Here is a 57,671-nt window from a genome sequence, read left to right as displayed (position 1 = left end):
AGGGTCCGCAGCCGGGAGAGGCCCGTGATGCCGTAGGACTGGGCCGTCTCCTTCATCACCGGGTCGACCGCGCGCACGCCCTCGACCGTGTTGAGGAGGACGGGCCAGACGCAGCCGCTCGCGATGACCACGATCTTCATCGTGTCGCCGATGCCCGCGAACAGCATGATGACCGGGACCAGCACCGGCGGCGGCACAGCCCGCAGGAACTCCAGGACCGGTTCGCACACCGCCCGCACCCGCCGGTACGAGCCGATCACCGTGCCGAGCGCGACCCCGGCGACGGCCGCCAGGGCGTAACCCGCCGACAGCCGCAGGACGCTGGGCACGACGTCCGTCGTGAATCGGTCGGCGGTCCACACGTCCGGGAAAGTCTTCAGGATCGTCCGCAGCGGCGGCCAGAACACATTGGTGCTGCCGTCCGACGCCAGCCACCAGACGGCGATCAGCACGGCCGGCAGCGCGACCACGAACAGCAGCCGGATCAGAGCCCGCCTCACACCGCCACCTCCCCGCGCACCGACTGGTGCCAGGCCAGCGCCCGCCGCTCCACCGTACGCGCGCCCACGTTGATGAGCAGCCCGAGCAGACCGGTCACCACGATCAGGGCGTACATCTCGGGCACGGCCTGCGAGGTCTGCGCGACGGCGATGGTCTTGCCCAACCCCGGTGCCCCGATGACCAGTTCGGCGGTGATGGTGAGAATCAGCGCGACGGCCGCCGCCAGCCGCACGCCCGTCATGACATACGGCAGCGCGGACGGCCACAGCACATGCCGGACCCGGGCCCAGGTGCCGAGACCGTACGACCGTGCCGTCTCCTCGGCGACCGGGTCGACGTCCTGGACGCCGTAGAGGACCTGGATCAGGATCTGCCAGAACGAGGCGTACACGACGAGCAACAGGACCGACTTCAGTTCGGTGCCGTACAGCAGCACCGCCAGCGGGATCAGGGCGACCGACGGGATCGGGCGCAGGAACTCGATCGTCGAGGCCGTCGCCTCGCGCAGATATGGGACGACGGAGACCAGTACGCCCACGATGATGCCCGCGCCGACGGCGATCGCCAGGCCCAGGGCCCAGCCGGTGAGCGTGTCGCCGAGCGCCGACCAGAACGCACCGTCCTTGATCTCGTCCCAGAACGCGGACGCGATTCGGCTGGTCGGCGGGAAGTAGGCCTCCTTGACGATGCCGACGCGCGGCACGACCTCGCCGAGGGCGAGGAAGGCCGCGAGTCCGGCCGCACCGAGTGCGGTGTTCAGTCCTTTCACGGGAGCAGCTTGTCCAGGTCGGGGGCCGTCTTGAAGAGGCCGTCCGTCTCGCTCAGCTTCTCCAGCGCCTCGATCGAGGAACGGTTCGCGTCGGCCGGCCACTTGGGCAGGATCACCTTGGCCAGCACCGTGGACGGGACCTGGGTGTAGGTGGAGACGATCTGGCGGACCTCGTCCGGGTGGGCGTCGGCGTAGGCCAGGGACTCCGCGGTGGCTTCCTGGAACTTCTTCACCACGTCCGGGTTCTTCGTCGCGTACGTCGTCGATGTGAAGTACATGGCGACGGTGAGGTTCTGCGCGACGTCGACCAGCGGCCAGGCGATCTGGGTGGCGCCCTGGTCCAGCATGGTGGTGAGCGCGGGTTCGACGGCCATGGCGGCGTCGATCTGGCCCTTGTCGAGGGCGGCGGGCATCTGGTCGAAGGCGAGCTCGACGAACTTCACCTTGTCCGGGTCGCCGCCCGCCTTGCGCACCGACTCGCGTACCGCGGTCTCGTTGATGTTCTTGAGCGTGTTGACCGCGACCTTCTTGCCCTCCAGCTCCTTCGCCGACTTGAGGCTGCTGCCCTTCTTGACCACGACGGCCCCGAAGTCCTTGCCCGAGACGCCGGTTGAGGCGACGCCGTTGGCGATGGCCTGCACCGGAACGTTCTGGGACTGGGCGAGCATCAGCGAGGTCATGTTGGAGAAGCCGAACTGGAACTGGCCGCTGACGACACCCGGCACGATGGCCGCGCCGCCCTGTGCGGTCGTCATGGACAGTTTCAGGCCGCGCTTGCTGTAGAAGCCCTCTTTCTGGCCGAGATAGAGGGGGGCGACATCGACGATGGGGATGACCCCCACCTTGACGGTGGTGGTCCCGCCGGACGACGAGTTCTTGTCCGAGGCGCCACCGCCGTCGGACGAACCGCAGGCCGAGGTGGCGACCAGGAAAGCTCCGACCGCGAGACCGGCGAGCAGACGACGCATGGCTCCTCCTGTGCAGACGACAGTGTTCCGACAGGTTGTGCGCACACCGCAACTGGTGCTCAGCGGAAGGTAGATCCCCCGTACGGCGGGGGTCAATGGCTTTGGCTAACAATATTGTTGACAGTTACGGAAGTGCGCTCTTGACGTGTACCGAGAGCGCGTTGTGTCCATCGGAAGCCCATCGGGAGGCGATGATGCCGCGGCAGTCCGCGCGCCCCACTTCGTCCGGTCCTTCGAACGTGGCCTGCTGTCATCCGCGCGTTCGGCGCCGACCACCCGGAACTGACGCTCAGTGAGGTCGCGCGCCTGCGACCTGGCCCGCGCGGCGGCCCGCCGTTTTCCATCCGCCGGACGAGGAGATCGGCGCCCGGCCCGCCCGCCGCGGACCTTCAGGACCTGCGGCTCACAGGTCCAGCACGAGCCGCTTCCCGAGACACCGCGAGACACAGATGAGCATGGTCTCGCCCGCCTCCCGCTCCTCGTCGGTGAGCACCGAGTCCCGGTGCTCCGGAGTCCCTTCGAGTATGTCGGTCTCGCAGGTCCCGCAGGTGCCCTCGGTGCAGGAGAAGAGCACCTCGACTCCGGCGGCCCGCACGGTGTCGAGGACGGAGGCGTCCGACGTAACGGTCAGCGTCTGCCCCGAGCGTTCCAGGACCACTTCGAACTCGGTGTTCCCGCCCGCCTCTTGAGCCTTCGGCTGGAAGCGCTCGACGTGCAGCACGCCGGCGGGGCAGCGTTCCTCCACCGCGTCGAGAAGAGCCCCGGGGCCACAGCAGTAGACGAGCGTGCCCTCGGGGACCCCGTCGAGCACGGAAGCCAGGTCCAGCAGCCCCGTCTCGTCCTGCGGAGCGATCCGCACCCTGTCCCCGTACCGGCCCAACTCCTCGGTGAACGCCATGGATTCACGCGTCCGCCCGCCGTACAGCAGCGTCCACTCGGCGCCCGCCTCCTCCGCGGCGGCCAGCATCGGCAGGATCGGGGTGATGCCGATACCGCCCGCGACGAACCGGTACCGCGGGGCGGGCTTGAGGGCGAAGTGGTTGCGCGGCCCCCGGACGCGCACCTTGTCGCCCTGACCCAACTGCCCATGGACGTAAGCCGATCCACCGCGCCCGTCGGGCTCCCGGAGTACCGCGACGCGCCACGCCCGGCGGTCCGCCGGATCACCGCACAGCGAGTACTGGCGCTCCAGGTCCGGCCCGAGGACGACGTCGATGTGGGCGCCCGCCTCCCAGGAGGGGAGTTCCTCGCCCAGCGGGTGGCGCAGGGTGAGCGCGAGCACGCCGTCGGCCACGGACTCCCGTCGCTCGACGACGAGTTCGGCTTCGTACAAGGTCATGACCCGTTTCCTCGTGGTGCGTGTCCGTCGGGGTGGGCGAGCATCCACTCCCACATCTCGATCGGGTCCTGGGCGGTGTGCTCGGCGCCGCAGTGGCAGGTGCCGTGCAGGACGTCCGTGCCGGGGAGCCAGTCGACGCGGTAGATCTCGCCGGTGCGGCTGGTCACTGGACCTTCTCCATCGGCTTGTCGCCCTCCTCGACCAGCCGGGCGAGGATACGGCGGGCGGCGAGACCACCGGTGTCGATGTTGATGCTCAGCTCCTGGTACCCGGCCCGCTCCGAACCGAGCGTCTTCTGCAGCAGGTTGAGCGCGTCCACGTCCTGCATCACGACCGTGTGGTTGAAGTCCCGCAGGAACGTGGTGACTTCGTCGTCGTCGCGGGCGAAGTCCCGGGAGACCGCCCAGAAGTCGTACACCTTGCCGTCGGCGGACGGCGTGATGGCGTACGTGATCTCGGTGTGGAAGGCGTTCGGGTCGCTGCCGTCCGCCTCGGGCAGCACGCCGACCGGCGCGATCCGGCTGTGCAGCAGGTACAGACACGGTGCGTGGTACTCGATGTCCTGCCAGCGCGTGATGCGGCCTTCGATGCCGGTCGAGCGGGCGTAGAACGGCGGACACTCGGCGTCGGCCATGTGCCGGCTGACCCGCACGATCCCCGCGCCCTCGTCGACCTCGGTGGAGATGGGCGTCTCGGCGACCTCGGGGGTGCCGATGTAGCCGCCGTGCAGATAGGTCTCGTGGGAGAGGTCGAGGAGGTTGTCGACGAGCAGCCCGTAGTCGGCGTCGATGGGCTCCATGCCGCAGACCGTGGTCCAGTCCGGGGAGTCCATGTGCCGGGCGCGCGGGATGGTGAGCGGGTCGGCGAGCGCCGGGTCGCCCATCCACACCCAGACGAACGAGTCCTGCTCGACGACCGGGTACGAGGCGACCCGGGCCGTGCGCGGAATGCGCTTCTGCCCGGGCACGTACACGCAGGCACCCGTCGTGTCATACGTGAACCCGTGATACCCGCACACGATCCTGTCGCCGTCGAGCCGGCTCTCCGAGAGGGGGAAGCGGCGGTGCACACAACGGTCGGACAGCGCGACGGCCGTCCCGTCCTCCTCGGCGCGGTAGAAGACGAGCGGCTCACCGAGGATCGTCCGGCCGAGCAACTCGCGCCCCACCTCGTGCGTGTAGGCGGCGACGTACCACTGGTTCCTGGCGAAGGCGGTCGTGTGAGGCATGGGGGTTCCGTCCCTGTCGGCGGGGCGTCGTCGCCCCGCGTGCCGTGGTTGGAATCAGGGTCGTGACGCTTGCATCGGCTTGACAAGGCGGCTTCTGCCAGGCGGAAGAGCTTCTGTAAAGAGGCTGGTCAGAGCCCTGTTCTGTCAGCCCCTAGTCGCCAGAGTGAAGTGCCGCGTGGTGCGGCCATTCGGTTCGCGCTCGGAGGAGCCGGAGGCGGCGACGACGAGTGTGACTACTCGCAGCGTGGCGTTAATCGCCCAATAATGTCCAATTACTTTCAATTGTGATACTCCTCTGTCTGTGGATGCTCGGTACAGCGGCAAGATTCAGCATCACTGCAGGTCAACTACTGTTCGTTTTGGAGTCTGGGCCCTCGGGGCGAATCCGGGTCGAATCCGCACCCTTTCAGGCTGTTGAGCATGTTGCCGCTGGTCAGGGTGGTGTGAGGTCGCGTGCTGGTTCGCCTTGCGGATGGGAGCGGCGCGGGGAGCAGTTGGGCCGGTGAGCCGCTGAAGAGGCACTGAGTGGCGGTGGTCGGCTGCCAGGGGCGGGGGCTGGCCAGCGGATTCTTCGCTGCTGGTGGTGTTCGCCTTTCGTGATCATGTCCTGCGGAAATGTCTTCAGGCGGGACGGCTGATGCGTGACGGCCCGGGATTGATAGTTCCTGGCCGAAACCGACCTGCTGAGCGTTTCAGGGGCCGTCCAGGAGCCGCTGGTCGAGAACGCGCTCGGCAAGCAGATGCTCGCCCTCCTTATTCAGCCGGAAGCCGCCTGCACCGCCGCCGACCAGCTCGCCGAGGCGGTGGAAGAGGCGTTCCCTCAGCATCCGGACGCTGAGATCCTGCTGAGCTTCCCCGGGCTCGGTATCCAGCTCGCCGCCCGGATCCTGGCTGAGATCGGGGACGACCACGCCCGCTTCGCCGACGCCCGCGGCCTGAAGGCATACGCCGGCTCCTCGCCCATCACCAGGGCCTCCGGCAAGAAGTCGTCCATCACACGGCGGTGGGTGAAGAACGACCGGCTCAATCACGCCGGCTACCTCTGGGCCTTCGCCTCACTCCGGGCATCCGCCGGAGCCAACGCCCACTACCGGCGACGACGCGAGCGCGGCGACTGGCACGCCGCCGCCCAGCGCAACCTCTTCAACCGCATGATCGGCCAGCTCTACCACTGCCTACAACACCGCCAGCTGTTCGACGAACGCACCGCGTTCCCCACCGAACTCGTCGCCGCAGCTTGACTCGTTGGCATCGTGAGGTGTCTTCCTTCATGCCCCGACACCGGCCAACTCACCCGATCCAGCACCTTGTTCGAACCGGACCGAGCACACGAACGGATAGAGAACGGCCAGTCAGGGGCACTACCTACGGCACGGTGCTCACTCCTGTTCCGTGCGGATCACAGTCATGCGATGGGCGGAGTCGACGGGGTGGTGAGGCGTACTGAACGAGATGATCTTTAGTGGTCCGCCCTCCTGCGGGCCGCGCAGGCCGTGCTCGTAGACCGCCGGGATGAACACAGACTGCCCCGCACGCAACAGGTGGTCCACGCCGTCTATGTGCACCGAACCAGCCCCCGACAGCACGTACAGCAGATGGTCGCCCTCGTGGATGTGGGGCGGAAACGCGCTTCCCGGTTGCAGCACGAGTTGGTCGACGCCCATGGTGACGCCAAGGGACGAGACCGCGCGGGCTCCGCTGGCGCCCTCTATGCCGGTGACGTCGACACCGAGGTCGTCGATCACCTGATGTTGCTGCGCGGCCGCGAGATCGACCAAGTGCTGTGCGACGTCGAACAGATTGCCCATGTCAGCTCTTCTCTCATGATGTGTATTGACTGTGCGGTGTTGCGCTGCGAGTGGTGGTTCAAAGTGATGGGGCGAGGTTCAGGACCCGCTCGGTGAGCGAGCCAAGGACCGCTTCGGCAAAGTCGGCTGGCACCACACCTTCCTGCCACAGCAGGTGGAGGCTGATCTGGTCGGGGAACCGGTCGACCTTCAGGACGAAGGGCCGGCCGCGTCGCTTCAGACCCTCGGTACGGATGCGATCGTCTGCGGGCGGCCGCGCCGGAAGGGGCCCGAGCAGTGCCGGCGGTCCTCCGCCGTCCCGCGTGGCGCTGAGATCCTGGTAGTTCAGCCAGGCGCCGGTCAGCACGGAAGCCTGCGTGCCGGCGTAGATTTCCTGCTTGAGCTCCTCCACGCGCAGCCGGTCCACGTTCGCGGCTATCGCCCCGCGCAGTTGTATCGGGTACAGGGCGCGCGCGGCGTCGGCCAGGTTCACCCGCGGCGTCCGCTCGACAGTCATAGGTCCGCGCAGGAAAAGAGTGCTGACTGACCGCCGGTGGGCGGGGCTCAGCCGGTTGGTGAAGTGCGCCTGCAGGCCCACTCGGACGGCACCGGCCACGTCGCACAGGGCATGGCCCAGGGCGGTGAGGAAGAGCGTGGAGACAGGCACACGCAAAGCCGCGGAGCCCCGGTCGGCGGCCTGCAAGAGCCGGGTCGAGCCCATGACGCAGGACCGGTACCTCGGTGGCGGATCCCCGGCTCGGGCCGGGGTACCCACGTGGGGTACATCAGCTGCCCGCAGGCCGGACAGCTGATCGCGCCAAACGGCGAGGGCCCGCTCCAGGTGGGCGTGTCCCGCCGAGGACCGTTCCCACCGGGCAACCTCCCTTGGCTGCATGGGTAGTTCGGTCGCTCCGAAAGCCTCCTCCGGGGCGTGCCCGCGCCGGGCGGCGGTCAGGAACCGGGCGAGGTCGTTCCGTAGTATCTCAATGCCCCAGCCGTCGACGGCGGCATGGTCGGCGACGACACCGATTTCGGTGACGGCACCCCGGTCCTCCGCGACAAGCACTTTCAGAGGCCACTGCCGCTCGAGGTCGAAGTCAGTGCGGCGCAGCGAGCGGAACCTCTGAGCGCCTTCGTCGGCCGGGGCGAACTCGAGCAGCGGTTCCAGGTCGGCCGGTGACGTCGGCGCGGGCGCCACCCACTGCACGTCTCGTGGTCCGTCACCGGGGACGAGGAGGGTGCGCAGTGCCTCATGCCGGGTGATGAGTGCGCGAACCGCCGCACGCACCTGGTCGCGGGTGCTGCCCGTGGCGGCCACGCCGGTGACCAGGTTGTAGACATGGGAGTCCGTCCGGTGCAGGGAGGGCGGCTGATCAACCCGCCAGCCCACCTGCCAGTCCAACTGGGGCCAGTTGACGGGCTCTTCGCGCCAGCCGTGTCCAGGGCCGGTCACCGGCACCCCCTGACATGAGCCTGGTACAGCTGCGCTTGTTGCGCCTGAGCGGCCGTCAGCTCATGGTGCTTGTCGATCTGTTCGAAGGGCTCGGCCAGAGCGGTGAAGGAAAGGAGATTCCGCCCCGTCACGGAGAACGCGATGACATCGGGTAATGATCGAGTAAATAACTCCTGCAATACAACCGTCTTTGGGTTTCCGCCATACACATTCATAATATGGACGGGGCATCCTTTCTGCATCAACGGCCGCTCTCCGAAGCCACCCTGAGATAATCGGCGACCAATGGCATGGAAAATCGATGAGAATACCGAACTGACTGCTGCATGACAACCATCAAGTGCACATCAATGTCGGGATTTTACTGAGTAGCGTCGTTCATATTCTCCAGCCCAGGGTCGTGAGCGCCGGGACAGCCGTGCGGCGCACCGTTGAAGGGCGGGATGAATGACGTGGAGACGGCCGGGACCCAGGCAGACGTGGACAGCCCGCGCGGACGGCACAGATTAAGAAGAGGGGAACAGTGCGGAGAAACGCCGGAGGAACGTCCGAAGCGCTCGGGGGGCCACCACACCAGCACTGCGAGGTGGAATGCGCAACTTAAATGTAGAGGGGACAAAGCCCCGCGTCGCATCGAGCGAAGTCGACGTACACGCGCCTCACGAGGAACTTCCTGACGCCCGTCACGATCATGACGCGACAATACCGCGACATTAGGCAACCGGTCAACCATGTATCACTCCGTCATATCTGGTGGAGCACTGCACCAGCAGCCATTCCCTGATCTGTCATCAAGCCGAGTACAACTGGGTTTGATCCGCTTTGACGGACATCGCCGACAGCCACGCGGTGACGACGGCCGCGTCACGCCCGTCGAGCTGAACGAGAACCGTGAAACGAGTCGGGTCTGTCCAGCGAACGGCTCTGTCCCGTAATCGGTGGTAGCGCCGTGTAGTGAGTCCGGCGTCGACGGCGGCGCGGTCGAGTTCGAGGCCGTTAGCGAAGGAGTGCAGCCAGGTTCTCGGGGTTGGAGAGCGGGAGGTGGGCGAAGTGTTTCGGGGTGGTGACTGGCTTGTCGCCCGCCGCGCGGCCCTGGGTGATGTAGCGGTAGAACAGGTTGAGGCTCCTGGTGTAGCCCAACTCCTTGACCTCTCTGAAGAGTTGGAGGGCGGGGACCGCCGGTTCCTCCGCCCGGCGGGCGCGCAGGTGGCCGCGGTAGGGGTCGACTGGGTGGGCCGCTGCCGGCCGGGCCGGGGCCAGGAAACTGATCTCGGCGTTCGAGCAGGTGGACGCCTGTCTTCGCGCCCACGACGCAGGAACAGCGACGGTGCTGGATAGCGACCGGCGGTTGGAGAACCGGCTGCGGCAGCAGTCCCGACATCTGCACCTGCAGGCAGCGAATTACGGCTGGTTCGGCCCGGCCGCCCTTGGTCGCCGGCCTGCTCAATGAACTGCGCACCACCGACCCCGCGAAGCACGGGTGGTGCAGCAGGCGTGGGAGTCCGTCGAGCCGGCCTTCCCGCCCAGCTCCGATGACGACACCCTCGCGCAAGGCGATGGACGTGGCTCAGGCGTAGGCCTCCTCCTGCATCGCATACAGCCGGGCGTACTCGCCGCCCAGCGCCATCAGCCGCTGGTGGTCGCCGTCCTCGATGACAGATCCGTGGGACAGGACGAGAATCTTGTCGGCCATCCGCACCGTGGAATAGCGGTGGGAAACGATGATGGTGATCGTCCCACTGCGTCGGGCCAGTTCCCGGGCCAACTGGACCTGGCGTTGGAAGACCTCGTACTCGCTGCGCGCGTCCAGCGCCGCAGTGGGTTCGTCGAGCACGACCAGCAGCGGAGAGCGACGCATACACGTCCGCGCGAGGGCGAGCTTCTGCCACTGCCCGCCGGAGAGCTCAACGCCACCGAAGACCGGGTCGAGCTGCGTCATCAGCCCATCGTCCAGACGCTCGACAACGCGGGTCGCGCCGCCCTGGGCCACTGCGCGGCGAACCTCCTGGAGGTCGTCGACAGCGGGCAGGTCACCCACGCCGACGGCCTCGTGGGCGAGCGTGGGGTAATGGACGAAGTCCTGGAAGCCGCAGGTGAGGCGCGCGCGCCAGGCAGCCGGGTCGAGCTCCTGGAGGGAGCCGTGCTCGACGGTGAGCCGACCGCTCGTCGGCGCGTACATCCCGGTCAGGAGTTTGATGAGCGAGGTCTTGCCGGAGCCGTGCGAACCCACAAGTGCCACCAGGGAGCCTGCGGGCAGTTTGGCAGATATGTCGCGCAGCACCGGCACCTTGGTACCGGGGTAGCTGAACGAGACCCGGTCGAGCTCGATTCCGTGGCTGAGCGCAGCTGGTACCGGCAGGGTCGCCGAGGGCGCGGATTCCGCGGCGACGCCACGTAGCCACCAGTAGGCGTCGGCGATGTGGATTCCCGCCATGAACTGCGCCACCTGAGCAACGATGTTCTGCAACATTCCCTGCTGCTGGCGAGCGACGGTGAGCAGCATGATCAGATCCCCGACCGAGGCGCTGCCGTGGCTCAGGCGCACAGCGGTGAACCCCAGCGCCACGGTGAACCCGGCCAGGAAGACCAGCCAGCCGACCGCCAGCAGCGCGCCGGCACGCCACATGCCGCTGCCGACGGTGCGGGAGGCGGTGCGCCAGCGCCGCTGGTAGGCGTTCAGGAGCATCGGTCCAGCACCGGTCACCCGCAGTTCCGTGGCCACGGTGGGATCGAAGAAGACCTGGAGCAGGTCGTCAGCGGTGCGTTGGGCCTCAGCGGCGCGCAGGCGGGCGCTGCGGATGCGGGCCTGTCCGATGCGGTTGAGCCAGAGGGTGGGCAGGCAGAGCAGCACGGTCGGCAGCAGGATCGGGGACACGGTAGCAAGCACGAGCAGGGTCGTACCGATGCCCAGCACGGTGGCCAGGGTCTCCGCCGCGGAGAAGACGGCGTTCGAGAGCTCGGCGCCCCTGCCCGCCACCGCGTCGATTCGATCCAGGCTGCGCGGGTCCTCCAGGTGGTGAACGGTGGGAATGCCGGAGACCATGCCCAGGACTTCGCCGTCCAGGATGAGGCCCGCGCGTTCGCATACGTCGCGGCGCAGGAGGTTCCGTACCCCGGGCATCTGGGTGCTCAGCGAGAACAGGGCGGCTGCCAGGACCGCGTCGCGCAGGGCCGCGGTGTGCTGGTCGGCGACGACCGCGTCGGCGAAGTTCCGCAGGGCCAGTGCGAAGGCCGGCTGGCCGAACACGTCGAGGACCAGGGTCGCCACGATCAGCCAGCAACGCAGCGGACTGGTACGGCAGTTGAGGCGGAGCAGGAACATCCACTGCCTGGTTCGGGTACTCACTGCTTGCCCTCCTGCACCGGGGCCACGGCGGCAAACTGCTGAGACTGCAACTCAAAGAGCTCCGCGTAGATTCGACGCTCCGTCAGAAGTTCTTCATGAGTGCCTAGTTCCTGAATCCGCCCGTCCTGGAGCAGCGCTATCCGGTCGGCCAGCCTGACGGTCGCCAGCCGGTGCGAGATGAGGATCACGGTGGCCCCCCGCGCAGCGGCGATCAACCGGTTGAAGATCCGGCCCTCGGCCTCGGCGTCCAGGTGAGCGGTCGGCTCGTCCAGGATGAGAAGGGTTCGGCCGGCCCGAAGCGCGAATACGGCTCGGGCCAGGGCTATGCGCTGCCACTGGCCACCGGACAGCTCGCTCCCTCCGGAGAGCTTGCGCGACAGCGGGGTATCCCAGGACTGCGGCAGGCTGCTGACCAAGTCGTCCAAGTCGAGATCGTCGACGACCTGCTCGAAGAAGGCGTCGTCCCCCGCGTGCTCAGGGGCACCGATCTCGATGTTCTGGCGCACCGAGAGGTCCAGTCGGAGGAATTCCTGGGTGACCACAGCGATCTGGCTTCGCCAGTGCGCGGCGGGTAGGTCGGCGAGGTCCTGGCCGCCGACGGTTATTCGCCCCGCACCCGGTGCCAGCGCACGGGTGAGCAGCTTCGTCGTCGTGGTCTTACCGGCGCCGTTGACTCCGACAATGGCGAGCACTTCGCCCGCCCGGACTTCAAGGTCGAGCCCGTTGAGCACTGGCTGCCCGCTGCCCGGGTAGCTGAAGGACAGCTCGTGGAACCGGACGGTGGGCGGCGTCTTGGTCCGATCGCGCGGTGGGGGAACGGCAGGGGAGCTCTCCCCGATGCGGTTCCGTTCACGGCGCAGCCGGTCAGCCGCCTGCGCCATCGGCATCCCGTGTTCGACGTCGAAACTTCCGTACCCCAGGCTGCCCAGCCACATCGCGGCCAGCAGGGCGCTGACGTCCTGAGCGACCGTCCCCGGATCGTGGGATGCCGAACCTGAGGCGATCGCGCTCAGGCCCAGGAACATGGCGACGATCCCGGCCAGCAGGGACCTCCAGTTCTCGGAGAACTTCCTGCGGCGTTGCTCCCAGATCGGCTGGGTCTGAGCCAGAAAGGCGGTCCGGTGGCGGTCGGTGACCCAGTCGCGCAGGCCGAAGACCCGGATCTCCTTGGCGTTCTGCACGCTGCTCGCGAACTGCGCCCAGAACCGGTGCCGCCTGGTCAGCGCCGCGGAGCGGACGATCAGCCAGTTCAGGTCCACGTAGATGCGCTTCTGCGACCAGCGGCGGGTCAGAAGTACCACCAGGCAGGCCACCACCAGCCAAGGCTGCGAGGGTGCGAGCAGCCCCAGGCAGGCCAAGCACCCCGCGAGTTGGCAGAGCTGGCCCAGGTAGGACACGGCGGCCCGGCCCGGGGTATACCCCTGCATGTCGCTGGATGCCAGGGCGAAGGTCCCCATCAGGTCCGCACGGTCCAGGTGGACGGTCTGCGTAGGCGACAAGGCCAACTCCGCGACCTGGTAGCGGAGACGTCCGTCGATGTGGCGGCTGGCCGCGTGAGCGATCGGATCGATGGCGAGCACCGCCAACTGCTGGACGAGCATCGCCAGGGCGAACACCGTCACCGAGGTCACGACCGCGTGCCACGCTCCGGGGTGGGTCCCGGCCGAGCGAGCGCGCGTGATCAGGTCCCGAGAGGCGATCGCCGAGAGGGCAGGAAGCGCGTTCAGTGTGACGAAAGCGGTGACCAAGAACGCGAAGAGGGAAAGGGGCAGGTTCTTCAGGAGCCGAAGCAGCGAGACCGCCCCTGAGGTGTGCAGACGCGACATGCGGTCCTCGGGGTAGGTGTTGTGTCAGTCAGAGGATGACCATGGGCTGGGCATGGGCTGGGCGATCGGGCGCGCCGCCCTCATGGGGTGGTGGTCACCGTCGTGAACAGCGGCAGGTGCAGCAGACTCGTCACGTCCGGGCGCGGCTCGCCCTCCGTAGCGACGGCAAGGGCCTGGACGACCCTGCCGCCGGCGGCGTGTACCAGGGATCGCACCGCGTCCAACGTGCCCCCGCTGCTGACCACCTCGTCGATGACGGCCACGTTTTTTCCTTGGAGGCTGCCGCAGTCGTCCTCACCCAGGAACAGCGCCTGGGCCTGACTGGTTCCGATGGTCCGTACGGGGACCGACAGCGGGTTCACCATGTTCGGGCGGGCCTTCTTGCGCGCCACCACGTAGGGCAGCGCCAGCCTCTCGGCCAGCAAGTGCGCAAGGAGTATCCCGCCCGCCTCGGGGCCCAGGACGATGTCGACCTCGTCGGACACCTGCTGGGCCAGGAGGGCGACCGCCGCCGATACCAGCGGCGGGTCGCCGTAGAGCTTGAGGAAGGCGATGCTGACGTCAGGGGAGACCGCCACGATCGGCAGTCGGCGGGTCAGGGCGCCGATGGTGACGGGGTAGGTGGTCACGGGTGCGGGCTCCTCGCGTCGTAGTGTCAGCGCCTGGTCAGCGCTTGTCGAATGAGTCGTGGAGAGCTCGGATGCGTGGAAGCGAGACTTCGCGACCGGGCAGCATCCGACTGCCGATCACCAGGCGGTCCGCCCCGGCGGACACCAGCCGAGGGGCCGTGTCCTGGTCCACGGCACCGTCTGCCTCGACCGCGGACAGGATCCCGCGGTCGCGCAGTCGCCTCGCGTGGGCGATCCCATCCAGCGCGGCCTCCTGGAAGGGCCGACCGGCGCCGCCGGGAACGACCGACATCACGGTGACGGTTTTCACGCCGAGCAGTTCGACCAATTCCTGGTCGATCGGCTCGTCTGCGTTGATCACCAGCCCCAGGGACACGCCGTCCGGGAGCGCCCGCTGGAACTCAGCCAGCCTGCCCCGGTCGACGCTCCGCTGGTGGACCGAGATCTGATCGGCCATGCGGAGCACCGGATGCCTGAGCAGGCGCTCCGGCTTCGCGTACATGATGTGCACGTCCAGCGGCAGGGCCGACACCGATCGCAGATCACTGATGATCTGTACCGGAAGGCCGAACTCCCCGCCGAAGCCCGGGTCTGCGATGTCGACATGCAGGCGTAGCACGCCCGCGTCCTCCAGTCGCGGCACCTGGGCGCGCAGATCTGCCAGGTTCATGCAGATGACCGAAGCGGACAGGGTTGGTCGTGGCACGGGGACGGGCGTGGGGCGGGGGACGAGCAGGCTGACCGTCGCAGTCGTGGCCCCGGCCGCTACGGCGGGGGGTGACGGCGCGTTCCGGCGGCCGAGCCGCAGAAACGCGTCCACCAGGTCGGCCAAGACATAGGGCAGGGCGGGCAGCACGGCCAGGTTGTCGAGTTCCGGTTTGGACCCGGCGGCGTCGGAGGCGCGCAAGCTGCGCAGATCCCCTCCAGACAGCAACTTCTGCAGCCGCTTGCTGCCGAACACGGTGGGACGCAGGTGCGTCGAGACCGCGTGCACCGCCACGTTCTCGCACCGCTCGTGCACTGCCTGCGCGGTCGCCATCAGCGTGCCGGCGCTGGTGATGAGGTCGTCGACGATGATCGCCGTGCGCGCCGTGTCCAGCGCCGTAGAGTCGGAGAGCGCGAGGGAGACATGCTCCGGGCCCAGGCGTTTCTTGACCGCCGCGACCACGGGCACCCCGTGTGCCCTGGCCAGAGCACTGACCGCAGGTTCGATGCCTGCGTCCGGCGCCACCAGGATGGCGCCGTCGCCCACGAGCGGCCGCAGCAGATCGTCCACCAGGCCGTCCACCGGGAGGAAAGTCAGCCGTGCCCCGGCGAACGAGGCGTCCAGCAGCGCCGCGTTCCCGGACCGCAGGGTGATCACGTCCTCGATCCCCGCCGCACCCGCCAGATCCGACACCAGCGCTGCCATCAGCGGCCTTCGTTGCGTGGGGACGTGCCGATCCTGCCGGGAGTAGGCGAGGTGCGGCAGGAAGGCGGCCACGTAGGCCGCGCCGTGGTCCCGGTAGGAGCGGGCCGCCGCCAGGAGCGCCATCATCTCCCTGCTGGGATCGGCGCCGAAGTTCGTGGCGCACTGCAGCAGCAGAACATGACAACCGGTCGGATCGTCAGCGAGGTCCACACAGAGCTCGCCGTCGGGGAAGACCCCGTCGATGCTCCGCTGAAGCCGGACATTGCCGACCGAGCCGCGCAGGCGCTCGACGATCAGCTCAGCCGCTTCCGGAAAGGCCGACTCGAAGGACGAGCAGGTAGCCACGATCACATCGGGAAGGGGGAGGTCACGAGGGCTCACGAGGTCGCGCCCCGGGATCCCGGGCGTCCGCTGCCCGGCAGAGCCGCAGACATCTCGGCCACCGTCGCCAGCAGTTCGACAGGCTCCAGCCGACCGTCGCCGGACTGCGCCGACGACGCGTCCGCCGCGCCGCGTAGCTGGAAGCGCTCGCCGGTGGCCTGTTCGACGATGGTCGCGCTCCTTTTGACGATCGGCCCACGGAGCATCAACGTGAGTGTCGGTCGGCAAGCGGTGAGTGAGTGCACCGCGTCCGGCCCCATGACGTAGCCGCTTCCCTCCTGCTCGACCCGGATGCTCTCGGCAGTGCGCCCGGCCGACGAGGCGTCGGGGTCCAGAACGGTCCGCCGGTAGCCGCGGTGGACGTAGGCGCCGCTGAGGATCCGGGTCGCGAAGGCGAAGCGGTGGTCATGCGGGCGGTCCTGGTAGCCCGGGGTGAACAGGTGTAACCGCAGCCTGACCGCGTCGGCCGGGGATCGCCAGACGACCAGTTTGCGCATGGAGTCGACCCGCCCGGACAGTTCGGGCAGTCCTGGGGTGTCCGCCAGGGCGGCCAGCAGCTTCCGGAGGGGTTGGCAGTCGTCCTGCACGAGCGCATCGAACAGCGTGTCGGACCGCTCCCGCACCTGGTCCAGATCGCCCCAGGCCAGTGACTCCAGGCCGGCAAACGGTGAGAGGGCATCCACCTGACGCGTCGCCATCAGCACGCCTCGCTCTCTGGCCCCGCCGGGCCAACACCGGTGTCGGGACCAGGCGGAAGGCCGAGGACTGAGGCGATCTGGTCCGCGATGGCCTCGGGCGCACGAGTGCCGTCGAGTCGGAAGAGCTCCGAGTCGCGCTCGAACAGCTCGTGGATGGACTCCTGGCACAGTCGGTGGTCGCGCAGCCGGATACCGGCTCTCAGATCGTCATCGTCGGCACGGCGGCGCATCGTGGCCCCGCACGCACCGCACAGCTCACCGTGGGGGACGGGAGGGGAGGGGCGGCCGCATGCCTCGCAGGCGGTACGAGTCGCGGTCCGAAGACGGGACAGTTCGTCGGAGATCTCGACCTCGATCAGTCCGCCGAGCGTGATGGAACTCGCCTTCAACACGGCGTCGAGGTCGTGGAACTGCTGGGGGCTGCGCGGGTATCCCTCGATGATGATCTGCCGCTGCCCGGCTGACAGCCGCTGCAGTGAGATCTCCAGCAGCCGCCGGACCTCGGCATCCTCCGCGAGTTCCCCGGTCTCGAACGGGTGCCTCATCGCCACCACCTCGGGGTGCCCCTCGGCGATCAGGGCCAGTGCCTGGCTCTTGACGCCGAAGTGCGCGAGTCGGGGGTGGCGGTCAAGGAGGCTGTTGACGGCACTTGTCTTGCCCGCGCCCGGTACGCCGGTCAGAACGTACGCCACTCGGCGGGGCACGGCTGACGGGCCGTCCAGGGGGTGCGTCGTCGTGTACGGGGTCGTCATCAGGTCTGTGCCGTCTCTTGGAGGAGTTCCCAGGCCTTCGCGAGCACGTCGGGGTCCGCGTTCACCAGACCAGAGGCGAGGTGCTGGTCGAGCACGCGCAAGGTCGCGTACAGCGCCCGCTCCGGGGTTTCCAGGATCCGACTGGCCAGGTGATACAGCTCGTTGTGCTCAGAGCCCACGGACACGGCGTCCGGATAGCGTTCGCTGACGAGCTGAGCGAGGGCGTCGGGTCCCTCCTGAACGAGGAAGACCGTGATCGGGTCCGCGTAGTAGTGGTCCATGACCGCGGCCCACGAGGACAGATCGCCCAGGCGGCGGATCCGGTCGGGAGCGTTTCCTTCGAGGATCTTCACAGCCCCGTCGTCCTCGAAGATCATGGCCAGGCCGTCCAGTTGGCGCACCACCGGACCGTTGTAGGTGCGTGCCGGGATGTGCCCCCCGGCAGCGGTAGCGAAGCGCTTCCCGAACTCCTCGGACCGCGATTCGTCCGGCATCCCCACCGGAAGCCGGTCAAGCTTCCGCTTGGTGATTCGGCCGTCCAGGATGAGGTTCTTGTAGTAGATGAGGATGTCCCTTCCGTCCGGCAGGCGGATGGTCTGCTGGTAGTCCTCGATCTCACTGAGCTCGCCGCCCAGGAGCGCTGCCAGGTCGCTCATGGTCCGATCGCCGTCGAGCAGCACCGAACGGACGTAGAAGCCGATGTCCTGGTATTCGTCGCCGGAGAGGACCGTGATGAGGTTCGCGGCCGGCTCAAGGCCTATGCGCGCGGCGTGAAACCAGTCGACACTGATCCGCACGGTGAAAGAGACGGGTTGGGGAGCCGGGGTGCGGCCCCGCCACGCGGCCGCGAGCTCAGCCACCGTGTCACGGGCGGCCTCAAGGTCACCGGCGAAGTGGGCACTGGTGATGAGCTCGATCTCCTCCAGCGCGGAGGAAGAGACCTCCGCGATGAAACGCTTGCAGAACTCAGGCTCCATCATGGGCTCGCCGCCCCCTGACAGAACGGCCTTCCACACCTGCGAGTCCCGCAGCATCGCTAACAGCTCATCCCCGAAACGGGTGATGCGCGGCCGGGCCAGATCCCGGACGTTCGGCGGCGCGGCGAAGTTGCAGTGGCCGCAGCCCACCGGGCAGATCGCCGTCGGCCAGACATAGGCGGTGGAAGCCGTACGCGGCTCGTCGATCCGGTAGGCGCCCAGCGAGCCCAGGACCAGGTCACGCGCCTGCCGGAACTGCGCGGCCCGTGCGTCGTCGGTGGGCTTGCGGTTGGTAAAGCTGACTTGCTGCATCGCGACTGCTACCTGTCTTCAGATCGGGGATTGTTGCTACGCGGAGCTGTCTGACTGCCGCTCGCCCTGCGGTACATCACCCCTTCGGACCAGACGGCCGGGATGCGCCCCCACTCCATGGCGCTGCGCAGGTCGGGGAAGAAGCCTCGTCCGCTGAGGTTCGCGCTGGTGTTGCAGAGCAGAGGGATCGAGCTGATCCGGTGGTACTCGGTGAGGATCTCGAAGACCACCGGGTCATCGGTGCTGTTGACGGTCTGCAGCCGGGCAGTGCCGTCCAGGTGACACACTGCGGGCACCCGGTCGCGCCACTGCGGGCGCACATCGTGGTCGAACAGCATGTACGGGTCCGGCGTCCCCGGCTCGAAGACCTGCTCGGCACTCGCCTCCAGGCAGATCGGCGCCACCGGCCGGTACCCCTCACGACCCTTGAGCTGGTTGAGGCGCCCCTTCATGTCCGCTGCCACGGCGGGGGCGAGGATGCTGCGGTGGCCCAGGGCCCGGGGACCGAGTTCGGCCCGGCCATGGAGCACCAGGACCGGATCGCCGAGCCGGTGAAGGTACTCGGCCAACTCGGCAGGGGAGCACGGCTGCGCCTCCCAGCCGACCGGGATCCCAGAATCCACCAGGGCGGGGCCGGCGAACACGGACCAGTCAAGCGCTTTCCCCTCGCCGCTACGCAGCAGCTCACAACAGGCGGCGCCGAGGGCACTGCCCGCGTCGTTGGGGAACGGCGGGATCCAGACCTCCTGAACGACTCCCGAGGCCCGGATGTCACGGTTCCATTTGATGTTGAGCGCGCATCCCCCGACGAGGCACAGGTTCGCCGAGCGGCTTCCGTCCTGCCGGATTCGCTCTGCGAGCCGAGCGACGAGCTTCTGGCCCAGGAATGCATGAATCGAGGCCAGCATGTCGTCCGGAGCGGCGAGTTCGCGTGGGAGGCCGTCGCACATCAGCTCCAGAATGCGCCGCCCCACGCCCTCGCCGATTTGGTCGTCGGTAAGCGGGCCAGGACCCAAGACCGCGTACTCGGCCGCCTGGTACAGCTCCTCGAGCGTGTCCACGACCTTCTCCACCGGGCTCCCGTGCGCGACATAAGCCATGATCTTTCCCGGCAGCGTTCCCGAGGCTGTCTGCGTCGACTCGAAGCCCTGCTCGAATGGCGGGAAAAGCCGCGAGAGAGAATGGTATGTGTCGCCCAGCAGGTGAAACAGCGGGCCCAGATTCTCGGCCTTTCCAGTGACCGGGTCGTAGTAGTAGAGGAACGGGAACATCGCCCCGTCCCAGCACAGCACGTAGGAGGCCTCCCGGGAGGCGGCAAACGGACTGGAGCAGTAGGCCGACGCCATATGGCCCGCGTAGTGGGCGTAACTGGTGTACTCCAGATCCATCAGGCGGAAGTGGTAGGGCCGCAGCAGGTCGTCGTCCAGAATTCCGCGCCGATAGGGACCCAGGTCGATGCCGACCTCCTGACCTCCCCACATCCTTGTCCGGGGGGTCTTCCGCCAACCGTCCAGCACGAACCGGTCGACCTGGCCCAGCGTGTATCCGTACTGGCCGAGCAGCGAAGTCACTACGTCGAGATCGTCGACGCGCTGGTGCCTGGGGTTGTTCCCGATCTTCTCCATCTCGATGCTGAACACGAGGCGACCATTGTCGATGAGCGCCACGCCACCGTCGTGGGTGATCTTTACTCCGCAGATTATCAAGGGTCCTCCTGAGTTCTGTTCAGTTGTCCGCTTTACTCAGGGCTTCCATGACCTCGTCGTACCAGCCGGTATGATCTGCCGAATCGGCGCTGGACAGGTACCATCCGTCGCCTTGCGCGAGTCCGATTTCTCCGGCAGTTCGGCGCAGTGAAAGGACGCTGTCGGCCCATGAGCGAGTGGCGCTCTCCCGCGATGCCGCGAGCTCGATCCCAAGCTCCCCGTAAAGGAACAGCCGGACCATTTCGATCTGCGCCAGGAGGTCCGGCACTTCGGTGGGCGCAGGCTTTTCGAGCAATGCCAGTGCCGTTGCCGCGTTCGCCTGGCTGATGCGCCGCAGGTGCCGCAGGAGCAGCCCGGACCGCTCAGGCTGGTCACCCGCCGCGACCGGCTGAATACCGGCGCGTCGCAGGTAGAGCTCCAGGCTCGAGACGATCATGTCCTGCAGCGAGCACCACGCCAATTCGATCTGGGCGGAATCGATGGCTCCTTCGATATCGAATTGGAGGGACATGATCTCGCGCCGTACGTCTGTCTCTTGCTGCAGCTCACGGAGCCAGGCGACGAGGTCCTTCGTTTCAGAGTTCACGAAACTCCAATCCTCAGCATGTCTGCTGAATGAAGCCGTTGGAGCGCAGGTTCGACGTCTGCGACCAGAGAGCGGCGGCGACCTCACTGCCGGGTACGGACAGGGCTGCGGCGATGTCGTCCGTGGCTTCGCCCCAGCTGATCCCTGCACCCAGCCGCTCGCAAAGCAGAGATGTCAGGTGATCGGTTCGGATGATCCTGCGCCTGGGGCCGATCAGGAAGTTGACATCGGAGCCGCCTCGGTAGGCGACACCGTCGCCCAGGACTCCGGACTTTTCGGTGACCGCCCGCAGCGCTTCCGGGGGTAGATCGACGCGATCGCGAAGCCGTGCGAGCCGATCGGTCGACGAGCCGCTCGGGCGTATCCAGTCGTCCACCAGTTCGTGGAACGCCTTGGATCCCCGTCCGTGTCGGCGCGCCGCCTTCTCGCCGAGCCATTTCAGGGACGGATAGCCTTCGCCCTCGTCGGCCAGGGTGCTTGTGGAGATCCAGGCACTACCGGCGCGGAGGAGGAACCCTGCCTGTTCGTCCTGGCGGCAGGCGAGGGCGGTGGCGGCACGGGCCAGGTGCTCGAACGCTCGAAAGCGGGCCCACCGGGCGAACTGCACCCTGGCCGTTTCGACGCGAAAGAGCGCCAGTACCTCAGCCGCCGGCTCGCTGACCAGGACCGGCAGGCCGATGGAGAGGCGGTAGTAGCGGTCGTAGTCGGCGAGCTTCCGATCGCCGACCGCACCCCAGGAGAACTCGACGACATGGGAGCTGAGGCGGGCGAGCGCGCCCAGCGTCATGAACTCGCAGTCCACGTAGCGGGACTTGCGAATTCCGATCGCGGTGCTCTGTCCCCGGACCTCCTCATCGAGGACGGCGTAGAGGTCTATGTCAGAGTTCTTGTTCCCGAATCCCTCCACGATGGAACCGGTCGCGATGCACGAGGCACCGCTGGGGAGACCGGAGCAGATTCGCGATATCTCGGCTTTGATTTCCGGTGGGAAATGGTTCTCGGTCACCGTAGTTGTCATTTCCGGACTCGCCAACGTTCGCCGGCCTCTCTGTCTTTCGTTGCGGGCGCGGTGCGCAGCGCAGCGGTTATGGGTTGACGCCGTGGCCGCGCGCGCCGACCAGGTGGCAGCGTGGGCTCCCCAATGTCGACGTGCGTGTGCGGCGCATCGATTCGGCCGCCCTCAAGCCGTGCGGCGAGGAATCAGGACTTAGCTCCGGAGTGTTCGGCCAAGGTCTGCACGGCCAATTCCGCTATGTCTTGCATGAAAGTGACGACATCGCGAGGCGTCAGCACCGCCTTTTTCACGCGCAGGGACATCACCACCATGGCGGGATACCTCTGGGCCCGGAGGAAGAACTTCCGTCCGATCCTGCGTGGTGCCGAGGCATTGCTGGCCCAAGGCGAGAGCCGCATCACCGGTTCGGGTGCCGGAGAAGCGTACGTAGTGGGACGGAATCGAACTCTCCCATCTGTTCCTATACGCCGAATGACTCTGGTTCGTCCGCCAGAGCGAGGTGCATCCCAATGAAAGAACGGAAATACGGGTTCGGCCGCATCATAAGCGCCGATTCCTTACAAGGGCAGACCTCGTGCACGGATCGCACTAGACCGACCGCTCAGGGAAGCGGCTTGATCAGAAAGTACGTTGCCGCTCACGGCGGGGACACGTCAAGACACCTGAAAGGATCTTTGCAACGCTCTGCATTAAGTTTCCGTTTCCAAACGGAATCAGGCACTCCGGTTAGCTCCAGTGTTAAACCAAGGCCATGACCCGGGACTTCTCTATCGAGCGCGGCAAGGTGATCACGATTTATCCGGATTGGCGCGGCAGTCGCAGACGCTGACCCGGTCACGCGGCGGCCACGGCGTAAGGCCGGCTGCTCGGCCCTCCGAACAGAGGGCGTCTCACAATGCGTGTACGTTGGCATCGCGTGAAGAATCCGGACAGAGTTTCGGGATAACGCCGACCGGGTAGCGCCTTATGCCATAAGGTGTATTGACGCTTCGTCGGCAGTTCCAGTAAATTCGGAGGACCGAGTCGTGGGCGGAGGATCTTCGTCCCGCACCACCTTCGTTGCGACTGCTGCTGATGCAGCCGGCCGCTGTCCACGACCCGCGGTGCTGGTGCCTCCAGGTCGCAACCGCACCCCCGTTGACGGGGAAGTGGCAGGCGGTCACCTGAACGGTCACCTCTCCGGTGGTGCGCCGCCCTTCTGCGCGTTGGGCTGCTGGCGTTTGCGTACCACCATCGGAGATAGCTGGCTTGAGCCTCGTTGTCGAACCTTCTGACCATGTGACCCGGTCTCGCGCTCCTACCTGCCTTGGGCGGGAAGGCGGGAGGCCTGATCCCAGCCGTATGCCGCTGACCGGACGGGGAGTTAGGACTTTGTTAGGTGCTGCCCCTGCGAATCTCGCAGAACTGCTCAAGGCACGACAGTCAGCCGAAGGCGCCTATGTCTCGGTGACCGCGACCGGGACTCGGCGGCTCGCATACAACCAGCTGTACGAACGGGCCGGTGCAATGGCGACATGGCTGGCGCAGGAGACGGGCGATCCTCCGCAAGGCAGGGAGGCACATGCGATTGTTCTCACCCTCGCGGATCCCCTGGAGTTCGTCACCGCGTTCTTCGCCGTAGCCCTGATCGGTGCGGTTCCGGTTCCCGGGCCCACGCGTGTGGACGCGCGCCCAGGGCACAAAGCCCGGCTGGTGAACATCGTGAAGGCGTCACGACCAGCGTTCGTCATTGCCGATGACGATCGGACAGGTGCTCTTCGAGAGGCGCTGGACCAGTGCGATGTCACCATCCTTCCGATCGGGCAGGCAGCGACCAGCCAGGGGATCGACCCGGCGGCCTTTCGGGTGCATCCCTCCTGCTACGAGCAGTACACCTCTGGCTCCGTTTCCGTCCCCAAGCCGATCGTCATCTCCCAGAAGAACGTGCTCGCCCAACTGCGGCAGGCTGCCGAGGCATTCGGCGAAACACACGACAGCGTCTCAGTGAACTGGGTCCCGCTGTACCACGACATGGGACTGGTCACCAGCGTCCTTCGTCCGCTGTGGTCGGACTACACCTCCGTGCTCCTGGACGCGTTCCACTTCGTCAGGGAACCCCACATATGGCCGGCGGCCCTCACGGACTGGCGTGCGACGCACACCTCCGCGCCCGACTTTGGATACGCCCTCTGCGCTCGTAAGGTCACAGACGTCAGCTCGTACGATCTCAGTCCGCTGCGGGTGGCCAGGAACGCCGGGGAACCGGTCCGACCCGCCACCCTGCACGCGTTCACCGACAGGTTCGCGTCGGCCGGGTTCCGGTTCAGTGCATTCAAGCCTTCGTACGGCCTCGCTGAGGCCACGTTGACGGTCACCGCGTGTCGGCCGGAGGATCCGCCGAAGATCATCGAATTCTCGGCCACCTCGCTGCGCAGCGGCCGAGCGGCTCCAGCGCACGACGGCGATCAGGCCACTGCCCTGGTCTCCTGCGGCCCCCCGCTCAGAGATACGGAGGTCACCATCCGCGACGAATCCGGTTCCGTTCTCGACGGCGACGGGCAGATCGGGGAGGTCCACATCGCTGGCCCTCAGGTCGCCGCGGACCGGGCTGCCCAGTCCCGCGCCGCGGAGCACACGGGGCTCGGGACTGGTGACTTGGGCTTTCGCTGGCGGGGTGAGCTGGTGCTGCTGGGACGCAGCCGGGACAGGTTCCAGGTTCGGGGACAGAACTTCTATCCCTCTGAGATCGAGGATGCGGTGGTGGCGGCGGACGACCGGCTGCGGCCAGGGCGAGCGGCCGTCATCGCGCTGCCGGGTGCGCCGCATGAGTCTCCCTCGACGGTGGTCCTCGCGGAGGTCGCCAGAGAGCACACGACTCTCCGCCAGGAAGCGGCCGCTGAGATCGCCCGAAGCATCACCAGAACCGTCAGCAGAGACTTCGGGCTCTCGCTCCGTGAGGTGGCAGTGCTTCCGGCCGGGACACTGCCGGTGACGACGAGCGGCAAGATCCGCCGTGAAGGATGCCGCTCGCTCCTGGAGCAAGGCCTGCTGACTTCACCTCGGTACAGCGGAGCAGGAGCCCCTGACCGGGCGTCAAACGTTGGTTGAACACGTGAGGACTGAATCGGATGAGGCAACAGGTCGTTGATCGCGTCGTGTCCATGGCCGAGGAGGTGTTCCAGCGGACGGTGACTCCCGCGGACAGCTTCTTCGACCTCGGTGGCGACTCCCTGATGGCGTTGGAACTCTGTCTGCAAATCGAGAACTGGGTCGGTCAACCGGTCGATATGGGAGAGCTGGTGGGAGCCGGAAGCCTTGAGGAATTCGCTGCGACCGTCAGCGCCCTCCTGGGTGCGGAATGAACGCCGCAGGAAGCGGTATGTCGGGCGAGAACTACCGCAGGTTCGAAGAGATCGTGACGGCGAACTGCCCGATGGCTGAGGCCGGAAAGCCGTTGAGCCCGGATGTCGACCTCGTCGAACTGGGCATGGACTCACTCCAGATCGTATCCACGATGCTGCAGCTCGAGGAGGCGTTCGAGGTCACGCTCCCCGAGGAGCACATGACGTTGGAGACCTTCACAACCCCCGGTCACCTTTGGGCGTTCGTCGAACTGGCGCTGGGAGAGCGAAGTGGCGGGCAGCTACGAACATGAGCGGAGCGAACCCATGACTGAAGCCAGTCACAAACACGTTGTCGAGTGCGCGCTCACGATCCCGGATCGATACCGCGCTTTCACCCGGAGCACGGATGACGCATGGACCGCTCATCGGATCCCGGAATCCGTCCTGCTCGACCTGTTGGATCTTGGCCTGCCGCATCAGGTCTCGGGTTCGGGGCCTAGGTTCGATGATCGGGACCTGGTGAACCTGTCGCTCCAGCTCCGCCTTCCCTCTCCGCAGCTGAGGATGCTCAGATTTCTTGGGGACTGTCTGAGCGACAACATCGGCCAGTGTGTCGTCCGCACAGTCACGGTGGCGGCGAGGTGCCCCGATCTGGACAGCGATCACGTGTGCGAGGTGCACTTCGCGCCGTCGCTGATGCGGTACCGGACCGACCGGCCGGCGACCGGCCTCACAAGCGGCCGGATCAGCGTGGAGGTTGAACTTCCTTGCGGGCCGCCTGAATTCGTGACCGAGGCGAGCGGACTGCTGCCGTTGATCGAGGTCGCGAGGGAATTGGAGTTCTATCACGTACCACGCGGATTCGGCTTGGACGGGGAGTTCTCGCGCACCACCGGACTTGCCGACTGCGTGCTTGCCACGGCGCATCTGGTCGACTCGGCGCGGGCCTTGGGTATCGACGCCAGACCCGTGGCGGGGATGTTTGTGGCGAGACCCTTTTCACTGCCGCACGCCTGGATCAGCGTTCCCTTCGAAAGCGGTCGGCGGATGATCGATCCGTTCTTCATCAGCACCCTGGCGCGCTGGGGGGTCCTGGACGCCGACGTCTGGCCGGCATGCAGGATCCCGAAGGGGGTTCTCTTTGAGTGCATCGGCTATCGGGAGCCGTTGGCCACGCACAACGGGAGCATGATCACGCCTTCGTTGGTGACCCGATGAGCCATGTGCCAAGCGGAGCTGAGCTTTCGGAGCTTCCGGGCATGGAGCGGGAAGGTCCCGCCGAAGCGCCCTGTGCCCTTCGCGGAACAAGGCGCGGCCCTGACCCGGTCGGCTTGTGCCGCATCATCGCCGAGCAGCGGGACCGGCAGCCGAACGCCGTGGCGGTGCGACACGGCGGCCGTACGACCAGCTACGACGAACTCGTGCGATCGGTGAATCGCTGTTCTCAGGCCCTGCGGGCCGCCGGCTGCGCGCTTGGGGACAGCGTCGCAGTCGTGGGCCCGCGCGGCGTGCTCACGATCGCCCTCCTGCTGGCCACAGAGAACATCGGTGCGGTCTACGTGCCGATCGATCCGAGCTGGCCGAATCTCTTCGCCGCCGACGTCATCGGCAATGCCGCACCGGCTGCCGCCGTCCTGCACGGGATGGACGACTTGTCGACGGAACGCTGGACACTTCTGCTGCGCCAGCTCAACGTACCGATCGTGGAAGGTTCGAACCATGGAGCGCTGACGCCGGGAGCGGCGGACAGGGTTGTCCGCGAAGGGCATCTCCACGAAACGAGATACGTCATACACACATCTGGCAGCAGTGGGGTGCCCAAGGGCGTGATGGTTCAGCATCAGGGCCTGGTGAACCATCTGCTGGCGATCATCGACGAGCTCAAACTGACCTCCCTCGACGTCGTCGGTTTCACCGCCCCGCCGAGCCATGTGATCTCGGTGTGGCAGATGCTTTCAGCGTTGCTTGTCGGTGCATCGGTCGCGATCGTCGATGAGCTGGATGTGAGGATCCCGCGCCGACTGATCTCGCGCGTCCAGTCCCAGGGCGTGACCATCCTGGAGCTGATTCCGACGGCCATGAGGGGAGTCCTTCAGGAGCTGCGAAGCGGACGGGCGAGTACCGGCCGGCTGGATGCGCTCAGATCTCTGATCTCCACGGGCGGCCCCCTTGAGACCGCTCTGGCCGCACACGCCCTCGAGACCCTTCCCCACGTCTCGCTCATCAACGCGTACGGAATGACCGAATGCTCGGACGACGTCGCCTTTCACCGGGTCGTCCCCGCCGACATCACGGCGGGGGAGATTCCGGCTGGTCGGCCGATACCCAATGTGGACCTCCACCTACTCGTCTGCGAGGAGGGCTCATGGAGGGCGGCCAGGGAGGGCGAGCTCGGGGAGCTATTCGTCGGTGGCGTCGCTGTGTCCACCGGATACCGAGGTGCGCCCGCGGGTGACCCGTTCTTCCATAGTCCGTTCAGTCGTCCTGGCGAGCCTGGAAGGCTGTACCGGACGGGCGACGTCGCGGTGTTCCAGCATGGGGCGGTCTTCTGCAGGGGACGCGCGGACAGGCACGTGAAGATCGCAGGAGTGAGCGTGGACCTCAATCATGTGGAAGCGGTGCTCAGGCAGCACCCTGCCGTGGAGGACTGCGGGGTCGTCGCCGTGCCGAAAGACGGACACGCGCAACTGGTCGCCTATTGCACCCTCGGGTCACCGGCTCCCTGGCGTGATCTTCAGAGGTTCGCGACAGCCCGAATGCCTGCGGCGTTCACGCCGAGGGAGTGGCGTGTCGAGGCGTCCCTGCCTCTGACCAGCAGCGGGAAGGTGGACTACCGCGCGCTCGCCGAGCGCGATTCCTCGGCCGCCGACTGGCGGTGACCAGCGCGGCGGGGTGGCGGAAGCGGGCGGGGGTGACTCTATGTCCCCGTCAAGGCGCGCAGGTTCGGTTGGGGATGGTTTGGCAAACCCGGCCGCCGCAGACTTTGAACTGCTGCACGTGAAGCGCCGAGACTGCACGCCGCCCTGCAGCGCCTCGACCACCGAGTTGTGCCTGTAGACCAGTCAGGAGCCGACCCTGCCGCCGCGCCGCGTGTTGCCCCAGGACTTGTTCCCGGCGGTGGTAGTGCCTGGCAGCTGCATTCGCCATCCGATTCTTCTTGTGGCCCTTGCGCTCGGAGGCGGGGGCGTCGGCCCCCTGCCCTCCAGCGCCTTCCGGCCGGGGCGCCGGTTCCAACCGACGGGCCCTTCTTGGAGCCGGGGGGCCTGCGCTGGCTGTTGCCAGCCGTCGGTACGGTCCCGCTTCGCTTTGAACGTTCTGGCGAGCAACCTCAGCTGAGGGTCCAGCGGGAGCTGTCGGCGCGGTCCTCGATGGTGATGCCTGCCTGCGTCAGCAAATCCCGGATGGCGTCCGACGTGACGTAGTCCTTGCGTTCCCGCGCGGCCTGGCGCTGCTCCAGCACCAGCTGGACCAAGGCGTCGACGACGCCATTCAGGTCCTCTCCCTGCTGTGGTCCGGCCCACTGGGGGTCCAGCGGGTCGAGGCCGAGCACTCCGAGCATCGCGCGGACCTCCGCGAGGCGCGCGACCACGCTCTCCTTGTCGTCCGCCGCGAGCGCGGCGTTGCCCTGCCGGACGGCGGTGTGGACGACGGCCAGCGCCTGCGGCACGCCGAAGTCGTCGTCCATCGCCTCGGCGAACGCCGGGGGCACGTGCGGCGCAGGTTCGACCGTGCCGTGCTGCTCGGTGACCCGCTGGACGAAGCCCTCGATCCGGTTGAACCCGGTCTCGGCCTCGCGCAGGGCCTCCTCGCTGTACTCGATCGTCGAGCGGTAGTGCGGGGTGCCCAGGTAGTAGCGGAGCACGATCGGCCGCCAGCGCTGCGCCATCTCCGACACCAGCACCGAGTTGCCCAGCGACTTGCTCATCTTCTCGCCGCGCAGGGTGACCCAGGCATTGTGCAGCCAGTACTGGGCGAGGTCGTCTCCGAACGCCTTGGACTGGGCGATCTCGTTCTCGTGGTGCGGGAAGACCAACTCCCGACCGCCGCCGTGGATGTCGAAGGCCCGGCCGAGGTACTTGTGCGCCATCGCCGAGCACTCCAGGTGCCAGCCGGGACGGCCCCGGCCCCACGGGGTCTCCCAGCTCGGCTCCCCCGGCCTGGCCGCCTTCCACATGGCGAAGTCGCGCGGGTCCCGCTTGCCGGTCTCGCCCTCGCTCTCCGGCTGCAGCAGGTTGTCCAACTGCTGGTGCGAGAGCGCGAGGTAGTCCGGGTAGGAGGTGACGCTGAAGTAGACGTTGCCCTCGGACTCGTAGGCGAAGCCGCGCTCGATCAGGTCTCGCATCATCTCGATCATCTCGGTCACGTGCCCGGCAGCTCTTGGCTCGCCGGTGGGCGGCAGGCAGCCCAGCGCGGAGTAACCGGCGTTGAACGCACGCTCGTTGGCGTAGCCGATCTGCCACCAGGGCAGCCCGGTCTCCCGCGACTTCGCGATGATCTTGTCATCGATGTCGGTGACGTTCCGCACGAAGGTCACGTCGTAGCCCCGGTAGGCGAACCACCGACGCATGATGTCGAAGTTCAGCCCGGAGCGGATGTGCCCGATGTGCGGCGGGGCCTGCACGGTCGCGCCGCACAGGTAGATCGAGACACAGCCCGGTGTGATCGGGACGAAATCACGGACCTGGCTGGCGTAGGTGTCGTACAAGCGAATGCTCACGGGTCAAGGGTAGTGGGAGCGAAGGGGTGCCCAGCGCTTGCCCACGACTCCGCCGTACATTCCGTCAGTACACGAGCGCTGCTGCGATCGCACCTCCCTCCACCGGCCGACCGGCCAAGGCCGTCCGAGGTAGTGCCGGCCACCGACACCAGCGCGCGGAGGGCGTCCGAGAGCCCGCGGCAGCCGACACCGGCGCGTCCATCGCGTTCGCGGACAGGCCATCTGCAGCAGTCCTCAGACGATCAACGACGGTGGTGGCGCCGGAGTGGTTCGACCGCTACTTGCCACGACGTGCGCATCACGGTCCCGGCCTCGTGCAGCCGGTTGAGGAGTGTGCCGTACAACAGGCCGCTGCTCGCCACGAGTTGGTCCACGGTGGAACCGGATTCGTACTGCTCCCGCAGTGCTTGTGCGGTGACCTGATGCTCGTGATCGGCCGTGGGTCGAAGAGTTGGGTTCACGCTGCGGACTCCCATTCGCTGCGGGCTTCGGCATGGGCGGCGGCCAGCTCGTTGTAACTGCGCTGGTCGGAGGGGGTAGTGAGGATCAGGCGACCGTCCGTGGCGATCCGCCAGTCGGGAGCGGCGTGGCCGGTGAGCGGATCCAGGACGCACCCGTCGGGGGCGTGCCACGCGGAGGGGATCTCGTCGGGGCGTGGCGCGGGGACGAGGACCTGATGGCCGTCGCGGACGATCACCATGGCCTTGCTGCGGTGCTCCGCGAGCCGGTCCAGCGCCTCCCGGTACGCGGTGCGTTGGGCGGCGTGCAGAGCCTTGCGCTGGGCAGCGAGTCCCCTGGTGTCGTACCGCTCGGCGACCGTGTCCCAGCCCTGTGCCGGCACGACGTCGAGTCCGGGACCGGGGACCGGGAGGCTGCTGCCGAGGCCCTCCAGTGCACGTGGTGCGAGGGCCCAGGTCTCGCCGGTGTGGTGGACGAGGCCGTGCTCGGCCAGGCGCCGTAGGGTCCGGTAGGCGGTCGCCCGGGAGACCGAAGACGTGCCGACGAGCTCGCCGATGATCTGGTCGGGGCGCTGGTGCAGAGCGCTGATGATCACTAGGGCGGAGCTGCCGAGGCCGTGGTGGGCGAAGGCGTCGTGACCCATCAGCCGGCCGAGGACGGTGGAGTCGATGTCGGCCGTCGTGGCCGTCTCAGGGGTGGGCCACTCCTCAAGTGCCGGGTCGGGGGGGTACTGAGTGGTCCGGAAACGAGACGGCCGAGCGTTGAGGTACCAGGTCGAGCCTTCGCGGCCATGGCCGACCCGCAGCCGGCGCAGCCAACCCTGAGGTTTGAGGACGGTCTCGTAGACGGCCCGCAGTGTCGTGCGGGAGATGCCCGCTTCCTCCGCGGTCTGCCGTTCGCTGGCGTGGTGCAGGGGGCCGCCCGCGGTCTCGGCGAAGTTCAGATGCGCCCGCAGCACCCGCAGGGCGGTCCGTCCCCGCTCCCCGCGCCAAGGAGTGGTCTCGATGCGATCGCGCAGCGCGGCGAGAACCTCGTACGCGTCATGCCGGGAGCCCAGCGCACTGGTGGTGCTGACCGCTTCCGAGGCGCTGGCCCACACCCGGCGGATGTAGTCCAGGGCGCGAGTCTGCCCGGAGCGCAGTGCGATGGTGCGGGTGTGCCGTCCGCCTTCGTGCTCGGGGTGCAGCAGGAGCTGCGTCAGTTGGTCGAGGGTGCCGCCGGCGCGGGCCACGTGGCATGCGATGGCCGCGGTGATCCGGTGCCCGTGCTCGGCCGCACCCTGGTGATCCGCGCGCAGAGACACGGTTTGCCCGTCGGAGGCGAGTCTGCTGTAGCTGCCGGAGGCGTAGCGGCCGGTGAGGTCGCCGAGCAGGACGAGATCGGCAGCAGCCGGGGGGAGTTGGGACAGGCCCAGCGGGCCGCGTACAAGGGGGATGCGTCGTTGGGGGAGTGGTTGGTGAGTGCTGTCTGACACGGTGGGGTCGTCTCGCAAAGACGTGGACGCCACCCAGGCCCGCTAAAACCACGGGTGGTGTCCGGGACCGACCTCCAATCGGTGCCGGCCAAGGCCTCCAGGACGGCCATCCTGGAGGCCTTCGCATGCCTGGCTCCGAGCGGAGGCAGGCGTCCCCATCGCAGCTCGACCGGGGACGATTCAGAGTCCCGCCAGAGTCGCCCACTCGTGATCCACACCGTCCAACTCGGTTCCCTCACAGGCCAGTAGCAGAGGTCACTGCCTCTGACTGCCTCTGAGTGACCCGGGTCGAACCGGGGTCGAATCAGAGTGTTTTCCTCTGACTGCCTCCGCTCGTCTCTGCAACCCGTCCTAGCAGGTCACAGCCTCATCGCCCCCACACAAGCGCAGGTCAGAAAGATGCGCTAGCTGTACCACTGGTTCCTGGCAAAGGAGGTCATGTGCGGCATGGATGCGGCTCCCGTCTTTGGGTGCTCGCGGTCGGCCTGAGCAGCAGCCCGCCGGCCATGGCGGTCGCCACCAGCAGCGCCGCGCCGATGAACAGGCTGACGCGCATGCCGTGCAGGAAGTTCGCCTGGTCCGCGACGAGGGCGCCGAAGACGGCGACGGCGAGAGCCCCACCGAACTGGCGGGAGGTGTTGAGGACGCCACTGGCGAGGCCCGCCTGCTCCGGCCGCACGCTCTCCAGCATCAGTCCGGTCATCGCGGGTACGGCGAGGGCACCGCCGAGGGAGACCGGGATCATCAGGACCGCGACCAGCCACACGGGGGTGGTCCCGGGCAGGAAGAACAGGAGCAGCAGGCCCGCCGCCATGATCCACATTCCGGAGGTCATGACGAGCCGGGCGCCGAACTTGCCTACCAGCCGGGCGGTTTGGAGGGCCACGACGCCGGTCAGCAGCGTCATCGGCAGGAACGCGATGCCGGCGGCGAGCGCGGACAGGCCGCGCAGCTGCTGGAAGTAGAGGCTGAGCAGGAACGTCAGACCGTAGAAGCCGATGTTGAGGGTGAACCCGGCCAGCAGGGTGACGGTCACCGGGCGGGAGCGGAAGAAGGTGAGCGGCAGCATCGGGTGGCGGCCGCGGGCCTGCGACCGCAGGAACACTGCGAGCGCCAGCACTGACACCGCGAAGGCGGCGATCACGGGGGCGTGGCGGAAGCCGTACTCGCCGCCCTCGATCAGCGCGTACGTCAGACCGCCCATCGCCAGGACCGCGCTGATCTGCCCGGTCCAGTCGAAGGGCACGGGACGCCGCGGGGAGCGGGCGACGCGGGTGAGCAGCCCCAGGGCGACGGCGCCGACCGGCAGGTTGATGAAGAAGATCCACCGCCAGTCCACGGCGCTCAGCGCGCCGCCCAGCAGAGGCCCCGCGGCCGAGCCGACCGAGCCGCCCAGCGCCCAGAACCCAAGGGCACGGGCGCGGTGGGCGGCATCCGGGTACGCCTCGCGGATCAGAGCGAGGGTGGCGGGCATCATGACCGCCGCGCCCGCGCCCTGCACCAGGCGGGCCGCGACCAGGACGGGCAGCGTGGGCGCCAGGCCGCAGGACGCCGAGGCGATAAGGAACAACCCCATGCCCATGCCGAACGCCTGCCGGGCGCCGATCCGGTCCGAGACGGACCCGGCGGACAGCAGCAGCGCGGCGAGCATCAGGGTGTAGCCGTCGACGACCCACTGCAGCCCCGTCATACCGCCGCCGAGGTCGGCGCCGATGGTGGGCAGGGCAACGCTGACGATCAGCGCGTCCAGGGTGATGACGAAGAAGCCGAGCAGTGCGGCACCGAGCGCGAAGGCCGGACTGGTGGTCCTGCCGCCGGCCGGAGTGGTGGCGGCGCTGCCCGGAGCGGGCGCCTGCGTGCTGGTCATTGAGACTCTCCTGGTCTCCCCGGGATCCCCCGGCCGACGGCCGGGACACCGGAGAAGGACGTGATCCTTCGAGCTCTCTCAGCGTGCGATCCGACCGGCGGGCGTTCCAGGCCGGGCTGTGCCGGGGTGTGGGATACGGGGTAGTGACAGGGCCCCCCAGAGGAGATGCGGGGGCGTCGGACGCCTGCCTATCGTCGAAACATGTCCCCCCTCACGATGACTCTGAGCAACGGTGTGGAGATGCCCGCTCTCGGGCTCGGCGTCTTCCAGACCCCGCCCGACGTCACGACCGCCTCGGTCGAGGAAGCCCTGCGCGTCGGCTACCGCCACATCGACACGGCCGCCGCCTACGGCAACGAGCGGGAGGTCGGCGACGGCATCCGCCGCTCCGGCCTCGCCCGCGACGAGGTGTTCATCGAGACGAAGCTCTGGATCAGCGACTACGGCTACGACAACGCGCTGCACGCCTTCGACAAGAGCGCGGGCAAACTCGGCGTCGACCAGCTCGACCTGCTGCTGCTCCACCAGCCCCTGCCCTCCGCCTTCGACCGCACCCTCGACGCCTACCGGGCGCTGGAGAAGCTGCTCGCCGACGGCCGGGTACGGGCCATCGGCGTCAGCAACTTCATGCCCGAGCACCTGGAGCGCCTGCTGTCCGAGACGTCCGCCGTGCCCGCGGTCAACCAGATCGAGGTCCATCCGTACTTTCAGCAGACCGCGCTGCAGCGCCTGCACGGCGAGCACGGCATCCTGACCCAGGCGTGGTCGCCCATCGGCGGCATCACCTCCTACGGCGGCGCCGAGAAGCGGACCTTCGACGACCCGGTCCTGCTGGAGATCGCCCGCGGTCACGGCAAGTCGGCCGCGCAGGTGATGCTGCGCTGGCATCTGCAGGAGGGCCGCTCGGCGATCCCGAAGTCGACCAAGCCCGCCCGCATCGCCGAGAACTTCGACGTCTTCGACTTCGAGCTGACCACCGAGCAGCTCGCCGCGATCGACGCGCTCGACACCGGCGTACGCGGCGGACCGGAGCCGGCCGACATCACGCTGGAGAACTACGGACGCGAGATCCCCGAGGCGTGAAGTCGCAGTGTCGGCGCTGCGGTTCGCCGACGCCACGCCTCAGCACATCGACGTACCGCTGACCCCTGCCCTCATGGAAGAGCCTCCGCCATGACAAGCACCACCCCTCTGACCGTCCTGGTCGTCGGTGCCACCGGCAGCATCGGAACCCTCGTCGTCGCCGAAGCCCTCCGACAGGGCCACCAGGTGAAAGCCCTCGTCCGCGATCCCGGGCGCGCCCGGACCGTGCTGCCGCAGGCCGCTCTGCTCGTCACCGGGGACCTCACCGATGCCGACACGCTCAAGGAGGCCGTCGACGGCATCGACGCCGTGGTCTTCACCCACGGCTCCCACGGCCGGCCCGGCCAGGCGGAACTCATCGACTACGGGGCCGTCCGCAACACCCTGACGGCGCTGGGCGACCAGGCGGCGCGGATCTCACTGATGACCGCGATCGGCGTCACGGGCCGCCCCAGGAACGCCGACGGCACAGTCCGCGACGACATGATCACCGACGCCCACGCGTGGAAGCGCCGCGGTGAACGCCTGGTCCGCGCCAGCGGGCGCCCGTACACGATCGTCCGCCCGGGCTGGTTCGACTACAACGCTCCCGGCCAGCTCGCCCTGACGATGCTGCAGGGCGACACCCGGCACGCCGGCGACCCCAGCGACGGAGTCATCGCCCGCCGGCAGATCGCCCAGGTCCTCGTCTCCGCGCTCACCTCGCCCGAGGCCGACCACAAGACCCTCGAACTCGTCGCCGAGCACGGGCCCGCCCCCTCCGACCTCGCCCCGCTGTTCGCCGCCCTCACCGCCGAGGTGCCCGGCTCCCTCGACGCCGCCCTGGACAGCGCCAACATGCCGCTCGACGCCGAACCCGCACCCGTACGGCAGGACCTCGAAGCCGTCCGTCACGCCTGACAGCCCGGCCGGGCGGCTCCAGGGGCGCTGCCAGCCCTATCCCGCTCCGGTCGAGGGGCCCGACGAGGAGGTCCACTGGCCCTTCGTCAGGAGCTGGGAGGCCCTTGTGCACCAGGCCCGGGACACGGGGCCGATGTTCCGCGTCGAGGCCGGCGAGATGATCTGCATCGACAACTACCGTGTCCTGTACGGCCGGGACGGGCACAGCGACCCGCTCCGCAAGGCGCGCTCCATCTGGGGCTGGTCCACCGACGCGGCCGCATCGACGTCATGCTCAACAACGCCGGTCTCATGCCGCTGTCCCCGCTGGAGATGGAGCGGTTCGACGAGTGGCGTCGCGGACGCGGTCGCCGGCCTCTACCAGGACTACGCCATCCCCGCGGACAGCTTCGCCCGCAGCGTGGAGTTCGCCATGAGCCGGCCCCAGGAAGTCGACGTCAACGAGATCCTGTTCCGTCCGACCGGGCAGCAGCGGTGACCGGCTGGGCGCCGACTGCCGGGCCGTAGATCCCAACCTCTTCTGTGCCGACCTCATCGTTCACAGGAGCGCAGACCACGAGAGCCAAAGGCCCTGTGCCTGGTCACGAGGCGGGCAGTCCGATGCGCCTCAGCCAGGTGTCGACGGCGGCACCGGCGTCCCGGACTTCCTCGCCGCGTACCGCGAGGCCCTCGGCGATCGTCGCTCCGGGACAGGAGGCGGCGTAGTCGCGTGCGGTGGTGCCCAGGCCGCTCATGGCGTGGGTGGTGAACGGGACGACGGTCCTGCCGCGGAAGTCGAGGGCTTCGGCGAACGTCGTCATGATCATGGGAGCGCGGACGTTCCAGACGGGGCTGCCGAGCAGGATCGTGTCGTAACGGTCGATGGAGGCCAGCGGGTTGGCGACGGCCGGACGCGCGGCGGTGTCCTGCTCACGGACGTTGCGCCGGACGGTCGCGTCGTAGCCGGCCGGGTAGGGGTCCGCGGCCTGGATGCGGTGGACGTCGCAGTCGATCCGGTCGGCGATCATGCGGGCCAGGACCTCGGTGTTGCCGACCTCGATGTTCCGGCGTCCGCCGTTGTAGTAGTTCTCGCCCGGCCGGGAGAAATAGGCCAGCAGGACAGTGCGGGCACCCGGGGCAGGCGTGCCGGGCCGCTCGGCGGACTCGGATTCGTCCGGACGTGGCGAGGCGGGGGAGGCGGAACAAGCGCCGATCGCGGCACCTGCTGTCATGACCGCTCCTCCTGTGAGCAGGCCGCGGAGCACTGTGCGGCGCCGCGGCGCGGTGGGAAGGGCGTGCTCATGCGTGCTCATCGCCGATGCTCGCTCGGGGTGCGGGGACGCATGCCGAGCCGCTGAGCGGTCGCCACGCCGGTGGCACCGGCCGGGAGGACGTCGGCGAGACCCTGTTGCTCAGTCATGGGAAGCCTCTGCTGATAGCTGATAAAGGATGGGGCGGTCGGCTCGCTCGTCCGGCACGCCGGACAACGGGGGCCGGTGTGAGGGGATGCCATGGGCGGCAGAGCCCCACACCGGCCGAGAACGTGTGCGTTCTGGCTCAGCCGTTCACGCGCCGCGCGCTGAGCCACTGGACCATCGCCGGGTCGCGGTGGTCGAAGAACAGCGATGCCCCGGTGTCGAGGGTGGCGATGGCCGCCATCTGCTCGTCGGTGAGCTCGAAGCCGAAGACGTCGAGGTTCTCCGCCATGCGCTCGGGCCGGACCGACTTGGGGATCGCGACGACGCCTCGCTGGACGAGCCAGCGCAGCACCACCTGGGCCACGGACTTGCCGTGCTTCTCGCCGATCTCGCTCAGCAGCGGGTTGGTGAACAGGTCGTTCTTGCCCTCGGCGAACCCGCCCCAGGACTGGATCTGGACCTCGTGCTCGCGCATCAGGTCCTGGTAGTCGGCGCGCTGGAAGAACGGGTGGGTCTCGATCTGGTTGACCGCCGGGGTGATCTCGTTGTTGATGATCAGGTCGAGGAGCCGGTCCGGGTAGAAGTTGGCGACGCCGATCGCCTTGGCCCGGCCCTGCTGGTTCAGCGCCTCCATGGCACGCCACTGGCCGTACACGTCGCCGTAGGGCTGGTGCATCAGGTACAGGTCGACGTAGTCCAGGCCGAGTTTGGCCAGCGACATCTCGAAAGCCCGCTTGGTGTTCTCCTCGGCGGGCGCGTCCTGGACGTACAGCTTGGTGGTGACGAACAGTTCCTCGCGTGGGATGCCGCTGCTCTTGATGGCGCGGCCGACGGCCTCCTCGTTCTCGTAGGAGGCGGCCGTGTCGAGCAGCCGGTAACCGGCCGCGAGGGCTTCGATGACGGCCTGTTCGGTCTGCCCCGCCGGGATCTGGAAGACGCCGAAGCCGAGGACCGGCATCTCGACACCGTTGTTCAGGGTGACGCTCTGCATGAGGGTTGCCTTTCAAGCGAGATACGGGTGCGGAGCACGGGGCGGATGCCGGCCGACGCTCGAACACGGGCGGGAGGTCCATACGCGACCGGTGCGAAGCCCGCCAGGATTCACGTTCGCGCTCTTTCGCCACCGGTGGCAGGCCGAGCCGTGCCAGGGGGTGGCGAGCGGGGGAGTGGCAGGGCCCCTCACATCCCTGCCACGCAGGTCAGAGCGGTGTGACACTGAAGGGCATGGCATTTGAGCAGAGCAGGGACGGCGGCGCCGAGCTGGGCCGGTTCCCGCGTGCCCGCCGCACACAGACCGCACCCGAACAGGTCGGCCTCACGGTCGGCGCCGGCCTGCGCCGCACCCCGGCCTGCGCCGCGAGGAACTGGCCACCCTCACCGGGATCAGCATCGACTACTACGTCCGCCTGGACTTCGCCAGGCTGTGGGAGCGTTACGACGTCACCGGCCGCAAAGCCACCCACAAGACGTTCCGCCACCCACAGGTCGGCGCGATCACGCTGGCCGCCCAGTCCATGGAACTGGACGGCACACCGGGCCAGCGCCTCGTCGCCTACGCCGCCGAACCCGGCACCCCCGATCACGACGCCCTGCTCCTGCTGGACATGACCGCTCCCGACCCTGGACCCGGCAGGCGGCCGGCCAGGAACGATGTGCCCCAGCCGCACGCATCGCCCTGGTCCGGAACCGGGGCCCGCAGGCCACGCCGGGACGCACACCCACCGATACATACCCCCAAAAAGACGGGCAAAATATACGTATGGAGCGCGCAACGGAGAAGGTGAAGGGTCACACGACGGGTGCCACGAGCGACCTCGGCGCCTATCTGCGCGCCCGCCGTGCGCAGGTCACCCCCGAGCAGGCCGGGCTGACCGCACCCCCCGGCCCGCGCCGCACGCCGGGCCTGCGCCGGGAGGAGCTCGCCACGCTCGCCGGGATCAGCATCGACTACTACGTACGCCTGGAACGCGGCAAGGAGACCCACCCCGGCCCCGCGGTCATCGATGCCCTCGCCCGCGCCCTGCTCCTCGACGCGTCCGAGCACCGGCACCTGCGCGAGCTTGCTTCCCGTGCCGCCTACGCCCCCGAAGCGCCCCCCGCACCCGGCCACACCGTGAGACCACAGCTGATGGCGCTCCTCGAGTCCGTGCGCCCGAACGCGGCCTACGTCGTCAGCCGCACCCTGGACCTGCTCGCCTTCAACCCCGGCGCGCTCCGGCTCTTCGCCGGCCTGGCCGACTGGCCGCCGCCGCGGCGGAACTTCGCCCGCTACGCCTTCCTCCACCCCCTCGCCCGCGACGTACTCGACGACTGGGACGAGCAGGCCCGCGCCTGCGTCGGCCGGCTGCGCGCCCTGGCAGGCACCGAACCGGACGCCCCGGACCTGGCCGACCTGGTCGACGAACTCCTGGCGAAGAGCCCGGACTTCGCCGACCTGTGGAACCGCTTCGACGTCAAACCGCACGCCCCGGACGCCAAGACCTTCCACCACCCCGACGTCGGCGACCTCCACCTCGGCTACGAGTCGATGCCGCTGGAGCACAGCCAGAAGCAGCGGTTCGTCGTGTTTTTCGCAGAGCCGGGCACTGCCGACCACGACAAGCTGACCCTTCTCGACACGGAACACGATGAGCTGGGCTCCGGGACGGGCGACAAGAACACCGGCGAGCCGCGGCTGACGACTTGACGCGCACATACGCGCTGTACGCCTCCGGGGCGATCGTCGCCATCAGCCCGGCACGGCGCTCTCCGCACGATGGTGGTGGTGTCGACGGGTTCTCCATGGCCGTAGGGCGCCCTCCATCCTTGCGCCGCCCCATACGGATGGGCAACGTTTTCCAAAGAGTCGATCCCAACGTTCGACCGGACGATTGAACGCCCACTGCGCAGTTCGGTGTCGACGCCCTACTCCGCCGGTCGCGCGGTGGACCGTCGTGGCACGAGCGTGGGGGAGAGGGTGACCTGGGCCGACCGGCGGCCACGGTCGGTGATCCGTTCCAGGAGGAGGCGTACGGCGTTTTTGCCCATCTCGCGGCCGCCCTGGTCGACGCTGGTGAGCGAGATCGGGCCGAACGCGGCGAACGTGGTGTTGTCGTATCCGGCCACCGAGATGGCGCCGGGAACGGACAGCCCGGCCTCGGCGACCGCTTCGAGCACGCCCATGGCGACGATGTCCGCTCCGGCGAAGACGGCCGTGGGCCGGACGGGACGGGCCAGCAGCTCCTTCGTGCCCCGGTAGCCGCCGTCCTGGGTGTAGCTGGTGGAGACCACGTCGATCCACTCCTCCAGTCCGTGCTTCCGCATGGCCTGGCGATAACCGTCGGCGCGGCGGGCGTTGGGCATCTCCGTGAGGCGTGTCGGGTCGGTCTCGTGATGCTCGATGTGGGCGATCCGGCGATGTCCGAGGGTGGCGAGGTGGCCGATGATCAGGGCGGCGCCCTCGACGTCGTCGTCGGCCACTGTGTCGTACGCGGGGGATGACCCGTGGCGGCCGATGACGACGGTCGGCACCGCGGTGCCGACGCACTCCAGATGGGCGCGTGACGACACCGGTGCGACCAGGATGATGCCGTCCATGCCGCGGTCGATCATCGCCTCGGTGACGCGGGCCTCCTCCTTCTCCCCGTTGCAGCCCGGCCCCAGGAGCACCTGGTACTCGGTGTCCGCCAGCGAGGCGGTGACGCCGTCGAGGATCTCGGGGAAGAAGGGGTTGCGGATGTCGGGCAGCATCACGCCGATGGTGTACGTCTGTCCGCGCAGGCCCCTGGCGCCGGCGTTCGGCCGGTAGCCCAGTTCGTCGATCGCGCGGCGCACCTTGGCGCGCATCTCGGGGCTGGCGCCGTACGCGTTGCGCAGCACCTTGGACACTGCGGTGGTGGACACCTGCGCGTGACGCGCAACGTCGACGATGGTGACGCGTCGAGGCCGGGCCTGCGGCTCCATCCGGTTCCTTGTCCCTTCGGGAAACGTTGTCGGCGAGTGTAGGACGGAATGCGCGACTCGGTGGGGCCGTCGCAGGGGCTGAGCTGCGCCGCCGCCGTAACAATCGCGCAGCTTGCGCGGCATCTTGACGTCACGCGGGACGCTCTCTAGGGTCTGGCAACATCTTTGGGGAACGTTACCCACTGGAATCCGGGCCATCCGGCCCGGCATCGGACCATCCGACCCCCGGACCGCATCACCCACGACGACAACCGGTCGGCACCGGTCGGCACCCCCGCAAAACAGCCCGCAGTGCCGGAGCCCCGATTCAACGCCTCGTTTGAAACGTTTCAAGAGAGGAGGTCCGTCGATGACCCTCGCCCCGCACGAGCAGCTTCCGGACCATGGCCGGCCTCCGGATGCGGAGCCGGAGCCGAAGGTCCGACGGGCGCGAACCACCCCGCCCTGGTCGTTCGCGCTGCCCGCGATGCTGCTGTTCGCCTTCGTGGTCCTGGTGCCGAGTGCCCGCGGTGTGTACTACGCGTTCACCGACTGGGACGGTCTCGATCCCGACTTCTCCGTCATCGGCCTGGACAACTTCTCCGAGATGTTCCGCGATGCCGATGCGGTGCAGGCCATCTGGCACACCCTGCTGATCGCGGTGTCGATCACGGTCGTCCAGAACGCGCTGGGCCTGCTGCTGGCCCTCGGCGTCAACTCGGCCATCAAGTCCCGGAACGTGCTGAGGGTGTTCCTGTTCGCCCCGGCCGTGATCACACCGATCGTGACCGCCTACCTCTGGCGCAACCTGCTCGGTCCGGACGGCGCGGTCAACAGTCTGCTGGGCGCGGTGGGTCTGGACGGCTGGCGGCAGGACTGGCTGGGCAGTCCGCAGGTCGCTCTGTGGTCGGTGATCGGGGTGATCGTCTGGCAGTTCGCGGGCTACTCGATGGTCATCTTCCTGGCCGGACTCCAGTCCGTGCCAAAGGAGATCCACGAGGCGGCCGCCATTGACGGCGCGGGCCCGGTGCGCCGCTTCTGGTCGGTCACACGGCCGCTGCTGGCCCCGGCCCTCACCATCAACCTGATGCTGTCGATCATCGGCGGGATCAAACTCTTCGACCAGGTATACGCGTTGACGGGCGGCGGCCCCGGCCACGCCACCGACACACTCTCGACGCTGATCTACAAGGACGCCTTCACGCTCGGCGAGTTCGGCTACAGCATCGCGCTCGCGGTCGTCCTCACGATCATCGTGGCGGTCGTCTCGACCGGACAGTACCTCGCGCTGTCCCGCAACGAGAGGGCCGTCTCGTGAACCGCTACCGCCGCCGTACTCTCGCGCTGGAACTGGCGATGATCGCCGCCGCCCTGGTCGTGGGCTTTCCGGTGTACGTCCTGGTCAACCTGGCCGTGCGGCCGGCGTCGGACACCTCGTCGCCGATCAGACCGACCACCTCGCCCACCCTGGACAACTTCTCGCAGGCGTGGCAACAGGGCTCGCTGGGCGGGGCGTTGGGCAACAGCGTGCTGGTGACGGCGTGCAGCGTCGTCATCGTGCTGGCCGTCTCGTCGCTCGCGGCGTACCCGCTGGCCCGTGTCACGGCCCGCTGGTCCCGCGGTACGTACCTGACGTTCCTCCTGGGCCTGGTCCTGCCCTTCCAACTCGCCGCGCTGCCGCTCTACCAGACCATGCGCGACATGGGGCTCCTCGGTACCCCGTGGGCGCTGGTCCTCTTCTACTCCGGCCTGCAGGTGCCGTTCACCGTCTTCCTCTACGTCGGCTTCCTGCGCGCCCTGCCCCGCGACTTCGAGGACGCGGCCCTGATCGACGGCTGCACACCGCTGCAGGGCTTCCGGTACGTGGTGCTGCCGATGCTCAAGCCGGTCACGGTGACGGCCCTGGTGCTCAACGCGGTCGCCGTGTGGAACGACTTCTTCACCCCGCTGCTGTACCTCAGCGGCAGCGCCCAGCAGACCATGCCGGTCGCCATCGCCGGCTTCGTCGGTCAGTACGTGACCGACTGGAACCTCATCTTCGCCGCACTGGTGATCAGCATCCTGCCTGTCCTGCTCGTCTACTTCCTGCTGCAGCGCAGCATCATCAACGGCTTCGCGGGAGGGCTGCGCGGATGACACCCGACGCCCGCCCGTCACCGAGGCCCGGTGGCTCATCCCCGAGGGGGACATCATGAAGACACGCAAACTGCCGGTACTGATCGCCGCGTTGACGGCCGGTGCCGTGCTGGCCGCCTGCAGCGGCGGTACCAAGGCAGGAGACTCAGGCGGCGGCTCCAAGACTCTGACGCTCGCCTCGGTCGACCAGGGCTCCGTCGAGGACGTCGTCAAGGCCTTCGAGAAGGCCAACCCGGGTGTCAAGGTCCGCTACACCACCAGCGGCGCAGACCAGTACCAGCAGCAGATCCGCACCCAGCTGTCCTCGGGTACCGCACCCGACGTGATGTCGGTCTGGCCGGGCAACGGCAACCCGGGCGCCACGGTTGTCCTGGCCAAGCCCGGCTATCTGCGAGACCTCTCGGACCAGCCGTGGGCGGCGAAGATACCGGACGCCATCAAGACCGTCGCCCAGTACGAGGGCAAGACGTACAACGCCATCTTCGGGCAGAACGGCATCGGCGCCGTCTACAACCAGCAGGCCTTGGCGAAGGCCGGCCTCACCCCACCCGACACCTGGACCGATCTGCTGGCCTTCTGCAAGGCCGCGAAGGCCAAGGGAACCCCCGCCTTCGCGCTCGGCAACCAGGACAACTGGGTGACCCAGCTGGTTCTGTACGCGCTGGTCGCCACCACCGTCTACGGCCCGGACCGCGACTTCGACGAGAAGATGCAGGCCGGCCAGGCCACCTTCGCCCAGTCGCCTTGGACCACTGCCCTGGACAAGTACCTGACGATGGAGAAGACCGGCTGCTTCCAGAAGAACCCGCTGGGCACCAACTACGAAGCCAGCCAGGCGCTCGCCGCCTCCGGCAAGACTCTCGGCATCATCCAGGGCAACTGGGTGATCGCCCTCCTGAAGGGCAAGAACCCGCAGGGCACGTTCACGCTGCGGGCGCTGCCGGCCACCGACAGGCCGTCCCAGACCCTCATTCCGGCAGCGGCGGGCGCCGGCTACGGCGTCAACGCCAAGGCGAAGAACAAGGAACTCGCCCTGAAGTTCGTGAACTTTGTGATGTCGCCCGAGGGCATGAACCTGTTCGTCAAGAAGCAGGGCGGTCTGCCGTCCCTGCCCGACACGGGCTTCTCCGTGGACCCGTCGCTGGCCGAACTGTCCAAGTTCATCGGGTCGGACCGCACAGTCCCGTTCATGGATCAGCTGTGGCCCAACGCCAAGGTGCAGCAGACCATGCTCAGCGGCCTCCAGGAGATCTTCAGCGGGCAGTCCACGCCCGACAAGCTCCTCGACGAGATGGACGCCGACTACAAGGCCGGCTCCTGACCCCCCCCAACACCCGAAGGGACGAAGGTGTGAGCAATGCACCCCACCATGCGGACGGCACGGACCGCGACCTCGGCCTCGGCCTCGACGAGAGCGACGCTGCCAGCGCACGCCACGCGGGAGTCCGCCGTAGAACCGTGCTCGCGGCGACGGCCGGCGCGGTGCCGGTAGTGGCCGGCGTCGTGGGCGGCTCGGCCGCCGCGCAGGCGGCACCGTCCCGCCGTCCGGACGCCGCGGTGACCGGACTGACCGTGGAACACCGCACCGACCCGCTCGGCGTGGACGCCGAACGGCCGCGCTTCGGCTGGCGCATGCGGTCCGGGTCGCGCGGGCGGAGCCAGGGGGCGTACCAGATCCTGGTGGCGAGCTCACCGGACAGGCTGACCGCCCATCGCGCGGACGTCTGGAACAGCGGCCGCGTGCGCTCCGCCGAGTCCGTGGCCGTCCGCTACGCGGGTAAGGCGCTGAACGCCTCGACCCGCTACCACTGGACCGTCACCGTCTGGGACGCCGAAGGCCGTCCGGTCGGTGCGGCGCCCCCCGCCTTCTTCGAGACCGGCCTCATGAGCACCGACGGCGTCGGCGGATGGGAGGGCGCGCAGTGGATCGGGATGAAGGGGAAGGCTCCCAACTCGGCCGGGGCGCCAATGCTGCGGAAGGTAGCAGCCCTGAAGGACCGGCCCGGGGTCCGCGAGGCGCGGCTGTACGTCTCGGCCCTCGGCGTGTACGAGGCCTACCTCAACGGACGCCATGTGACCGTGGAGCAGGACGGCGGCACTACGATCGAACTGCTGCCCCCGGGCTCGACGAATTACGACGCGCGCGTCAACTACATGACGTATGACGTCACCGAGCTCGTGACACGGGAGCCGGACGTCACCCTCGCGGTCGTCCTGGGCAACGGCTGGTACAACGGCCGTATATCCGACGGCAGTACGTACTACTCGGAGGACGGCAACGCCCTGGCCGTCAAGGCCAAGCTGCTGATCCGGTACGCCGACGGTTCGACGCAGACCGTGGTGACCGCACCCGGCGACGACTGGAGGGCCACCGACACCGGCCCCTACCGCGCCGACGACATCTACGACGGCCAGACCTACGACGCCCGCAAGGAGCTGCCGGGCTGGACGGCGCACGGGTTCGACGACGCCGCCTGGTCGGACGTGGAGCGAGTCGCCTTCGACGACAAGTTCCCGGACGCGCAGCTCCTCGCCTACCCGGGCGAGACCGCACGCTTCATGCACCGCTGGGACCGACGGCCGCAGTCGATCACCGTCGCCACTGGGGTGACCGGGCAGGACGGCAGCCCCAACGGCCGGGGCCGCATCGTCGTGGATCCCGACCGGACGGTGACCGATCCCGCGAAGGCGGCCTCCGCCTCGGTCACGATCGGCAGTGGTGAGACGGGCGTCTTCGACCTCGGTCAGAACATGGTCGGCGTGGCCCGCTACAGCCTGCGCGGCTCCGCCGGAGCCAAGGTCGAGTTCAAGTTCGGTGAGATGCTCAACGACGACAGCGCCGGCGCGGACGGCCCCGAGGGCTCCCTCTACCGGGCCAACCTCCGCAGCGCCAAGGCCACCAGTACGTACATCCTCAGGGGCGACCGGCAGGGCGAGACCCATCAGGACTCCCTGACCTTCTACGGCTTCCGCTACGTCTCCGTCACCGCGACGGACACCGTCACGATCACCGGCCTGACCGGCAAGGTCGCCACGTCGGCGATCCGCGAGACCGGCACCGTCACCACCAATGACGCCGACATCAACCAGCTGGCGAGCAACATCCGTTGGGGCCAGCGCGGCAACTACCTCTGGGTGCCCACGGACTGCCCGCAGCGCGACGAACGCCTCGGCTGGACCGGCGACACCCAGGTCTTCTCCACGACCGGTCTGTACAACGTGGACGCTGGTGTCTTCCTCAGTCACTTCCAGGACACGGTCGTCGACTCCCAGGCCATCTACGGCATGGACAAGGCACAGTTCACTGGAGTCGCCCCCACCGGACGTTTCAACTTCCCGGGCGGCGGCAGTGGTTGGGCCGACGCCGGTGTCATCGTGCCGTGGACCGTGTGGCAGATGACCGGTGACGCGACCATCGTCAAGGACAACTGGCCGGCGATGACCCGCTACCTGGACTGGATCCAGGAGCAGACCGGCGACACCTATGCCGGACAGGGCTCCCTCACCGGCGACTGGCTTGGGCCGCAGAAGACCAGCGCCCAGATGATGAGCGACGTCTACTACGGCTACAGCACCCGGCTGATGGCACAGATGGCCCGCGCGATCGGCAGAACGGCCGAAGGGGAGGCGTACGACCGGCTCTTCGGACGCATCAAGCAGGCGTTCATCACCAAGTACCTGAGCACCGAGGGCGGCACGGTCACGGTCAAGTCCAGCCTCGGCGACGCCTCCCCGATCGAACCGGGCTCCGACCCCAACCAGAAGACGGAGGACAACAGCCAGACAGCGCTGCTCTGGGTCCTCAAGCTCGGCTTCTACGAAACGGAGGCTCAACGCCGCACGCTCGTCGGGCATCTCGCCGACAACATCGGCAACGACGACGCCTACAAGGCCGCGCACCCGAACAGCATCCGGGTCAGGTACGCCGAGAACACGCTGTCCGTCGGCTTCCTCGGCGTCAACGTCCTCGCCCCCGTCCTCACCGACGAGGGCCGCGCGGACCTGGCGTACAAGCTGCTGCACCAGGACGCGCTGCCGTCCTGGCTGTTCTCGGTGAAGAACGGTGCCACCACGGTCTGGGAACGCTGGAACTCGTACTCCAAGGAAGAGGGGTTCGGGCCGGTCGGCATGAACTCCTTCAACCACTACGCCTACGGCGCGATCATGGAGTGGATGTACGCCTACATGGCCGGCATCGCCCGCGACCCGGACAGCCCCGGCTTCAAGCACTTTGTCCTTCAGCCCCACGTCGATCCCACCGGCAGGATCACGCAGGTGTCGGGCTCGCACGAGTCGCCCTACGGCGCGATCAGGAGCGAGTGGAGGGTGGAGGACGGAGGCAGGGTCCTTGTGTACGACGCGGTCGTGCCCGCCAACAGCGAGGCGACGCTGCGACTTTCAGCCGTCTCCGCCGATGCCGTCCGCGAAGGACGGACTCCGCTGGCCCGAGTGGACGGGGTGCGTCTGCTCGGCCACGAGGACGGCGTGGCCTCGTACCGGTTGCCCTCGGGCCGATACCACCTGACCGCCCGACTCCGCTGATCTGTCGACGTCCGATCGGCAGACGCCGATCAGACAGGTGTCGATCAGGCGGGTGTCGACATCACGAAGCGGCCGTGTCCGCGGCGCCGAGGGGGCATCGCGGACACGGTCATCGACAGCACGCTCTCCTACGCCGCGGTGGCCGGCCGCACGTCGGGTGTGACCCCGAGGGCGTCGACGATGAGCGCGTGGGAGTGGCGGCGGGCTTCCTGGCCGGGGCGCGGGGCTGTCGCCCGGCCGCGGTGCGGGAGGAACGGCCCGTACAGATAACGGCCCAGGATCCTTCTCGCGTAGGCGCGCCTGTTCCGCAACGAGGAGCAGCGAAGGGAGGACCACCTCCGCCCGCGTGCAGAGCACCGATGACGGTCGTGCCGCGGCCGGTCGTACGGCGGTGCTCTTCCGAGGCGCTCAGGGACGTACCACCTGCGGATTCGCCGCCCTACCGAAGAGCGCCATGTCAGCGAGCCAACTCCAGGTCACGTTTCCTGCAGCGCAGGGACAGGGAGTTCGCCCGAGCCCCGGACGATCAGCCGGGTGGGAACGGTGATGGTGCGGGCGCGGGTGCGGTCGCCGTCGAGGCGGGTCAGGGCGGTGGTCGCTGCCGCTCTGCCGAGTTCTTCCGGGTCCTGGGCGACGACGGTCAGGGCCGGCTCGAGTGCCGCGGCGAGCGAGACGTCGTCGAAGGCGACGACGGCGACGTCCTTGCGCTTGCTGCGGGCCAGTTCGGCGACTATCCCCAGCGCCATGATGTTGTTGCCGGCGAACAGGGCTGTGGGGGGATCGGCCAGGCCGAGGAGTTGGGCGGTCGCGGCCTCGGCCCCTCGCTGGTCGTGGGCGTTGGCTACGAGCGAGCGGTCGTTGGGGATGTCGGCTTCCTGGAGTGCCGAGCGGTAGCCGGCCATACGCTCACGGCGGGTGTACAGCTTCACGGGCAGGTCGCCGACGAAGCCGATGCGCCGGTGTCCGTGGGCGACGAGGTGGGCGACGCCGTCGTGGGCTCCGGCCCGGTTGGAGCTGACGATGCTGTCCGTGGCGAGGCCGACTCCGGGGCGGTCGAGGAAAATCACGGGCAGTCCCGCCGTACGGTGGGACTTGAGGTGGGTGTGGTCGGCGCCGACGGACGGAACGACGATCAGGATGCTGACCCGCCGGGCGAGGAACTTGTCCGTCAGGGCGCGTTCGCGATCGGGGTCGTCCGCGGAGGAGCCCATGAGCAGGGTCAGTCCGCGGTCGCGGACGGTGTCCTCGATGGCGCGGGCCACGGCTCCGAAGAAGGGGTTGGCGAGGTCGGGAATGACCAGGCCGATGGTGGTGTCCGGGCCGCCGACGCGGATGTTGCGGGCCATCAGGTTCGGCTGGAAGCCGAGCTTGGCCACTGCGGCCAGTACCTGTTCCCTGGTCTGCGCGGAAGCGGGTCCGTCCTCGTTGAGGACTCGGGAGACCGTCTTGGCACTGACGCCGACTTCGCGGGCGACGTCGGCCAGGGTGGGGCGGCGGTTCGCTGCCATGGAGAAGCCGTCTCCTGAAGGCTCTCGGTTCCGGCCGCGGCCTCGGCCGGAACAAGCGAGAGCTGGTTTGTGCTGTTAGGTGGCCCGAACTCCGGCGGCCTTCGCGGCCTCCGAATCCGCTACGACAGTATCTCCGGCTTCGTCGACGGTGAGAGCCCCGGTCATGATGGCGACGACCTCGGCCATGGAGTAGTCGGACGGCTTGATCACGGCAGCGCGCCGGCCGAGGCGGTGGACGTGGATCCGGTCGGCGATCTCGAAGACGTGGGGCATGTTGTGACTGATCAGGACGACCGGCATGCCCTTGTCCCGGACCCGGCGGATGAGGTCCAGGACTTGGCCGGACTCCTTGACGCCGAGGGCGGCGGTGGGTTCGTCCATGACGACGACGGAGCGGGCCCAGGCGACGGAACGGGCGACCGCGACGGCCTGCCGCTGTCCGCCGGAGAGCGTCTCCACCGACTGCGTCAGCGAGCGCAGGCCGATCTTCAGGTCGGCCATGTGCTCGGCGGCCTCCTGGCGCATGCGCTTCTTGTCCAGCATGCGGAAGACACTGCCGAGGACGCCGGGGCGGCGCAGCTCGCGCCCGAGGAACATGTTCGAGGCGATGTCCATGGAGGCGGCCACGGCGAGGTCCTGATAGACCGTCTCGATGCCGTGGGCGCGTGCGCTCTGCGGGCCGGAGAAGGTGATGGGCTCGCCGTGGAGTCGTATCTCGCCCGCGTCGGGGGTCACCGCGCCGGTGAGGGCCTTGATCAGGCTGGTCTTGCCGGCGCCGTTGTCGCCGATGACGGCGAGGACCTCGCCGGGGAGCAGGTCGAAGTCGGCGCCGTCGATGGCGGTGACCTGGCCGTACCGCTTGACCAGACCGCGGGCCTGCAGCACGGGCGTGGGGGAGGAGGTGGCGGTCATCGGGCCTTCTTCCGGGAGAGCTGGTCGACGGTCACCGCGAGGATCACCAGGACTCCGGTGATCAGGGTCTGGTAGATGGAGGCGACGCCCATCAGCTGAAGGCCGTTGCGGAACACGCCGACGATGAGGACGCCGATGAAGGTGCCCAGGACCGAGCCGCGTCCGCCGAAGAGGCTGGTGCCGCCGAGGACCACGGCGGTGATGCTGTCGAGGTTGTCGGTCTGCCCCGCCTGCGGGTCGCCGACTCCGGTGCGGGAGATGAGCAGCAGGGCGGCGATGCCGTACAGCAGGCCGGCGACGGTGTAGATGCCGATGGTGAGGCGGGAGGTACGGATGCCGTTCAGCCGGGCGGCCTCGGCGCTGTTGCCCAGGGCGTACACGTGCCGGCCCCAGCCGGTGTTGCTCAACGCGTAGGCGAGGAGGAGGAACAAGGCGATGGTGACGAGGGAGCCGTACGTGATGTCCGTGTGGCCCAGCGGGAAGGTCTCCCCGAGGGCCGTCAGCGGGCCGGGCAGACTGGTGACCGTCTGCTCCTCGGAGTAGATGTGGGTCAGCGCGAACGCCACGTTGAGCATGCCGAGGGTGACGATGAACGGCGGCAGTGGGATCTTCTGCACCAGCAACCCGTTGAGCAGACCGAACCCGCCGCAGACCGCCAGGCCCAGGGCGATGGCGAGGAGCGGGGGCAGGGAGCCCTCGGCGGCCATCTTGGCGATCACGATGCTGCCGAACGCCATCACCGCCCCGCACGACAGGTCGATCCCCGCCGTGAGGATGATCAGGGTCTGCCCGATGGCGAGGGTGCCCACGACCATGACCTGCTGCACGATCAGCGAGAAGTTCCCGCCGGTCAGGAACTGGTCGGTCGAGAAGGAGAAGAAGGCGCAGGCCAGGAGGAGGGCGGCCAGGGGTCCGGTGGTCGGCGCCGTGAGCAGTCTGCGGGCCGTGGTCGGTGCCTTGAGCTCCGAGTACGGCGTTGTCGTGGCTGTCATGCGAAGTCCTTGTCGGAAGACAGATGTCCTGGTCGGAGGACGAGGGCAGAAGCCCCGCCGACGGGACAAGGGGGGCGGCCGTCCCTGGTCGGGGAGGTGGGCCGACCGCCCCGCTGAGGGGAGTGGCGGTGTCGTACGGTCCTGGGGCTGTCGTCACCTGCCCGCCTGCCTGGGGCGGACGACGGGAATGTGACGACAGGCCCTGGGGGCTCAGCCCCAGCAGTTCTCCAGGCCGTAGGCGGTGTCCTTCGACGTGACCCCGTCCTGCGCCTTGTTGGTGATCAGCGTGACGCCGGTGTCGGTGTAACCGGACGCCTTCTTGCCGTCCTTGGCGTACGTCACGACGGCCTTGACGCCCTCGGCGGCCATCTTCAGCGGGTACTGCTGCGAAGTCGCGGCGATCTTGCCGTCCTTGACGGCCTGGGTGCCGGTACAGCCGCCGTCGACAGAGACGATCAGGACGTCCTTCTCCCGGCCCTTGGCCTTCAGCGCGGTGTACGCGCCCAGGGCCGCCGGTTCGTTGATGGTGTAGACGACGTTGATGTCGGGTGACTTCTGCAGGCAGTTCTCCATCGCGGTCTGGCCCTTGGCCTGGTCACCACCCGTGTCCTGGGCACACACGACGTCCTTGTCGGTGGCGCCGAAGCCCTTCAGGAAACCGTTGTGCCGCTGGACGCCGACGGAGACGCCCGGCGCCAGGTCGAGGGCGGCTATCTTCGCCGTCTTCCCCTTCATGGCGGCCTTGGCGTACTCGCCGATCAGCTGGCCGGCCTTGAGGTTGTCGGTGGCGAAGAGGGCGTCGACCGCGCTCTCCGGCTCGGTCGGCGTGTCCAGCGCGATGACCAGAACACCCTTGGCGCGGGCCTTCTGGATCGCGGGCACGATCGCCTTGGAGTCGCTCGGAGTGATCAGGATGCCCTTGACCCCGGCGGCGACCATGTTCTCGATGGCGGTGACCTGCCCGGCGTTGTCCCCGTCGAACTTGCCTGCCGCGGTGGACAGTTGGGCACCGTTCTCCTTGGCGGCCTTCTCCGCGCCCTCCTTCATCTTCACGAAGAACGGGTTGGTGTCGGTCTTGGTGATCAGACCGACTTTCACCTTGCCCGAGCCGGAGCTCGTGGAGCCCGAACCGGAGCCGGACCCGCAGGCCGTCAGGGTGAGTGCCGCGACGCCCGTGACCGCGGCGGCTCGGAGGAGGGACGAGGACAGGCGAGTGGTGCGAGACATGATCGACTCCTGTGGGATAGCGGGTGGCACGGGGGTTGGGATCAGAGCATGCCGCCCGAGGTGTCATCGTTGACTTATGTCATCGTTGACACTGCCTGGCCAGGATGATGGACTCCGGATCCCGGCAACGTCAATGCCTTCCACTCGTCACAAATCGGCAACGCCCGTAGCCGTCGGCTGCGCGCGGCCGGTCAGTGGCTGTGTCGCCGCGCCGCCCCTTTGCCCTGTCTTTCCGAGCCTTTCCGAGAGAGAGCAGCCCATGAGCCCGCGTCAGATCACCGTTCTGGGAGAGTGCGTCGCGGACGCCTTCGCCGAACCGGCAAACGCCTCGAACGAGCTCGCCCTGCGGGTGCTGCCTGGCGGCGGACCTGCGAATACGGCGGTGGCCCTGGCCCGGCTGGACACGCCGGCCCGCTTCCTCGCACGCCTGTCCGGCGATGTGTTCGGCCGCCTGTTCCGGGCCCACCTGGAGGCGTCCGGCGTCGACCTGTCGTACGCCGTCGCCGCCGCCGAGCCCAGCACGCTGGCCGTGGCGGAGCTGGACGCCACCGGGCAGGCCGCGTTCTCGTTCCATGCGCAGAACACGGCCGACTGGCAGTGGACTCCAGGGGAACTGGCAGGGGTGGATCTGTCCGAAACGGCCTGTGTGCACACCGGGTCGCTGGCGCTGGTCCGTGAGCCCGGCGGGGCGGTGGTGGAGGAGTTCCTGGCGGCTGCTGCTCCGCGGGCCACCATCAGCATCGATCCCAACGTCCGGCCGCTGCTGGTGCGCCCCGAGGTCTACCGCGCCCGGCTGGCGCACTGGTGCGCTCTCGCCGACATCCTGCGGCTGAGCGAGGACGACCTGGAACTCCTCCTGCCGGGCACTCCGCCCGAGCAGGCGTGCGACATCTGGCACGCGGCGGGGGTACGGCTCGTCGTGATCACGCTCGGCGCCGACGGCGCCCTGGCCTCGCTCGACGGCGAACGGCTGCGGGTGCCCGCGGTGGCCACGCGGGTCGTCGACACGGTCGGCGCGGGGGACTCCTTCACCGCCGGCCTGCTGCACCACCTCGGCGCCCGCGGACTCCTCGGTGGCCGGCTGACCGATCTCGGTCTCGACGAGGTCGCGGAAGCCTGCCGGTTCGGCACCCGGGTCGCGGCCCTGACCTGCTCGGTCGCCGGTCCCAATCCGCCGTGGCGGCGCCAGTTGGCACAGCTTACGACCGCCGGCGGCACCTGACGGGCTGGCGGGCGGGCCGCGCCGGGCAGTTCCGCCCCGACCCTTGACGCATCGGCCGGATTCCGCTCATCATCGGGCCACTTGATGTCACCGATGACACAAGTCAACGATGACACCCCTGGTTCGGCCGCGTGGACGACGACGTCGACCAGGGCGTCACGTTTCGGTCGGTCCACACACGAGCCGCAGGCTCCGCCCAGCGGACGGCCACAGCACAGGAGACACCATGAGCTCTGGACGTGTATCCGGGCATGCTCTCGGAGACCCTGATCGGCCCCGCGGCGCAGGGCAAGCCTCTCGACATCGAGGCGACCTTCTCCCTCAAGGACGCCGAACGCTTCGGTCTGAAGGTGCGCACCGGCGCGAATGGCGAGGAGACCGTCATCGGCTACGACACCACGACTCAGGAGCTGTACGTCGACCGCACCCACTCCGGCGCCGTGGACTTCAACAGCGCCTTCCCCGGCGTCCGGACCGCACTGAAGGCCGAGAACGGCAAGGAGAAGCTGCGGATCCTCCTCGACTGGTCGTCCGTCGAGATGTTCGGTGGCAGCGGCGAGGTTTCGATCACCGACCAGATCTTCCCCGACCCCGCCGGCCAGGGAGCGCAGGTCTTCGCCGAGAACGGCTCGGTGAAGCTGGACAAGGCCGTCGTCTGCCACCGCGACTCCGCCCACAAGTGACGTTCACGACCGACGCCCACGACTGACGCATACACCTGACGCCCACGACTGACAAGGACACGAGACCGTGAAGAAAACCCTGCTCGCCGAGTTCACCGCCCGCGAGGGAGCACAGGACGAGGTCGCCCGTCTGATCGGCGACTACGCCCTGAAGGTGCGCGAGGAAGAAGGCAACCTCGCCTTCGACGTCTACACCAAGGCAGCCGCCCCGCGCGCCTTCTGGATCTTCGAGGTGTACCGGGACGAGGACGCCTTCCAGGCGCACCTGAAGGCCCCGTACGGCGGCCCTTTCAACGCCGCCCTCGTTCCGCTGATCGAAGAGGACGCCTCCGTGCTGACGTTCCTGAACCCGCTGGCCACGAATCCGTAACGAGCCGTTGGCATGGGCCTCCACCGGGGCGCGGTCTCATCCCGCCGCCACCGGCCGGGATGGTGGCGCGAAGGCTGTAGCGGCCCAGACCACGGGCGACGACTGCGGTGTCGTCACCCCGGACGAAGCGCTCGGCGGCCTCTCTCCGCAATCGCTCGCGAAACGCCCGACGTTCGGCGGCCGGCCCGCCACCCTGCGCGTACCTCATGAAGACGGCGTACCGCTCGGACCACCAGCTGTCAGCCCTCACGACACCACGCTTTGAAGGTCAGTAACAGGCCATCTCAATTGGGGCCGATCAGTTCCTTCTTCTTCGTGTCCACGCTGATAATGGGAGCCCCGCCGTCCTGGTGTTTGCGGGCCTGTTCGTTGAGGTAGTGGAATTGCGCGTCCCGGCCGGGGTGTTGCTTGCCTTCCAGGGTCTTGGCATTGCCCTGCAGGCTGAAGACCTTCTCGCGCAGGAGGTCGCTGGGGTGATGAACGCGCCGAGGGGCCGCGCCCCAGACGGGGCGACGGCAGTCACGGTCATACCAGCCATCCGAAGGCGCGATGCCCCTGGACGGCACGGATCCTTGTTCTCGCTAATACGGCCTACCTACGCTTCCAGGACCGCACTCCGGCGGCATGGAACAAGGGATATGGCAATCATGGGTCGACTGGCCGGGAAAATCGCCTTCATCAGCGGAACGGGGGCCGGAATTGGGCGGGCTGCCGCCCAGATATTTGCCGCGGAAGGCGCCGCCGTATTCGGCTGTGACATCGATTCCGACTCCGCGGCCGAAACGGTGGCGCTGGTGGAGAAGGCAGGGGGAGTCATGAAGTCCTTCGACGGCCTCGATCTGTCGACCGAGGGCGGCGCCCGGGAGTGGATCGAAGCCGGCATAGCGGCCTTCGGTGGGATTGACATCCTTTACAACAACGCCTCGGCGCTGCGGAACGGGCCGTTCGAGACCATGCTCGCCGAGGACTGGTACTTCACCATCAAGAACGAGCTCGACATCCCGTACTTCTGCACGCAGGCGGCCTGGCCGCACCTGATCGCCCGGGGCGGCGGCGCTGTCCTCAACGTCGCGTCGGTCGCCGCCGTGCGGGGCGCCCCGTTCATGCCGATGGTGCCGCACGGCGCTGCCAAGGGCGGGGTACTGGCGATGAGCAAGCACCTGTGCGCGGCCGGCGCCCCGCACCACATCCGCGTCAACACCGTCGCGCCCGGTATGACCCGCACCTCCGCGACCGCTCCCTTCCTCGATGACCCGAACGGGCCGAAAGCCCAGCTGGAGGCGCGTATCCCGGTGGGCCGCGTGGGGCAGCCGGAGGACATCGCACGCGCCGCGGCCTTCCTCTGCTCCGACGAGGCCGCATTCGTCAACGGCGCCAACCTCATGGTCGACGGCGGCGACAGTGCGATGGCGGGCTGACCGGCGGCATGCCCCGTCGAACGCCGGGAGTACGCGGCTCGATCACGTCGGCGTCAACGTCCGCGATCTGCGCGCACTGGATCCGCTGATCGCCGCCCTCACCGAGGAACACCGGCTGGGTGACTGCCGGCGCAGAAGGCGTTGTGTCGCGGGCGGAGCCCTGCGCGGCGCAGGCAGGCGTGACGGCTTCGTCGGACTCACCTTCGCAGGTGGCCGACAGGCTCGTGCGCGCCAGAACGTTGGCGATGAACTGCCGGTCGCCGTTGCTCTTTGCGAGGTGCGGGGACTGGTAGAAGTACGGGCAGGCGGTGTTGTACCGGCGGGCATCGAAGTAGGCCCAGCCCTTGAGCCGGGCCGGGCCAGCAGCCAGAAACAGGCCGCGTAGGGAGTTGTCCCCTACGGCGGCAGGCCGACCTACACCGGTCCGAAGAGCGCCGCACCGGTGTAGGTCGGCCTGCCGCCGACCACGATCACGCTGGTATCGGCCGCGTCGCACACCGGGCGAGGGCGAGGCCAATATCCGGGTGCCGACCGAGCGCAGCGGGCCGCACGCCGCAGTGTCGACGCTGTCCGCGCCGCCCACCACCAGCCCGGCGCTTACGCGCCACGTCAAGGACGAGTTCCGCGTGTCCGCGCCGGAGCCGTGACAGAGGGCCGCTGAGATACCGATTGCCGCACGGCATGCGAACGGTCAAAGTTTTTGTTGACGGCGCGGAGAATCAAGAAATCCGGCCAAGCGCCTTCGCGCGCGGATTCACCTCGAAGTCACTGCAGAGTCGCCACGGGCGGGGAGGCGCGGCGCGCCACCGGGGCCGTGAGGGCGGCCCTTCCCCATTCCCGGACATCGCACAAGGGGTCGTACGGCACATATTCATGTCGCATGCCATCCATGTTGCGACGCGATTTCCGATCGCTTCCGGCCACGCGCGGCGCTCGCTACTGTGACGACACCGGAGCCGCCGATGCGGCCCCGCTCGCACCGGCCTCGCGGTCGGTTCCGTGAGCGGGGGTCCCCAGAGCCGAAGGAACGCCGCATGACCACCATCACGTCCGAGCCGGGCCGCTGCGGCGCCATGCTCGCCGTGCGGTGCGTGCCGGTCCGGTCCGATGGCACGCGGCGGCGCGTTTCCTTCACCGACGGCCGTTGCCATGACACGGGACCGTCCATGAGCGCTCTCGGCGGTTCGATGCCCACGCCGACCGGCTGCAAGAAGGCTTCCACGGTGATGTACACGGGCCGGCCGTGCCGCCCCGCCCACGCGGCGCCCAGCGCCCGTACGTTGCTGAGAAACGGATCCCGCCCGGGGCCGGTTCGCGGCTTCGCGCGTCACGCCTGACACGGCATCACCGCACCCTTCATTTCCGTCACCCCCTCCCTCGCCTTCTCCGGCGACGATCGCGGCCCCCGCGCGTCCGCCGAACACGGCGTCCCGGCTGATTTCCGCCGGTGACCGGGCCGGTGGCAGGACCGGTGCCCGGGCAAGTGACAAGCCGTCGGTGTGCTGCGCCGCGACACCCGTCAACACCCATCCCGAGCAGTGCCGCGCGCCCGCCTGCCCAGGGCGCTCGCTCCCACCACCACGGCTGCGACCACGACGGCTCCGACCATGACCTCCGACCACAAAGGATGAGAAAAGTTGGACGACCACGACACCGTCACACCCGATCTGGAGAGGGAACTCCAGCGCCTGGAGGACGTCCAGGCGATCCACAACCTCATGGGCCGGCGCGCGTACCTGCACTCGGCCGGCCTCAACGACCGCGAGCTCCTGGAGTGCTGGGCGACGGACGCCCCCGGCGTCTCCTTCGAGGCCGAGGACTGGGGCGTGTGGGACG

The 57,671-nt window shown here is 68.3% G+C and carries 49 protein-coding genes and 6 pseudogenes (2 of these 55 only partly in view); 21 read left to right on the top strand and 34 right to left on the bottom strand.

Annotated features, from left to right (window positions below; translation table 11 throughout):
• From OIC96_RS06355 to OIC96_RS06330, 6 genes are all read right to left on the bottom strand, one after another.
• Positions 1-500 carry the 5' portion of an ABC transporter permease gene (locus OIC96_RS06355; RefSeq protein WP_330308851.1) on the bottom strand. It extends 280 nt beyond the left edge of the window, so 500 of the gene's 780 nt are visible here — the first part of the coding sequence; it begins with the start codon at positions 498-500; its stop codon lies beyond the left edge, outside the window.
• Complete coding sequence (locus OIC96_RS06350) at positions 497-1,270, bottom strand: ABC transporter permease (RefSeq protein WP_330308852.1); 774 nt, start codon at positions 1,268-1,270, stop codon at positions 497-499. The genes OIC96_RS06355 and OIC96_RS06350 overlap by 4 nt, the downstream gene beginning before the upstream one ends.
• On the bottom strand, positions 1,267-2,238 hold the full coding sequence (locus tag OIC96_RS06345; protein WP_330308853.1) for an ABC transporter substrate-binding protein: 972 nt from the start codon (positions 2,236-2,238) through the stop codon (positions 1,267-1,269). Before OIC96_RS06345 ends, OIC96_RS06350 begins: the two co-directional genes overlap by 4 nt.
• A gap of 403 nt (positions 2,239-2,641) precedes the next feature.
• Positions 2,642-3,577, bottom strand: a complete 936-nt coding sequence (locus tag OIC96_RS06340) for a PDR/VanB family oxidoreductase (RefSeq protein ID WP_330308854.1) — start codon at positions 3,575-3,577, stop codon at positions 2,642-2,644.
• On the bottom strand, positions 3,574-3,744 hold the full coding sequence (locus OIC96_RS06335) for a hypothetical protein (RefSeq protein ID WP_327433522.1): 171 nt from the start codon (positions 3,742-3,744) through the stop codon (positions 3,574-3,576). Before OIC96_RS06335 ends, OIC96_RS06340 begins: the two co-directional genes overlap by 4 nt.
• On the bottom strand, positions 3,741-4,805 hold the full coding sequence (locus OIC96_RS06330; protein WP_330308855.1) for an aromatic ring-hydroxylating dioxygenase subunit alpha: 1,065 nt from the start codon (positions 4,803-4,805) through the stop codon (positions 3,741-3,743). The genes OIC96_RS06335 and OIC96_RS06330 overlap by 4 nt, the downstream gene beginning before the upstream one ends.
• A 698-nt stretch (positions 4,806-5,503) precedes the next feature.
• On the opposite strand from OIC96_RS06330, the pseudogene OIC96_RS06325 reads away from it, so the two are divergent.
• Positions 5,504-6,046, top strand: a pseudogene (locus tag OIC96_RS06325) (transposase); the annotation flags it as partial.
• A 138-nt stretch (positions 6,047-6,184) separates the two neighbouring features.
• Here OIC96_RS06325 and OIC96_RS06320 read toward each other — a convergent pair.
• The 13 genes and pseudogenes from OIC96_RS06320 to OIC96_RS06260 all read right to left on the bottom strand — a co-directional run bounded on the left by OIC96_RS06320 (position 6,185) and on the right by OIC96_RS06260 (position 21,675).
• On the bottom strand, positions 6,185-6,613 hold the full coding sequence (locus OIC96_RS06320) for a cupin domain-containing protein (RefSeq protein ID WP_330308856.1): 429 nt from the start codon (positions 6,611-6,613) through the stop codon (positions 6,185-6,187).
• Between the two features lie 58 nt (positions 6,614-6,671).
• Positions 6,672-8,045 (bottom strand): condensation domain-containing protein, encoded by a 1,374-nt coding sequence (locus tag OIC96_RS06315; protein WP_330308857.1) that lies wholly within the window; start codon positions 8,043-8,045, stop codon positions 6,672-6,674.
• Between the two features lie 953 nt (positions 8,046-8,998).
• Positions 8,999-9,272 (bottom strand): annotated as a pseudogene (locus OIC96_RS06310) (hypothetical protein); the annotation flags it as partial.
• Positions 9,273-9,612: 340 nt separating this feature from the next.
• Complete coding sequence (locus OIC96_RS06305) at positions 9,613-11,391, bottom strand: ABC transporter ATP-binding protein (protein ID WP_330308858.1); 1,779 nt, start codon at positions 11,389-11,391, stop codon at positions 9,613-9,615.
• Positions 11,388-13,217, bottom strand: coding sequence for an ABC transporter ATP-binding protein (locus OIC96_RS06300; protein ID WP_330308859.1), 1,830 nt, complete (start codon positions 13,215-13,217; stop codon positions 11,388-11,390). The genes OIC96_RS06305 and OIC96_RS06300 overlap by 4 nt, the downstream gene beginning before the upstream one ends.
• Before the next feature lie 80 nt (positions 13,218-13,297).
• Positions 13,298-13,846 (bottom strand): phosphoribosyltransferase family protein, encoded by a 549-nt coding sequence (locus OIC96_RS06295; protein WP_330308860.1) that lies wholly within the window; start codon positions 13,844-13,846, stop codon positions 13,298-13,300.
• A gap of 37 nt (positions 13,847-13,883) precedes the next feature.
• Positions 13,884-15,602, bottom strand: a complete 1,719-nt coding sequence (locus OIC96_RS06290) for a ribose-phosphate pyrophosphokinase-like domain-containing protein (protein ID WP_330462166.1) — start codon at positions 15,600-15,602, stop codon at positions 13,884-13,886.
• Between the two features lie 32 nt (positions 15,603-15,634).
• Positions 15,635-16,336, bottom strand: a complete 702-nt coding sequence (locus OIC96_RS06285) for a hypothetical protein (protein WP_330308862.1) — start codon at positions 16,334-16,336, stop codon at positions 15,635-15,637.
• Entirely contained in the window at positions 16,336-17,088 is a 753-nt protein-coding gene (locus OIC96_RS06280; RefSeq protein WP_330308863.1) for a nucleoside monophosphate kinase, read from the bottom strand. The genes OIC96_RS06285 and OIC96_RS06280 overlap by 1 nt, the downstream gene beginning before the upstream one ends.
• Entirely contained in the window at positions 17,088-18,377 is a 1,290-nt protein-coding gene (locus OIC96_RS06275; protein ID WP_330308864.1) for a radical SAM protein, read from the bottom strand. Before OIC96_RS06275 ends, OIC96_RS06280 begins: the two co-directional genes overlap by 1 nt.
• An 8-nt stretch (positions 18,378-18,385) precedes the next feature.
• Entirely contained in the window at positions 18,386-20,083 is a 1,698-nt protein-coding gene (locus OIC96_RS06270) for a carbamoyltransferase N-terminal domain-containing protein (protein ID WP_330308865.1), read from the bottom strand.
• Between the two features lie 19 nt (positions 20,084-20,102).
• A complete protein-coding gene (locus OIC96_RS06265) occupies positions 20,103-20,669 on the bottom strand; it encodes a hypothetical protein (protein WP_330308866.1) in 567 nt (188 codons plus the stop codon).
• A 13-nt stretch (positions 20,670-20,682) separates the two neighbouring features.
• Complete coding sequence (locus OIC96_RS06260) at positions 20,683-21,675, bottom strand: nucleotidyltransferase domain-containing protein (RefSeq protein ID WP_330308867.1); 993 nt, start codon at positions 21,673-21,675, stop codon at positions 20,683-20,685.
• A gap of 1,350 nt (positions 21,676-23,025) precedes the next feature.
• Between OIC96_RS06260 and OIC96_RS06255 the strand changes: the two genes are divergently transcribed.
• From OIC96_RS06255 to OIC96_RS06235, 5 genes are all read left to right on the top strand, one after another.
• Positions 23,026-24,771, top strand: a complete 1,746-nt coding sequence (locus OIC96_RS06255; protein ID WP_330308868.1) for an AMP-binding protein — start codon at positions 23,026-23,028, stop codon at positions 24,769-24,771.
• Positions 24,772-24,791: 20 nt separating this feature from the next.
• On the top strand, positions 24,792-25,025 hold the full coding sequence (locus OIC96_RS06250) for an acyl carrier protein (RefSeq protein ID WP_330308869.1): 234 nt from the start codon (positions 24,792-24,794) through the stop codon (positions 25,023-25,025).
• A 17-nt stretch (positions 25,026-25,042) separates the two neighbouring features.
• Positions 25,043-25,318, top strand: a complete 276-nt coding sequence (locus tag OIC96_RS06245; protein WP_330308870.1) for an acyl carrier protein — start codon at positions 25,043-25,045, stop codon at positions 25,316-25,318.
• Between the two features lie 13 nt (positions 25,319-25,331).
• Complete coding sequence (locus OIC96_RS06240; protein ID WP_330308871.1) at positions 25,332-26,225, top strand: hypothetical protein; 894 nt, start codon at positions 25,332-25,334, stop codon at positions 26,223-26,225.
• Positions 26,226-26,338: 113 nt separating this feature from the next.
• Positions 26,339-27,886 carry an AMP-binding protein gene (locus OIC96_RS06235; RefSeq protein ID WP_330308872.1) on the top strand — a complete coding sequence of 516 codons (1,548 nt, stop codon included), beginning with the start codon at positions 26,339-26,341 and terminating at the stop codon, positions 27,884-27,886.
• Between the two features lie 449 nt (positions 27,887-28,335).
• Here OIC96_RS06235 and cysS read toward each other — a convergent pair whose 3' ends face one another.
• The 4 genes from cysS to OIC96_RS06215 form a co-directional block, all read right to left on the bottom strand.
• Positions 28,336-29,724 carry a cysteine--tRNA ligase gene (gene cysS / locus OIC96_RS06230; RefSeq protein ID WP_330308873.1) on the bottom strand — a complete coding sequence of 463 codons (1,389 nt, stop codon included), beginning with the start codon at positions 29,722-29,724 and terminating at the stop codon, positions 28,336-28,338.
• Between the two features lie 242 nt (positions 29,725-29,966).
• The gene (locus tag OIC96_RS06225) at positions 29,967-30,185 is read right to left on the bottom strand and encodes a hypothetical protein (RefSeq protein ID WP_330308874.1); all 219 of its coding nucleotides are present in this window, start codon (positions 30,183-30,185) and stop codon (positions 29,967-29,969) included.
• Positions 30,182-31,657, bottom strand: coding sequence for a MarR family winged helix-turn-helix transcriptional regulator (locus OIC96_RS06220; RefSeq protein WP_330308875.1), 1,476 nt, complete (start codon positions 31,655-31,657; stop codon positions 30,182-30,184). Before OIC96_RS06220 ends, OIC96_RS06225 begins: the two co-directional genes overlap by 4 nt.
• A gap of 436 nt (positions 31,658-32,093) precedes the next feature.
• The gene (locus OIC96_RS06215; protein ID WP_330308876.1) at positions 32,094-33,524 is read right to left on the bottom strand and encodes an MFS transporter; all 1,431 of its coding nucleotides are present in this window, start codon (positions 33,522-33,524) and stop codon (positions 32,094-32,096) included.
• A gap of 201 nt (positions 33,525-33,725) precedes the next feature.
• Here OIC96_RS06215 and OIC96_RS06210 point away from each other — a divergent pair, with 201 nt between their 5' ends.
• The 3 genes from OIC96_RS06210 to OIC96_RS06200 all read left to right on the top strand — a co-directional run bounded on the left by OIC96_RS06210 (position 33,726) and on the right by OIC96_RS06200 (position 35,985).
• The gene (locus tag OIC96_RS06210; protein ID WP_330308877.1) at positions 33,726-34,607 is read left to right on the top strand and encodes an aldo/keto reductase; all 882 of its coding nucleotides are present in this window, start codon (positions 33,726-33,728) and stop codon (positions 34,605-34,607) included.
• Positions 34,608-34,697: 90 nt separating this feature from the next.
• On the top strand, positions 34,698-35,507 hold the full coding sequence (locus OIC96_RS06205) for an SDR family oxidoreductase (protein WP_330308878.1): 810 nt from the start codon (positions 34,698-34,700) through the stop codon (positions 35,505-35,507).
• 106 nt (positions 35,508-35,613) lie between these two features.
• Positions 35,614-35,985 carry a hypothetical protein gene (locus tag OIC96_RS06200; protein WP_330308879.1) on the top strand — a complete coding sequence of 124 codons (372 nt, stop codon included), beginning with the start codon at positions 35,614-35,616 and terminating at the stop codon, positions 35,983-35,985.
• Positions 35,986-36,088: 103 nt separating this feature from the next.
• Here OIC96_RS06200 and OIC96_RS06195 read toward each other — a convergent pair whose 3' ends face one another.
• The gene (locus tag OIC96_RS06195; protein WP_330308880.1) at positions 36,089-36,718 is read right to left on the bottom strand and encodes a flavodoxin; all 630 of its coding nucleotides are present in this window, start codon (positions 36,716-36,718) and stop codon (positions 36,089-36,091) included.
• 325 nt (positions 36,719-37,043) lie between these two features.
• Positions 37,044-37,895, bottom strand: a complete 852-nt coding sequence (locus tag OIC96_RS06190; protein WP_330308881.1) for an aldo/keto reductase — start codon at positions 37,893-37,895, stop codon at positions 37,044-37,046.
• Between the two features lie 233 nt (positions 37,896-38,128).
• On the opposite strand from OIC96_RS06190, the pseudogene OIC96_RS06185 reads away from it, so the two are divergent.
• A pseudogene (locus OIC96_RS06185) lies at positions 38,129-38,538 on the top strand (MmyB family transcriptional regulator); the annotation flags it as partial.
• A gap of 125 nt (positions 38,539-38,663) precedes the next feature.
• Entirely contained in the window at positions 38,664-39,590 is a 927-nt protein-coding gene (locus tag OIC96_RS06180; protein ID WP_330308882.1) for a helix-turn-helix transcriptional regulator, read from the top strand.
• A gap of 218 nt (positions 39,591-39,808) precedes the next feature.
• On the opposite strand, the gene OIC96_RS06175 is transcribed toward OIC96_RS06180, so the two are convergent.
• On the bottom strand, positions 39,809-40,846 hold the full coding sequence (locus OIC96_RS06175) for a LacI family DNA-binding transcriptional regulator (RefSeq protein WP_330308883.1): 1,038 nt from the start codon (positions 40,844-40,846) through the stop codon (positions 39,809-39,811).
• A 349-nt stretch (positions 40,847-41,195) separates the two neighbouring features.
• Here OIC96_RS06175 and OIC96_RS06170 point away from each other — a divergent pair, with 349 nt between their 5' ends.
• The 4 genes from OIC96_RS06170 to OIC96_RS06155 all read left to right on the top strand — a co-directional run bounded on the left by OIC96_RS06170 (position 41,196) and on the right by OIC96_RS06155 (position 47,503).
• Positions 41,196-42,143, top strand: a complete 948-nt coding sequence (locus tag OIC96_RS06170) for a carbohydrate ABC transporter permease (protein WP_330308884.1) — start codon at positions 41,196-41,198, stop codon at positions 42,141-42,143.
• Positions 42,140-42,961 (top strand): carbohydrate ABC transporter permease, encoded by an 822-nt coding sequence (locus OIC96_RS06165; RefSeq protein WP_330308885.1) that lies wholly within the window; start codon positions 42,140-42,142, stop codon positions 42,959-42,961. Before OIC96_RS06170 ends, OIC96_RS06165 begins: the two co-directional genes overlap by 4 nt.
• Positions 42,962-43,016: 55 nt before the next feature.
• Positions 43,017-44,282: an ABC transporter substrate-binding protein gene (locus OIC96_RS06160; RefSeq protein ID WP_330308886.1), complete on the top strand. Its 1,266-nt coding sequence runs from the start codon at positions 43,017-43,019 to the stop codon at positions 44,280-44,282.
• A gap of 161 nt (positions 44,283-44,443) precedes the next feature.
• Entirely contained in the window at positions 44,444-47,503 is a 3,060-nt protein-coding gene (locus OIC96_RS06155) for an alpha-L-rhamnosidase (RefSeq protein ID WP_406502297.1), read from the top strand.
• 128 nt (positions 47,504-47,631) lie between these two features.
• Here the strand turns inward: OIC96_RS06155 and OIC96_RS06150 are convergent, their stop codons facing one another.
• From OIC96_RS06150 to OIC96_RS06130, 5 genes are all read right to left on the bottom strand, one after another.
• The gene (locus OIC96_RS06150) at positions 47,632-47,814 is read right to left on the bottom strand and encodes a hypothetical protein (RefSeq protein ID WP_330308887.1); all 183 of its coding nucleotides are present in this window, start codon (positions 47,812-47,814) and stop codon (positions 47,632-47,634) included.
• 165 nt (positions 47,815-47,979) lie between these two features.
• Positions 47,980-49,011 carry a LacI family DNA-binding transcriptional regulator gene (locus tag OIC96_RS06145; RefSeq protein WP_330308888.1) on the bottom strand — a complete coding sequence of 344 codons (1,032 nt, stop codon included), beginning with the start codon at positions 49,009-49,011 and terminating at the stop codon, positions 47,980-47,982.
• 75 nt (positions 49,012-49,086) lie between these two features.
• The gene (locus tag OIC96_RS06140) at positions 49,087-49,923 is read right to left on the bottom strand and encodes an ATP-binding cassette domain-containing protein (RefSeq protein WP_330308889.1); all 837 of its coding nucleotides are present in this window, start codon (positions 49,921-49,923) and stop codon (positions 49,087-49,089) included.
• Positions 49,920-50,915: an ABC transporter permease gene (locus OIC96_RS06135; protein ID WP_330308890.1), complete on the bottom strand. Its 996-nt coding sequence runs from the start codon at positions 50,913-50,915 to the stop codon at positions 49,920-49,922. The genes OIC96_RS06140 and OIC96_RS06135 overlap by 4 nt, the downstream gene beginning before the upstream one ends.
• A gap of 210 nt (positions 50,916-51,125) precedes the next feature.
• The gene (locus OIC96_RS06130; RefSeq protein WP_330308891.1) at positions 51,126-52,142 is read right to left on the bottom strand and encodes a sugar ABC transporter substrate-binding protein; all 1,017 of its coding nucleotides are present in this window, start codon (positions 52,140-52,142) and stop codon (positions 51,126-51,128) included.
• Positions 52,143-52,401: 259 nt separating this feature from the next.
• Here OIC96_RS06130 and OIC96_RS06125 point away from each other — a divergent pair, with 259 nt between their 5' ends.
• The 3 genes and pseudogenes from OIC96_RS06125 (at position 52,402) to OIC96_RS06115 (ending at position 54,417) form a co-directional block, all read left to right on the top strand.
• The gene (locus tag OIC96_RS06125) at positions 52,402-53,364 is read left to right on the top strand and encodes a carbohydrate kinase family protein (protein ID WP_330308892.1); all 963 of its coding nucleotides are present in this window, start codon (positions 52,402-52,404) and stop codon (positions 53,362-53,364) included.
• A 257-nt stretch (positions 53,365-53,621) separates the two neighbouring features.
• Positions 53,622-54,047 (top strand): annotated as a pseudogene (locus OIC96_RS06120) (GH32 C-terminal domain-containing protein); the annotation flags it as partial.
• A 67-nt stretch (positions 54,048-54,114) separates the two neighbouring features.
• Positions 54,115-54,417 (top strand): putative quinol monooxygenase, encoded by a 303-nt coding sequence (locus tag OIC96_RS06115; protein ID WP_330308893.1) that lies wholly within the window; start codon positions 54,115-54,117, stop codon positions 54,415-54,417.
• 85 nt (positions 54,418-54,502) lie between these two features.
• Here the strand turns inward: OIC96_RS06115 and OIC96_RS49820 are convergent.
• Positions 54,503-54,625 (bottom strand): annotated as a pseudogene (locus OIC96_RS49820) (IS630 family transposase); the annotation flags it as partial.
• Between the two features lie 85 nt (positions 54,626-54,710).
• Positions 54,711-54,884, bottom strand: a pseudogene (locus OIC96_RS06110) (ISAzo13-like element transposase-related protein); the annotation flags it as partial.
• 180 nt (positions 54,885-55,064) lie between these two features.
• On the opposite strand from OIC96_RS06110, the gene OIC96_RS06105 reads away from it, so the two are divergent.
• Positions 55,065-55,835 (top strand): SDR family NAD(P)-dependent oxidoreductase, encoded by a 771-nt coding sequence (locus tag OIC96_RS06105; RefSeq protein ID WP_330308894.1) that lies wholly within the window; start codon positions 55,065-55,067, stop codon positions 55,833-55,835.
• Here the strand turns inward: OIC96_RS06105 and OIC96_RS06100 are convergent.
• Entirely contained in the window at positions 55,798-56,448 is a 651-nt protein-coding gene (locus OIC96_RS06100) for a hypothetical protein (RefSeq protein ID WP_330308895.1), read from the bottom strand. The genes OIC96_RS06105 and OIC96_RS06100 overlap by 38 nt on opposite strands.
• A gap of 421 nt (positions 56,449-56,869) precedes the next feature.
• Between OIC96_RS06100 and OIC96_RS06095 the strand changes: the two genes are divergently transcribed.
• Positions 56,870-57,172 carry a hypothetical protein gene (locus OIC96_RS06095; protein WP_330308896.1) on the top strand — a complete coding sequence of 101 codons (303 nt, stop codon included), beginning with the start codon at positions 56,870-56,872 and terminating at the stop codon, positions 57,170-57,172.
• A 300-nt stretch (positions 57,173-57,472) separates the two neighbouring features.
• On the top strand, positions 57,473-57,671 hold the start of the coding sequence (locus OIC96_RS06090; RefSeq protein WP_330308897.1) for a nuclear transport factor 2 family protein. It continues 500 nt past the right edge of the window; the window shows 199 of its 699 coding nt (coding positions 1-199); it begins with the start codon at positions 57,473-57,475; its stop codon lies beyond the right edge, outside the window.

The sequence above is a fragment of the Streptomyces sp. NBC_00775 genome, assembly GCF_036347135.1.
Lineage (GTDB): Bacteria > Actinomycetota > Actinomycetes > Streptomycetales > Streptomycetaceae > Streptomyces > Streptomyces lutosisoli.
This window is presented reverse-complemented; position numbering and strand designations above follow the sequence as displayed.

Bases quoted from the DNA above. Each gene is read 5' to 3' on its own strand.
- OIC96_RS06345 (WP_330308853.1), bottom strand. From the start codon at position 2,238: ATGCGTCGTCTGCTCGCCGGTCTCGCGGTCGGAGCTTTCCTGGTCGCC.
- OIC96_RS06340 (WP_330308854.1), bottom strand. From the start codon at position 3,577: ATGACCTTGTACGAAGCCGAACTCGTCGTCGAGCGACGGGAGTCCGTG.
- OIC96_RS06330 (WP_330308855.1), bottom strand. From the start codon at position 4,805: ATGCCTCACACGACCGCCTTCGCCAGGAACCAGTGGTACGTCGCCGCC.
- OIC96_RS06320 (WP_330308856.1), bottom strand. From the start codon at position 6,613: ATGGGCAATCTGTTCGACGTCGCACAGCACTTGGTCGATCTCGCGGCC.
- OIC96_RS06300 (WP_330308859.1), bottom strand. From the start codon at position 13,217: ATGTCGCGTCTGCACACCTCAGGGGCGGTCTCGCTGCTTCGGCTCCTG.
- OIC96_RS06285 (WP_330308862.1), bottom strand. From the start codon at position 16,336: ATGGCGACGCGTCAGGTGGATGCCCTCTCACCGTTTGCCGGCCTGGAG.
- OIC96_RS06280 (WP_330308863.1), bottom strand. From the start codon at position 17,088: ATGACGACCCCGTACACGACGACGCACCCCCTGGACGGCCCGTCAGCC.
- OIC96_RS06275 (WP_330308864.1), bottom strand. From the start codon at position 18,377: ATGCAGCAAGTCAGCTTTACCAACCGCAAGCCCACCGACGACGCACGG.
- OIC96_RS06255 (WP_330308868.1), top strand. From the start codon at position 23,026: ATGCCGCTGACCGGACGGGGAGTTAGGACTTTGTTAGGTGCTGCCCCT.
- OIC96_RS06250 (WP_330308869.1), top strand. From the start codon at position 24,792: ATGAGGCAACAGGTCGTTGATCGCGTCGTGTCCATGGCCGAGGAGGTG.
- OIC96_RS06245 (WP_330308870.1), top strand. From the start codon at position 25,043: ATGTCGGGCGAGAACTACCGCAGGTTCGAAGAGATCGTGACGGCGAAC.
- OIC96_RS06240 (WP_330308871.1), top strand. From the start codon at position 25,332: ATGACTGAAGCCAGTCACAAACACGTTGTCGAGTGCGCGCTCACGATC.
- OIC96_RS06215 (WP_330308876.1), bottom strand. From the start codon at position 33,524: ATGACCAGCACGCAGGCGCCCGCTCCGGGCAGCGCCGCCACCACTCCG.
- OIC96_RS06210 (WP_330308877.1), top strand. From the start codon at position 33,726: ATGTCCCCCCTCACGATGACTCTGAGCAACGGTGTGGAGATGCCCGCT.
- OIC96_RS06205 (WP_330308878.1), top strand. From the start codon at position 34,698: ATGACAAGCACCACCCCTCTGACCGTCCTGGTCGTCGGTGCCACCGGC.
- OIC96_RS06195 (WP_330308880.1), bottom strand. From the start codon at position 36,718: ATGACAGCAGGTGCCGCGATCGGCGCTTGTTCCGCCTCCCCCGCCTCG.
- OIC96_RS06190 (WP_330308881.1), bottom strand. From the start codon at position 37,895: ATGCAGAGCGTCACCCTGAACAACGGTGTCGAGATGCCGGTCCTCGGC.
- OIC96_RS06180 (WP_330308882.1), top strand. From the start codon at position 38,664: ATGGAGCGCGCAACGGAGAAGGTGAAGGGTCACACGACGGGTGCCACG.
- OIC96_RS06175 (WP_330308883.1), bottom strand. From the start codon at position 40,846: ATGGAGCCGCAGGCCCGGCCTCGACGCGTCACCATCGTCGACGTTGCG.
- OIC96_RS06170 (WP_330308884.1), top strand. From the start codon at position 41,196: ATGACCCTCGCCCCGCACGAGCAGCTTCCGGACCATGGCCGGCCTCCG.
- OIC96_RS06160 (WP_330308886.1), top strand. From the start codon at position 43,017: ATGAAGACACGCAAACTGCCGGTACTGATCGCCGCGTTGACGGCCGGT.
- OIC96_RS06145 (WP_330308888.1), bottom strand. From the start codon at position 49,011: ATGGCAGCGAACCGCCGCCCCACCCTGGCCGACGTCGCCCGCGAAGTC.
- OIC96_RS06140 (WP_330308889.1), bottom strand. From the start codon at position 49,923: ATGACCGCCACCTCCTCCCCCACGCCCGTGCTGCAGGCCCGCGGTCTG.
- OIC96_RS06135 (WP_330308890.1), bottom strand. From the start codon at position 50,915: ATGACAGCCACGACAACGCCGTACTCGGAGCTCAAGGCACCGACCACG.
- OIC96_RS06130 (WP_330308891.1), bottom strand. From the start codon at position 52,142: ATGTCTCGCACCACTCGCCTGTCCTCGTCCCTCCTCCGAGCCGCCGCG.
- OIC96_RS06125 (WP_330308892.1), top strand. From the start codon at position 52,402: ATGAGCCCGCGTCAGATCACCGTTCTGGGAGAGTGCGTCGCGGACGCC.
- OIC96_RS06105 (WP_330308894.1), top strand. From the start codon at position 55,065: ATGGGTCGACTGGCCGGGAAAATCGCCTTCATCAGCGGAACGGGGGCC.
- OIC96_RS06095 (WP_330308896.1), top strand. From the start codon at position 56,870: ATGACCACCATCACGTCCGAGCCGGGCCGCTGCGGCGCCATGCTCGCC.